The sequence below is a fragment of the Pseudomonas sp. PI1 genome, assembly GCF_000812405.1.
Classification (GTDB): Bacteria; Pseudomonadota; Gammaproteobacteria; order Pseudomonadales; family Pseudomonadaceae; genus Pseudomonas; species Pseudomonas citronellolis.
Genome location: NZ_JWMC01000079.1, coordinates 1 through 48,383, shown reverse-complemented (window position 1 = coordinate 48,383; position 48,383 = coordinate 1). Strand labels below are relative to the sequence as shown.

At 69.5% G+C, this 48,383-nt stretch carries 42 protein-coding genes and 2 pseudogenes; 22 read left to right on the top strand and 22 right to left on the bottom strand.

Annotation, left to right across the window (positions count from 1 at the left end):
* Nucleotides 1–249 precede the first annotated feature (249 nt).
* Entirely contained in the window at nucleotides 250–756 is a 507-nt protein-coding gene (locus RN02_RS25105; RefSeq protein ID WP_009622065.1) for a DUF3015 domain-containing protein, read from the bottom strand.
* 284 nt (nucleotides 757–1,040) lie between these two features.
* Between RN02_RS25105 and RN02_RS25100 the strand changes: the two genes are divergently transcribed.
* Nucleotides 1,041–1,385 carry a cupin domain-containing protein gene (locus tag RN02_RS25100; protein WP_009622067.1) on the top strand — a complete coding sequence of 115 codons (345 nt, stop codon included), beginning with the start codon at nucleotides 1,041–1,043 and terminating at the stop codon, nucleotides 1,383–1,385.
* 133 nt (nucleotides 1,386–1,518) lie between these two features.
* Here RN02_RS25100 and RN02_RS25095 read toward each other — a convergent pair whose 3' ends face one another.
* The 5 genes from RN02_RS25095 to RN02_RS25075 all read right to left on the bottom strand — a co-directional run bounded on the left by RN02_RS25095 (nucleotide 1,519) and on the right by RN02_RS25075 (nucleotide 7,074).
* On the bottom strand, nucleotides 1,519–2,337 hold the full coding sequence (locus RN02_RS25095; RefSeq protein WP_043317726.1) for an HpcH/HpaI aldolase/citrate lyase family protein: 819 nt from the start codon (nucleotides 2,335–2,337) through the stop codon (nucleotides 1,519–1,521).
* Between the two features lie 24 nt (nucleotides 2,338–2,361).
* Nucleotides 2,362–3,552, bottom strand: a complete 1,191-nt coding sequence (locus RN02_RS25090; protein ID WP_043317724.1) for a CaiB/BaiF CoA transferase family protein — start codon at nucleotides 3,550–3,552, stop codon at nucleotides 2,362–2,364.
* A 138-nt stretch (nucleotides 3,553–3,690) separates the two neighbouring features.
* A complete protein-coding gene (locus RN02_RS25085; protein WP_043317722.1) occupies nucleotides 3,691–5,040 on the bottom strand; it encodes an MmgE/PrpD family protein in 1,350 nt (449 codons plus the stop codon).
* Nucleotides 5,041–5,065: 25 nt separating this feature from the next.
* A complete protein-coding gene (locus RN02_RS25080; protein WP_043317719.1) occupies nucleotides 5,066–6,226 on the bottom strand; it encodes an acyl-CoA dehydrogenase family protein in 1,161 nt (386 codons plus the stop codon).
* Nucleotides 6,227–6,246: 20 nt separating this feature from the next.
* Nucleotides 6,247–7,074: an FAS1-like dehydratase domain-containing protein gene (locus RN02_RS25075; protein ID WP_043317717.1), complete on the bottom strand. Its 828-nt coding sequence runs from the start codon at nucleotides 7,072–7,074 to the stop codon at nucleotides 6,247–6,249.
* Between the two features lie 115 nt (nucleotides 7,075–7,189).
* Here RN02_RS25075 and RN02_RS25070 point away from each other — a divergent pair, with 115 nt between their 5' ends.
* Entirely contained in the window at nucleotides 7,190–8,113 is a 924-nt protein-coding gene (locus RN02_RS25070; RefSeq protein ID WP_043317715.1) for a LysR substrate-binding domain-containing protein, read from the top strand.
* Between the two features lie 421 nt (nucleotides 8,114–8,534).
* On the opposite strand, the gene ycaC is transcribed toward RN02_RS25070, so the two are convergent.
* The 3 genes from ycaC to RN02_RS25055 form a co-directional block, all read right to left on the bottom strand.
* A complete protein-coding gene (ycaC, locus tag RN02_RS25065; RefSeq protein ID WP_043317714.1) occupies nucleotides 8,535–9,161 on the bottom strand; it encodes an isochorismate family cysteine hydrolase YcaC in 627 nt (208 codons plus the stop codon).
* Between the two features lie 55 nt (nucleotides 9,162–9,216).
* Nucleotides 9,217–9,885 carry an isochorismatase family protein gene (locus tag RN02_RS25060; protein WP_043317712.1) on the bottom strand — a complete coding sequence of 223 codons (669 nt, stop codon included), beginning with the start codon at nucleotides 9,883–9,885 and terminating at the stop codon, nucleotides 9,217–9,219.
* Between the two features lie 100 nt (nucleotides 9,886–9,985).
* Nucleotides 9,986–10,852 (bottom strand): pirin family protein, encoded by an 867-nt coding sequence (locus RN02_RS25055; protein ID WP_043317710.1) that lies wholly within the window; start codon nucleotides 10,850–10,852, stop codon nucleotides 9,986–9,988.
* Nucleotides 10,853–10,951: 99 nt separating this feature from the next.
* Between RN02_RS25055 and RN02_RS25050 the strand changes: the two genes are divergently transcribed.
* Complete coding sequence (locus RN02_RS25050; protein WP_043317708.1) at nucleotides 10,952–11,857, top strand: LysR family transcriptional regulator; 906 nt, start codon at nucleotides 10,952–10,954, stop codon at nucleotides 11,855–11,857.
* 15 nt (nucleotides 11,858–11,872) lie between these two features.
* On the opposite strand, the gene RN02_RS25045 is transcribed toward RN02_RS25050, so the two are convergent.
* The 5 genes from RN02_RS25045 to RN02_RS25025 form a co-directional block, all read right to left on the bottom strand.
* Entirely contained in the window at nucleotides 11,873–12,322 is a 450-nt protein-coding gene (locus RN02_RS25045; RefSeq protein ID WP_043317706.1) for a YbaK/EbsC family protein, read from the bottom strand.
* A gap of 160 nt (nucleotides 12,323–12,482) precedes the next feature.
* On the bottom strand, nucleotides 12,483–13,865 hold the full coding sequence (locus tag RN02_RS25040; RefSeq protein ID WP_043317705.1) for a tripartite tricarboxylate transporter permease: 1,383 nt from the start codon (nucleotides 13,863–13,865) through the stop codon (nucleotides 12,483–12,485).
* The gene (locus tag RN02_RS25035; protein WP_052267860.1) at nucleotides 13,865–14,356 is read right to left on the bottom strand and encodes a hypothetical protein; all 492 of its coding nucleotides are present in this window, start codon (nucleotides 14,354–14,356) and stop codon (nucleotides 13,865–13,867) included. Before RN02_RS25035 ends, RN02_RS25040 begins: the two co-directional genes overlap by 1 nt.
* Before the next feature lie 33 nt (nucleotides 14,357–14,389).
* Entirely contained in the window at nucleotides 14,390–15,310 is a 921-nt protein-coding gene (locus RN02_RS25030; protein WP_043317703.1) for a hydroxymethylglutaryl-CoA lyase, read from the bottom strand.
* Complete coding sequence (locus tag RN02_RS25025) at nucleotides 15,307–16,587, bottom strand: hydroxymethylglutaryl-CoA reductase, degradative (protein ID WP_043317701.1); 1,281 nt, start codon at nucleotides 16,585–16,587, stop codon at nucleotides 15,307–15,309. The genes RN02_RS25030 and RN02_RS25025 overlap by 4 nt, the downstream gene beginning before the upstream one ends.
* A 150-nt stretch (nucleotides 16,588–16,737) precedes the next feature.
* On the opposite strand from RN02_RS25025, the gene RN02_RS25020 reads away from it, so the two are divergent.
* Nucleotides 16,738–18,126 carry an aminotransferase-like domain-containing protein gene (locus RN02_RS25020; protein WP_043317699.1) on the top strand — a complete coding sequence of 463 codons (1,389 nt, stop codon included), beginning with the start codon at nucleotides 16,738–16,740 and terminating at the stop codon, nucleotides 18,124–18,126.
* Here the strand turns inward: RN02_RS25020 and RN02_RS25015 are convergent.
* Nucleotides 18,102–18,647 (bottom strand): GNAT family N-acetyltransferase, encoded by a 546-nt coding sequence (locus RN02_RS25015; protein WP_043317697.1) that lies wholly within the window; start codon nucleotides 18,645–18,647, stop codon nucleotides 18,102–18,104. The genes RN02_RS25020 and RN02_RS25015 overlap by 25 nt on opposite strands.
* A gap of 185 nt (nucleotides 18,648–18,832) precedes the next feature.
* On the opposite strand from RN02_RS25015, the gene RN02_RS25010 reads away from it, so the two are divergent.
* Nucleotides 18,833–19,210, top strand: coding sequence for a hypothetical protein (locus RN02_RS25010; protein ID WP_043317695.1), 378 nt, complete (start codon nucleotides 18,833–18,835; stop codon nucleotides 19,208–19,210).
* A gap of 396 nt (nucleotides 19,211–19,606) precedes the next feature.
* On the opposite strand, the gene RN02_RS25005 is transcribed toward RN02_RS25010, so the two are convergent.
* From RN02_RS25005 to RN02_RS24995, 3 genes are all read right to left on the bottom strand, one after another.
* Nucleotides 19,607–21,967, bottom strand: a complete 2,361-nt coding sequence (locus RN02_RS25005) for a TonB-dependent siderophore receptor (RefSeq protein ID WP_407733532.1) — start codon at nucleotides 21,965–21,967, stop codon at nucleotides 19,607–19,609.
* A gap of 164 nt (nucleotides 21,968–22,131) precedes the next feature.
* The gene (locus tag RN02_RS25000; protein WP_043317693.1) at nucleotides 22,132–23,094 is read right to left on the bottom strand and encodes a FecR family protein; all 963 of its coding nucleotides are present in this window, start codon (nucleotides 23,092–23,094) and stop codon (nucleotides 22,132–22,134) included.
* Nucleotides 23,095–23,146: 52 nt separating this feature from the next.
* A complete protein-coding gene (locus RN02_RS24995) occupies nucleotides 23,147–23,644 on the bottom strand; it encodes a sigma-70 family RNA polymerase sigma factor (RefSeq protein ID WP_043317692.1) in 498 nt (165 codons plus the stop codon).
* A gap of 169 nt (nucleotides 23,645–23,813) precedes the next feature.
* Here RN02_RS24995 and RN02_RS24990 point away from each other — a divergent pair, with 169 nt between their 5' ends.
* From RN02_RS24990 to RN02_RS24955, 8 genes and pseudogenes are all read left to right on the top strand, one after another.
* Nucleotides 23,814–24,323: a DUF4142 domain-containing protein gene (locus RN02_RS24990; RefSeq protein WP_043317690.1), complete on the top strand. Its 510-nt coding sequence runs from the start codon at nucleotides 23,814–23,816 to the stop codon at nucleotides 24,321–24,323.
* Nucleotides 24,324–24,471: 148 nt separating this feature from the next.
* Nucleotides 24,472–24,786, top strand: coding sequence for a hypothetical protein (locus RN02_RS24985; protein ID WP_043317688.1), 315 nt, complete (start codon nucleotides 24,472–24,474; stop codon nucleotides 24,784–24,786).
* A 153-nt stretch (nucleotides 24,787–24,939) separates the two neighbouring features.
* Entirely contained in the window at nucleotides 24,940–25,914 is a 975-nt protein-coding gene (locus RN02_RS24980) for a DNA-binding protein (RefSeq protein ID WP_043317686.1), read from the top strand.
* A 218-nt stretch (nucleotides 25,915–26,132) separates the two neighbouring features.
* Nucleotides 26,133–28,712: pseudogene (gene aceE / locus RN02_RS24975) on the top strand (pyruvate dehydrogenase (acetyl-transferring), homodimeric type); the annotation flags it as partial.
* Nucleotides 28,648–30,039 (top strand): annotated as a pseudogene (gene aceF / locus RN02_RS24970) (dihydrolipoyllysine-residue acetyltransferase); the annotation flags it as partial. The pseudogenes aceE and aceF, both read left to right, overlap by 65 nt.
* 629 nt (nucleotides 30,040–30,668) lie before the next feature.
* On the top strand, nucleotides 30,669–32,666 hold the full coding sequence (locus tag RN02_RS24965; RefSeq protein ID WP_082033886.1) for an FUSC family protein: 1,998 nt from the start codon (nucleotides 30,669–30,671) through the stop codon (nucleotides 32,664–32,666).
* Nucleotides 32,653–32,865, top strand: a complete 213-nt coding sequence (locus tag RN02_RS24960; RefSeq protein ID WP_009622113.1) for a DUF1656 domain-containing protein — start codon at nucleotides 32,653–32,655, stop codon at nucleotides 32,863–32,865. The genes RN02_RS24965 and RN02_RS24960 overlap by 14 nt, the downstream gene beginning before the upstream one ends.
* Nucleotides 32,866–32,878: 13 nt before the next feature.
* Nucleotides 32,879–33,739: an efflux RND transporter periplasmic adaptor subunit gene (locus tag RN02_RS24955; RefSeq protein WP_043317682.1), complete on the top strand. Its 861-nt coding sequence runs from the start codon at nucleotides 32,879–32,881 to the stop codon at nucleotides 33,737–33,739.
* 251 nt (nucleotides 33,740–33,990) lie between these two features.
* Here the strand turns inward: RN02_RS24955 and RN02_RS24950 are convergent, their stop codons facing one another.
* The gene (locus RN02_RS24950; RefSeq protein ID WP_043317680.1) at nucleotides 33,991–35,121 is read right to left on the bottom strand and encodes an MFS transporter; all 1,131 of its coding nucleotides are present in this window, start codon (nucleotides 35,119–35,121) and stop codon (nucleotides 33,991–33,993) included.
* A gap of 75 nt (nucleotides 35,122–35,196) precedes the next feature.
* Entirely contained in the window at nucleotides 35,197–36,114 is a 918-nt protein-coding gene (locus RN02_RS24945; RefSeq protein WP_043317678.1) for a ketopantoate reductase family protein, read from the bottom strand.
* Between the two features lie 196 nt (nucleotides 36,115–36,310).
* On the opposite strand from RN02_RS24945, the gene RN02_RS24940 reads away from it, so the two are divergent.
* Nucleotides 36,311–37,528: an MFS transporter gene (locus RN02_RS24940; RefSeq protein ID WP_043317676.1), complete on the top strand. Its 1,218-nt coding sequence runs from the start codon at nucleotides 36,311–36,313 to the stop codon at nucleotides 37,526–37,528.
* Here RN02_RS24940 and RN02_RS24935 read toward each other — a convergent pair.
* Nucleotides 37,516–38,475 (bottom strand): alpha/beta fold hydrolase, encoded by a 960-nt coding sequence (locus RN02_RS24935; RefSeq protein ID WP_043317674.1) that lies wholly within the window; start codon nucleotides 38,473–38,475, stop codon nucleotides 37,516–37,518. The two genes, RN02_RS24940 and RN02_RS24935, sit on opposite strands and share 13 nt — an antisense overlap.
* Nucleotides 38,476–38,781: 306 nt before the next feature.
* Here RN02_RS24935 and RN02_RS24930 point away from each other — a divergent pair, with 306 nt between their 5' ends.
* The 8 genes from RN02_RS24930 (at nucleotide 38,782) to RN02_RS24895 (ending at nucleotide 46,281) form a co-directional block, all read left to right on the top strand.
* Nucleotides 38,782–39,531, top strand: coding sequence for a GntR family transcriptional regulator (locus RN02_RS24930; RefSeq protein ID WP_043317672.1), 750 nt, complete (start codon nucleotides 38,782–38,784; stop codon nucleotides 39,529–39,531).
* Nucleotides 39,528–41,270 carry a fumarate reductase/succinate dehydrogenase flavoprotein subunit gene (locus RN02_RS24925; protein WP_052267856.1) on the top strand — a complete coding sequence of 581 codons (1,743 nt, stop codon included), beginning with the start codon at nucleotides 39,528–39,530 and terminating at the stop codon, nucleotides 41,268–41,270. The genes RN02_RS24930 and RN02_RS24925 overlap by 4 nt, the downstream gene beginning before the upstream one ends.
* A gap of 243 nt (nucleotides 41,271–41,513) precedes the next feature.
* Entirely contained in the window at nucleotides 41,514–41,759 is a 246-nt protein-coding gene (locus RN02_RS24920) for a 4Fe-4S dicluster domain-containing protein (RefSeq protein WP_009622146.1), read from the top strand.
* Between the two features lie 190 nt (nucleotides 41,760–41,949).
* Complete coding sequence (locus RN02_RS24915; RefSeq protein WP_043317669.1) at nucleotides 41,950–43,356, top strand: ABC transporter substrate-binding protein; 1,407 nt, start codon at nucleotides 41,950–41,952, stop codon at nucleotides 43,354–43,356.
* Nucleotides 43,357–43,404: 48 nt separating this feature from the next.
* A complete protein-coding gene (locus tag RN02_RS24910; RefSeq protein WP_043317667.1) occupies nucleotides 43,405–44,193 on the top strand; it encodes an ABC transporter permease in 789 nt (262 codons plus the stop codon).
* Nucleotides 44,190–45,044 (top strand): ABC transporter ATP-binding protein, encoded by an 855-nt coding sequence (locus RN02_RS24905; protein ID WP_043317665.1) that lies wholly within the window; start codon nucleotides 44,190–44,192, stop codon nucleotides 45,042–45,044. Before RN02_RS24910 ends, RN02_RS24905 begins: the two co-directional genes overlap by 4 nt.
* Complete coding sequence (locus tag RN02_RS24900; protein WP_043317664.1) at nucleotides 45,041–46,006, top strand: HEAT repeat domain-containing protein; 966 nt, start codon at nucleotides 45,041–45,043, stop codon at nucleotides 46,004–46,006. The genes RN02_RS24905 and RN02_RS24900 overlap by 4 nt, the downstream gene beginning before the upstream one ends.
* Nucleotides 46,003–46,281: a gamma-butyrobetaine hydroxylase-like domain-containing protein gene (locus RN02_RS24895; RefSeq protein ID WP_009622151.1), complete on the top strand. Its 279-nt coding sequence runs from the start codon at nucleotides 46,003–46,005 to the stop codon at nucleotides 46,279–46,281. The genes RN02_RS24900 and RN02_RS24895 overlap by 4 nt, the downstream gene beginning before the upstream one ends.
* A 4-nt stretch (nucleotides 46,282–46,285) precedes the next feature.
* On the opposite strand, the gene RN02_RS24890 is transcribed toward RN02_RS24895, so the two are convergent.
* Nucleotides 46,286–47,902 (bottom strand): alkaline phosphatase family protein, encoded by a 1,617-nt coding sequence (locus RN02_RS24890; RefSeq protein ID WP_043317661.1) that lies wholly within the window; start codon nucleotides 47,900–47,902, stop codon nucleotides 46,286–46,288.
* Between the last annotated feature and the right edge of the window lie 481 nt (nucleotides 47,903–48,383).

The following is a 48,383-nucleotide window of genomic DNA, read 5'->3' as shown; positions in this document are numbered from 1 at the left end:
GAAAACGGCTTATCCTGAACATCTTGCGGGGGCTGTGAGGTTGAGTTGGCGCTCAACGGTTTAACCCGTGCCTTCAGCCCCCGCAAGCCCTCCAGACGTCCCCTCGAAAATATTCCGGACAGTAGTGCGCGAACGCGGGAATGACGAGTTAAAAATCGAAGCCCTAGCCCCACCCCACATGAAAATGCCGTTTCCCCCATGAAGAGAAACGGCATTCTCTCTTAAGTGAACAGCCTCGTTACGCGAACCTCAGGCAGGCTGCTTGGCATAGCGCGCCAGCGTCGGATCACGCTGCATCACCGCCAAGGTGTTGGCATAAACCTGCTCCCCAGTCGCATCCTTACTGGCAAAAATCTCCCCAAAGTGCCGCTGAGTAACCTGCGCGAAATGCGCACGATCCTGAGCCTGCACCCCCAGCAGGGTGGCATAGGCATCCAGCGCATCTCCATGCCCCTTGGCCATATCCTCGGCAATGTTGTCGAGCATGCCGTTCATGGCAAAGATCGAACGACCGCCATACCCCAGCCGCGCATCGGAGTTGCAGCCGTTGGTGCCGGAAGTCAGGCCGAAGGTGGCGTTGCCCGAAGTCCCGTTGGTGGTGGTAGCCAGCAGGTGCGGGAACAACCCGCGCTGCCCTTCGAACAGCATGTTGCCCCAACCGCAGCCGTTGCCCCCGGCCTGGTCCGCCTGGGCGAACAGGCTGGCGGCGCCGAGAACCGCGAAGATCGCACTCTTGCCGAGCAGTTTGCTTGTCATGGATGTCGTTCCTTGGTCGTTTGACGTATTTGGCGTGCCCTACTCCCCGGCTGCGCAGCATCGCTGCAACAGTCTGGCTCGCTTTTAGGTGTAGGCAAGGAATCGCCAGGTTTCAAACCTACCGGCGGCAGGATTCGCACAATGAATACAGGAACACCCCTCGCATGGATTGCCACGGGTCAAGGCTGCAGCGTTTCCAGGCACATCGGCGTCGAATCCAGGCAACTCCGGCGTGGCCGTTGCCCCTATGGTGGCGAGCCACATCCCACCGACCTGGAGCTGTCATGTCCGACTTCATCACCGTACTGCGCGAAACCTGCCCCACCCCCGTGCTGGATGCCACCAAGTGGAAGCGCATCGGCGGCGACCCGCACACCGTCAACCTCAATGCCTACACCTCGGCGGACGGCAGCAAGATCATGGGCACCTGGATCTGCACCCCCGGCAAGTTCGAGGTGAACTACGAGAAGTGGGAGTACTGCCACTTCCTCGACGGCTACTGCATCATCACCCCCGAGGGCGAGCAGCCGGTGCACCTGAAGGCCGGCGACGTGTTCGTCATCGAGCCGGGGCTGAAAGGCACCTGGGAAGTGGTGGAGACGGTGCGCAAGTATTTCGTGTTCGCCTGATTGGCTTACGGCACCGAAGCGCTCTTTGTAGGATGGGTTGAGCTTGCGAAACCCATGCGGCCGTGGCGATGGGTATCGCAAGCTCAACACCATCCTACGGGGCATTGCCGGAAGGTGTAGGACTTTGTACGCCCTACGGCTCGCCTGCGTTGGCGAGCAGCCGGCGGGCGCGGGCCAGGACCGGGGCGTCGACCATCTGGCCGTCCACCTGGAAGGCCGCCGCGCCGCTTTCGGCCGCGGCCAGCACCCGGCGTGCCCAGGCCAGTTCCTCGGCGCTGGGGGCCAGCGCGGCGTGGAGCACGGCGACCTGCTTCGGGTGGATGCACAGCGCGCCCACCAGGCCCAGGTCGCGGCCGTGGCGGAGGGTGGCGGCGAAGCCTTCGGCGTCGTCGAAGGCCGGGTAGACGGTGTCCAGCGGCGCCTGCAGGCCGTTGACCCGCGAATGCAGCAGCAGGCTCAGGCGCACCTGGTCGTAGACGCTGGCCGCCGCCGCGGTGCCGCTGCTCATGCCGATGTCCAGGGCCAGGTCGAGTCCGCCGAAGGTCAGGCGCTCGACGCCGGCGCAGGCGGCTATTTCCCCCACGGCCAGCAAGCCGCGGGCGCTTTCGATCAATGGCCAGATCGGCTTGCCGCAGGCTGACGCGGCACGCAGGTCGTCGGCGCATTCGACCTTGGGCAGAAGAATGCCTGCCACCCCAGGTAGGCGCCGGCACAGTTCCAGGTCCGCAACGTGCTCGGGGTGCCCGGCGGCGTTCACCCGCACTCGCACGCGGGCCTGCGGATTGGCTTCGAGGAAGGCCGCCAGGTCGTTGCGGGCGCGGGCCTTGAGCGCGGGCTCGACGGCGTCTTCCAGGTCGACGATCACGGCGTCGGCGCCGCTGGCCAGGGCCTTGGCGAAGCGCTCCGGGCGGCTGCCGGGGACGAACAGGGCGGAACGGACGATGGGGCTCATGCGGGGTCCTTGGTCAGGTTCGGCTCACACTGCGCCCTGCTCGTGCAGGCGCTGGATGTCGGCGGCGCTGTAGCCCAGCTCGGCGAGCAGGCTGTCGGTATGCTCGCCCAGGCCCGGCACGGCGTCCATGCGCGGCGCATAGGCATTGCTGCGGGCCGGCGGCAGCAGCGCCGGCAGGCGGCCCACCGGGCTGTCGATCTCGCGCCAGGCGTCGCGGGCCTGCAGTTGCGGATGGTTCCACAGGCCCTGCATGTCGTTGACGTGGGCGTTGGCGATCTGCGCCTGTTCCAGGCGCTCCACCACTTGCGCCGCGCTCAGCCCGGCGAAGGCCTCGATGATCAGAGCGCGCAGGGCCTCGCGGTTGGCCACCCGCAGGCTGGTGGCGGTGAAGCGCGGGTCCGCCGCCAGCTCCGGGCGCTGCAGCACCACTTCGCAGAACAGCTTCCACTCGCGCTCGTTCTGTACGCCGAGCATCACGTTCTTGCCGTCGCCGGCTGGGAACGGCCCGTAGGGGTAGATGGTGGCGTGGGCCGCGCCGGCGCGCGGCGGTTGCGCCTGGCCTTCGAAGGCGTAGTACATGGGGAAGCCCATCCACTCGGCCATGCCCTCGAGCATGGAGACCTCCACCCGGCTACCCTCCCCCGTGCGCCCGCGTAGCAGCAGCGCCGAGAGGATGCCGCTGTAGGCGTACATGCCGGCGGAGATGTCGGCGATGGAGCAGCCGGCCTTGGCCATCTCGTCCGAGCCGGGGCCGCCGGTGACCGAGAGGAAGCCGCTCTCGCTCTGGATCAGCAGGTCGTAGGCCTTCTTCTGTTCGTAGGGGCCGCCTTCGCCATAGCCGGAGATGTCGCAGACGATCAGGCGCGGGAAGCGTTCGTGCAGCGCCTCGAACGACAGCCCCAGGCGCGCGGCGGCGCCGGGCGCGAGGTTCTGCACCAGCACGTCGGCCTGTTCCAGCAGTTGCTCCAGCACGGCGTGGGCCTCGCCCTGCTTGAGGTCCAGGACCAGGCTCTGCTTGGAACGGTTGGTCCAGACGAAATGCGAGGCCATGCCGCGCACGCGCTCGTCATAGCCGCGGGCAAAGTCGCCGACGCCGGGGCGCTCGACCTTGATGACGCGGGCGCCGAGGTCGGCCAGCTGGCGGGTGCAGAACGGCGCGGCGATGGCGTGTTCCAGGCTGATGACGGTGATGCCGTCGAGGGGACGCGGGTTCATGGGTGCTCCAGGTGTCTCGTGCGCCGCCGCCATGGACGGCGCGGCGCTATCGGTGTGTATCCACGGCCCGGGCGGGCGGCGCCCCGCGCTCTGTGAACCCCCGGGTTCCGGAGGCCGCCCGCCCGGGCCGTGGGCTACTCAGGCAAAGGCTTCCAGGCTCGGCAGGTCGTGCAGGCGCCAGCTGGCATCGATCAGTCGGCTGGCCTCGGCTTCGCCGCGGGCGCCGGCGAAGGCCAGCAGGCGGCGGAACTTGTCTTCCAGCTCGGCGCGGCTGAGGCTGTTGCCCGGGTCGCCCTTGGGCTCGTCGATGCCGCCGTGCAACTGGCGGCCGTCGCTGGTGAGCACCTCGACGCGGCCCAGCCAGCGCTGCGGGTAGGCGCCGTCCACTTCGGTATCCAGCTGCATGCCCACCTTGTCGCGGAAGGCGGCCACGCGCGGGTCTTGCAGGGCGAACTGCTCGAACTCCACCAGCCCGGCCTTGCCGTGTACGGCGATCAGGCCCAGCACCGTGCCCATGGAGAACTTCGCCTGGTGCACCGTCTGCGGCACGACCACACGGCCGAGCACGTCGATGGCGCCCTGGTGCACGCGAGTGGTGACGCGCTCGATGTCCTCGGCCTGCAGCCCCTCGCGCTGCATCAGCGCCAGCAGGGCGTCGGCCGCGGGATGGGTGTGGCGGCAGGAGGCGTGGAACTTGAACGAGGTCTCGACCAGCGCCCAGCGGCTGCCCAGGCCGTCCACCAGCCAGCGCGGGTCGGCGTCGCTGGACATGCCGGCGGCCATGCCCTGCTCGCCTTCGAGGATGTTCTGCGCGCCGCTGAGGCCATCGGCGGTCAGGTAGGCGGCGAGCAGGCCATCGGCGGCGGCCTTGGCGGTGTGCAGCTGCTTGGAGTCGGCGGCGTCGCGGAGGAACTCCCAGAGCCCGGCGGCCTGGGTCCCGGCGCTGCCCAGGCAGTTCACCAACTGGCGGCTGTCGAAGCCCAGCAGCTTGCCAACGGCTACGGCGGCGGCCAGGGTGCCGACCGTGGCGGTGGTGTGGAAGATGCGGTAATGCGAACGGCCGAGGAACTCGCCGATGCGGATGCCCGCCTCGTAGCCGGCGACGGCGGCGAGGATCAGCTCGCGGCCGGACTTGCCCAGGTCCTGCGCGGCGGCCAGGGCTGCCGGGAATACCACGGTAGCCGGGTGCAGCACCGAGCTGTTGTGCAGGTCGTCCTGTTCCACCAGGTGTGAACTGGCGCCATTGACCAGCGCGGCGAAGTACGCCGAAGTCGATGAACCGTCGACCAGCACGCGGCTGCGTCCGTCCGCGGGGCCCATGCGTTGTGCATAGCGCTGGAACAGCGGGATCGGGTGGCGGCCCTGGCTGGCCAGGGCCGAGCCGAGCCAGTCGAGGAACAGGTCTTCGGTGCGCGCGACCACCGCGGCCGGCAGGTCTTCGTAGCGCAGGCCGGCAAGGAATTCGGCCAGGGCGTGGGTATTGTTCATCGCTTGTCGTCCTTGGGCTCGCAGGTCAGAAGGAGCGCGGCAGTTCGAGCAGGTGCTCGGCCACGTAGGACAGGATCAGGTTGGTGGAGATCGGCGCCACCTGGTACAGGCGCGTCTCGCGGAACTTGCGCTCGACGTCGTACTCGTTGGCGAAGCCGAAGCCGCCGTGGGTCTGCAGGCAGGCGTTGGCCGCCTCCCAGCTGGCCTTGGCCGCCAGGTACTTGGCCATGTTCGCCGCGGCCCCGGCGTTGCGCCCGGCGTCGTATTCCGCGCAGGCCTTCCAGCGCATCAGGTCGGCCGCTTCCACCTCGATGTGGGCCTCGGCGATGGGGAACTGCACGCCCTGGTTCTGCCCGATCGGGCGGCCGAACACCACGCGGTCGCGGGCGTACTGGCTGGCCTTCTCGATGAACCAGCGGCCGTCGCCGATGCACTCGGCGGCGATCAGCGTGCGCTCGGCGTTGAGCCCGTCGAGGATGTAGCGGAAACCCTTGCCTTCCTCGCCGATCAGGCTGCTGGCGGGGATTTCCAGGTTGTCGAAGAACAGCTCGTTGGTCTCGTGGTTGACCATGTTGGCGATCGGCTGCACGGTCAGGCCGTTGCCGATGGCCTCGCGCAGGTCGACCAGGAAGATCGACATGCCGTCGGCCTTCTTCTTCACCTCGGCCAGCGGCGTGGTGCGCGCCAGCAGGATCATCAGGTCGGAGTGCTGTACGCGGGAGATCCACACCTTCTGGCCGTTGATGACGTACTTGTCGCCCTGGCGCACGGCGGTGGTCTTGATCTTGGTGGTGTCGGTGCCGGTGGTCGGCTCGGTGACGCCCATGGACTGCAGGCGCAGCTCGCCGCTGGCCAGCTTCGGCAGGTAGTAGTGCTTCTGTTCCTCGCTGCCATTCCGCAGCAGGGTGAACATGTTGTACATCTGCCCGTGGATGGTCCCGGAGTTGCCGCCGCAGTGGTTGACCTCTTCGAGGATCACCGAGGCCTCGGCCAGGCCCAGGCCGGAGCCGCCGTATTCCTCGGGGATCATCGCCGACAGCCAGCCGGCCTCGGTCATGGCCTTGACGAAGGCTTCGGGGAAGCCCTTGCGTTCGTCGATCTCGCGCCAGTAGGCGCTGGGGAATTCCGCGCACAGGGCGCGCACGCCTTCGCGGATGGCCTGCAGTTCTTCCGGGGTGCTGCTCATGGGGGTTCCTCGATGGGGGTTCAGTCGAATTCCACTTCGCCGCGCTGGGCGATGCCGGCCGCGTTGCCGGCCCAGACCTCGGCCTTGCCGGGGCCGCTGGGGCGGCCGCCCAGCTCGAACGGCTCGGGGCTGATCAGCGGGCGCAGGCCGCGGTAGGCGAAACGGCGCAGGCGCGCCTGGGGGTTGGCGCGGCAGAAGGCGCGCAGGTTCAGGGTGGCGATCAGCGGGCCGTGCACCACCAGGCCGGGGTAGCCTTCGGCGCCGGTAACGTAGGGCCAGTCGTAGTGGATGCGGTGGCCGTTGAAGGTTACAGCCGAGTAGCGGAACAACAGCACCGGGCTGGGCTCGACCGCCTCGCGCCAGGCGCCTTCGGGCAGCGCCTCGGTGCCGCCGAGCTTGGGCGGGCTGGGTTCGCGGTAGACGATGTCCTGCTCTTCGCGCAGCGCCAGGCGGCCGTCCTGCAGGTAGTCGTGGCGCAGGGTGACGAACAGCAGCGCGCCGGTGCGCCCGTGCTTTTCCTCGACCTTGAGGATGGTGGTCACCCGGCTGGCCTGCCGGCCGACACGCAGCGGCTCATGAAACTCCAGGCGGCCGCCGGCCCACATGCGGTTGCGCCCGTCCGCCGGCGGCAGGAAGCCGCCGCGCGCCGGGTGGCCGTCGGCGCCCAGGCCGGCCTCGGGCACGGCGTCCTGGAAGAACGCCCAATGCCACAGCGGCGGCAGCGCCTCGCCGGCGGCGGGGGCCGGCTCGCCGAGGGTGGCGGCCAGGCGGCTGACCAGCAGCGTGCTCAGTTCTTCCTGGCTTTCCTGGGTGCGGCCTATCCAGGCTGCGTAGGACATTTCACTCATGGTTTCTCTTCCGTGGAAGTTTCCGAACAGGATGCCGAGGGGCTTGCGTTCCGAGAATCCGCATTTCCATAATCCGGCGTTAACCGAAACCGAACGCCACCCGGATACCTTCACCATGCATTTCGACCTGGCCGACCTGCGCCTCTTCGTGCACATCGCCGAATCCCCCAGCCTGACCCAGGGGGCCCGCCGCGCGCACCTCTCGGCGGCGGCCGCCAGCGCCCGCATCAAGGCCCTGGAAGGCCAGCTCGACAGCCGTCTGCTGTACCGCGACAACCGCGGCGTGGAGCTGACTCCCAGCGGCCAGCGCCTGCTGCAGCACGCGCGCCTGATCCTGCGCCAGGTGGAACGGCTCAAGGACGACTTCGGCGAACAGGGCGGCGACCAGGCCGGGCACATCCGCATCTTCGCCAATACCACGGCGGTCACCGAGTTCCTCCCGGAGGTGCTGGCCGGCTTCCTCGCCGAGCGCCCCGCCGTCACCGTGGACCTGCAGGAGCGCCTGAACCGCGACATCGTCCGCGCCATCCTCGACGGCTCGGCGGACCTGGGCATAGTCGCCGGCCCGGTGCGCGCCGAGGGCCTGGAGATCCTCCACTTCAGCACCGACCACCTGGTGCTGGTGGTGCCGCCCGGCCATGCCCTGGAACGCCTGGGCCGCCCTACCCTGGCCGATACCCTCGGCTATTTCCACGTCGGCCTGCACGAGGGCAGCACCCTGCAGAGCTTCCTGCGCGAGCAGGTGGAACGCCTGGGCGGCACCCTCAACCTGCGCATCCAGGTGGCCAGCTTCGAGGCGGCCTGCCGGATGATCGAGGCCGGGGTGGGCATCGGCGTGCTCCCGGAAACCGCGGCGCGCCGCCACCAGCGCAGCATGGGGTTGAGCATCCTGCAGCTGGACGAGCCCTGGGTGGTGCGCGAGCGCAGTGTGTTGATGCGTGAGCGCGAGGCGTTGCCGGGGTGTGCGCGGACGTTGGTGGAGTTGCTGCGGCGGGTGGGGGATGAGGGTAGCGTGGGGGCGGTTGCGGATGGGGTTTAATAGCGCCCTCGGCTGCGCGTTCGTAGGGCGCATAACACCTACGGCGCTATCCGCCGAATCGCGGACAGAGTCCGTTCCTACGCCCGCCGGCAAACCACCCCGTAGGATGGTGCTGAGCGAAGCGATACCCATCCTACGAAAAGCCGTGCTTCCTGGAACCGTAGCGGGCCCTGCCCGCGATTCGCGCGCAGGGCGCGCTCCTACGAAGAGCAAAAGCCGTGCCCGCCGATTTGGGTAGGAGCGGACTTTGTCCGCGATTGGACTCACCGGCCTCGCCGGACGTCCCGGTGGCACGAACGGCCCCTCAGGGAGCCGGGCTACGGACTTCGCCCTCGAAGCTCAGCCAAAAAACCGCCAACCGGGCGTCCCCGGTCGGCGGTCTGTGGGTCCGCGCGCACCGCTGCACCGGCGCGCCCCAGACTCACTTCCCAGCAGTCAACGTGCTGTAGCTGGTGATCAGGTTGCGGTAGTCCGGGATGTGGTTGGAGAACAACGCCGCCAGGCCCTCGATGTCGTTGCGCCAGTCGCGGTGCAGTTCGCAGGCCACGCCGAACCAGGTCATCAGTTGCGCGCCGGCGGCTTCCATGCGGCGCCAGGCGGCGTCGCGGGTGACTTCGTTGAAGGTGCCGGAAGCGTCGGCCACCACGAAGACGTCGAAGCCTTCCTCCAGGGCCGACAGCGCCGGGAAGGCCACGCAGACTTCGGTAACCACGCCGGCGATGATCAGTTGCTTCTTGCCGGTGGCCTTCACCGCCTTGACGAAGTCCTCGTTGTCCCAGGCGTTGATGTTGCCCGGACGGGCGATGTACGGGGCGTCGGGGAAGAGTTCCTTCAGCTCCGGCACCAGCGGGCCGTTGGGGCCGCTCTCGAAGCTGGTGGTGAGGATGGTCGGCAGCTTGAAGTACTTGGCCAGGTCCGCCAGGGCCAGCACGTTGTTCTTGAACTTGTCCGGTTCGATGTCGCGCACCAGGGACAGCAGTCCGGCCTGGTGGTCGACCAGCAGCACGGCGGCCTGGGTCTTGTCGAGGCGAACATAGGGCTTGCTCATTGCGCTTTCCTCTTGCTGGGGGAAACGCCCGGCCCGCGCCGGGCAAGGGGTGTCGTCAGCGCTGCGAATCCAGCGTTTCGTGGTTGCTCACCACCGCCTGGGCCTTGGCATAGCTTTCGATCAGCAGGCGGTAGTGCGGGAAGATGTGGCTGTAGGCCTCGGCCCACTCGGCGGCGTCGGGGCGGTTCCAGGTGCGCTGGATTTCCGAGCACACCGCGGCGGTGTCCATGGGCACCACGCCGGCCTGCACCACGCGGGCCAGGGTGATTTCCTGGGCGGCCTTGGAGTAGGTGCCGGAGGCGTCGATCACCGCGAACACCCGGTAGCCGGCGTTGACCGCGGCGATCGCCGGGAAGGCCATGCACACGCTGGTGATGGTGCCGGCGATGACCAGGGTCTTCTTGCCGGTCTTCTCCACTGCGGCGACGAAGTCGGGGTTGTCCCAGGCGTTGATCTCACCCTTGCGCGCCACGTACTGCGCATGCGGCGCGGCCTCGTGGATCTCGGGGATCAGCGGGCCATTGGGGCCCTGGGGCACCGAGGCTGTGGTGATCAGCGGAATCTTCGCCAGGGTGATGGCGTTGGCGCGCAGTTCGGTCATGGGCATGTCCTTGACCGTCTGGAACAGCCCGCTCTGATGGTCGATCAGCAGCATGGCGGTGTCGTCGGGGTCGATCACCGGGCGCTGGCCGTCGAAGTTGGCGACGTTGCCGAAGTTATTCATTTCCGTTTCCTCGCAAATGGGCGTCCTGCCCGAACAGCCCGCGCGCTCCGGCGCGGGCATCCAACCAGACTAGGCGCTGGCCGAGTCCGGCACGTGACGCTCAGCCGGCCATCTGTCCGAAACGCCCGCGACGGAAGTCGTCGAGGGCCTGCTCGATCTGCTCGCGGCTGTTCATGACGAAGGGGCCGTAGCCGACGATGGGTTCGTCCAGCGGCTCGCCGGACAGCAGCAGCGCCAGGGCGTCGCTTTCGGTCTCAACGTGGATGGCATCGCCTTGCCGCTCGAACAGCACCAGTTGGCCCTCCTCCGCCCGTTGCCCGCCGTTCAGCCGCAGGCTGCCGCGCAGCACCACCAGCGCCGTGTTGCGGCCCGGCTCGACGCGCAGTTCGAAGGCCTTGCCGGCGTTCAGGCGCAGGTCCCACAGGTCCAGCGGGCTGAAGCTGTGGGCCGGGCCGCGGTGGCCGCGGTAGTCGCCGGCGATCACCCGCAGTTGGCCGGCGCCGCCAGGCAGCTCGGCGCGGGGGATGCTGGCGTCCAGCAGGGTCTGGTAGGCCGGCGCGGTGAGCTTGTCGCGCGCCGGCAGGTTCACCCACAGCTGCACCATGTGCAGGGTGCCGCCGCTGCGGCTGAAGGCCGGGGCGTGGTATTCCTCGTGGAGGATGCCGGCGCCGGCGGTCATCCATTGCACGTCGCCGGGGCCGATGCGTCCGCCGGCGCCGCTGGAGTCGCGATGCTCCAGCTCGCCCTCGTAGACCAGGGTGACGGTCTCGAAGCCGCGGTGCGGGTGCTGGCCGACGCCGCGCCGGGCGCCGTCGCCGGGGAAGTCCTGCGGCCCGGCGTGGTCGAGCAGCAGGAAGGGGCTGAGCTGGTTGCCCAGGCGGTCGTAGGAGAACAGGGTGCGGACCGGGAAGCCGTCGCCGACCCAGTGCGGGCTCGGGGCGCTGTAGATGCCGAGGATGTCTTTCATGGGGTGCCTCCTGAGAGTCTGGAGCCACCTTAGAACTGCAACGCTATAGCCGGTAGACTGCGAAAATCACCTTCAGCGTTCCATTTGGAGAACAGCGCCGTGGAAGACCTCAACGACCTCTACTACTTCGCCCAGGTGGTCGAGCATGGCGGCTTCGCCCCGGCCGGGCGCGCCCTGGGCGAGCCCAAGTCGAAGCTCAGCCGGCGCATCGCCGCCCTGGAGGAACGCCTGGGCGTGCGCCTAATCCAGCGCTCCACCCGGCACTTCTCGGTGACCGAGATCGGCCAGGAATACCACCGCCACTGTCTGGCCATGCTGGTGGAGGCCGAGGGCGCCGCCGAGGTCATCGACCGCCACCGCGCCGAGCCCCAGGGCCGGGTGCGGCTGAGCTGCCCCACGGCGCTGCTGAACTTCTGGGTCGGCCCGATGCTGGCCGAGTTCATGCTGCGCTACCCGCTGGTGGAGCTGCAGGTGGAGGCCACCAACCGCCAGGTGGACCTGATCCAGGAAGGCTTCGACATCGCCCTGCGTGTGCGCTTCCCGCCACTGGAAGGCAGCGAGCTGGTGATGAAGGTGCTGGGTGAGAGCCGGCAGATGGTGGTGGGCGCGCCGGCCCTGCGCCAGCGCCTGGGCGAGCGCCCCTCGCCCACGGAGGTGGCGGCGCTGCCGACGCTGCACTGGGGCTCGCCGCAGCGCGACTACCAGTGGCAGTTGGACGGCCCCGACGGCGTGCGCGCCCAGGCCCGCTACCAGCCGCGGCTGATCACCGATGATCTGATGGCGCTGCGCCAGGCGGCGGTGGCCGGCGTGGGCGCCGTGCACCTGCCCTCGGTGGTGGTGCGCGAGCAACTGGCCGACGGCAGCCTGGTCAACCTGCTGCCGGACTGGGCGCCGCGGACCGGCATCGTGCATGCCGTCTACCCGTCCCGGCGCGGCCTGCTGCCGTCGGTGCGCGGCCTGCTGGACTTCCTCGGCCAGGGCTTCGCCCACAGCGACATGGCCTGACGCCCACCGACCCGGCTATTCGCAGAAGCGCCCTTGCCGCGCCTCGGGCATCAGTTCCAGGTACTGGCGGCCGCTCATGTGCACCACGGCGTTGTGGTCGCCGGCCTCGAAGTAGATGTCCGCCTGCTCGCCCAGGGATTCGTCGATCAGGGTTTCCAGGCCGAACAGGCTGCCCACCGCCGGGATGGCGCCGGGCGCGCAGTCCTCGAAGCGCGCGGAGAAATCGCCCTCGCGGGCCAGGCGCCAGTTGCGCCGGGTGAGCTTGTGCACCTTGTGCAGGTCGACCTGGCGGCTGGCCGGCACCACGGCCATCAGCCAGTGGCCCTGGAAGTCGTCGAGGATCACCGGCTTGGCCATCTGCTGCGGCGGCACGCCGGCGCGGCGGGCGGCCTCGCGGGTGGTCATGGACGTGGCGTGGGGCAGCAGATCGTAGCGGCTGCGATGCTGCGATGCTGCGACAGGCAATTCTGCAAGCGACTGGACATGCTCATGGCTCACCTCCGGGAAGCGGCGCCGCCCCACTGCCCCGTGGCGCCGGCGCAGCCGGCTGGCGGGGGCTTCCCGCCCCCGTTTGCTCCAGTCTAGCGCCGCCGCCCCGGCGCGGACGGCGGGCCGACCAGGGGCGTCAGCCGGCCAGCGCGAGCAGCGCCGGCACGCTGAGGACGGCGCTGTAGAAGCCCATGAACTGCACGCCGATGTTGAAGCCGAGGAAGCGCCCGAGCAGGCCGCCGACCAGGCCCATGCTGAGGATCACCAGCAGGCCCAGCAGCCCGCCCTCCCACAGGCCGACCACCAGGACCAGGCCGACGAAGGTGGCGATCACCGCCTCGTGGCTGACGCGCCGCGAGACGAACGCGGCGGCGCGGTGGGCGAAGTTCATCGCAAAGGGATAGGCGACGAGCGCCGCCACCAGCACCGCCAGCAGGCCGACCACGAGGAATTCCCAGGGGCCCATCAGGCTGTGCAGGTTGTGCACCTGGCCGCTGGCGGCCTCCACGTGGAAGCGCGGCGGCGCGTTGAACAGCGGCGCCGCCGGGCCCGCGGCCACCGGGCTGAGCGGCAGGCCGAAGGCGATCAGCGGGATCATCGCCTCGGCGATGTAGGTGGATTCGGTCACCCCGTTGCGCACGGCCAGCACCGAGGTCAGGCGGTGGTAGGCGTGGCGGATGCGCGAGCCGACGACCTCGCCGAGGATCACCGTCATGGCCACCGGGCTGAACACGAAGGTGGCGCTGGACAGCGCGGCGGTGCCGAGGGTCCAGCCGGTCTGGCGGCGGTCGAGCACCTTGAGCGGGTTGGGGAAATAGCCGTCCCAGCCCTTCACGTCCGGCGCCAGGGCGAAGGTGCGCGGCTCGCTGCGGCGCATGCGCTGGCGCTCGGCGGGCGCCAGCAGGGCGAACAGCGAGACGATCAGCGGCCCCACGGCGATACCGAGGAAGTAGCTGACCGTAAGCTTCACCCCTTGCTGGGCGGTCAGCGTCTGCAGCGCCACTATCAGCAGCACGAAGGGCCCCAGGGCCAGCAGCGCGGCCCAGCGCCCGGCGGAGAACCAGGCGATGGCCAGGGCCGCGCAGAGGAACACCCAGGGCGCCGCCTGCTTGATGGCCGCGCCGAAGGGCGCCAGCAGCACCGCGAAGAGCACCGCCAGGGGCACCGCGAGGAACGCCGCCAGCACCGCGCCGGAGATCATCTTGCGCAGGGCGATGTGCGGCACGCCGAGGTTGCGCAGGAAGTTCGCCTCGCGCATCAGCGGCGTGGCCATGGTGTCGCCGGGGATGCCCAGCAGCGCCGTGGGCACCGCGTGGGTCATGTGCTTGGCCACCGCGCCGGCGAGGAAGAAGGCGAACACCCCGGCCGGCGCCACGCCCAGCAGCACCACCAGCAGCGTCAGCGGCGCCAGGGTGGTGGTTTCGTCGCTGCCGGAGACCAGGCCGATGGCGGCGAACAGCAGCGCACCCGTCACGGCCATCAACAGGGCGATGGGCAACTGCTCGATGAAAAGCTCCATCAGGCCGCCCCTCCCGTTGCCGGCGCCACGGCGGGCGCGGGCTTCTCCCGGGACGCGCTCGCCTGGGCGAACAGCTCGTACAGCTGGACTTCCTTCAGCTCCGCCAGTACCTCCGGCGGCAGGTCGTGCAGTTCGCCGAGGCCGCCGTATTCGGCCTCCAGCTCGCGCAGGGCGCGCTCGCGCCAGGCGGCGTCGGCCACGTGCTCGACCACCCGGCGCTTGGGCTTGAACAGCACGGCGCTGATCGCCCCGCCGGCCAGGCAGCCGAGGATGCCCACCAGCATCGCGTAGGCGCGGGCCATCTGCGCGGATTCGACCAGGCCGAGGAACAGCCGCTCGGCGAGCAGGAAGGCGCCCAGGCTGACCAGCGCGCCTATGGCGATGGCGCCGGCCAGGTGGCGGCTGTCGACGGTGTCGCCCCAGACTTCATAGAGGCGGGAATCGGGATGCGGGTTCGGCGCTGGCAGCGGCGCCCTGTCGCGGGTGTCCATGGTGAGTCTCCTGCCCTGCCGGGCTTCTTGTTGTCAGAGTGCGGGCGCGGTGCTGCGGCGCTCGGCGGCCACCAGGGCGCGGCCGGCGCGCGAGGTGTTGGGCCGGCCCAGGCGGCGGCTGATGAGGGTGCCCAGGCGGGCCACGGCCGGCAGGTCGATACCGGTGGCGTAGCCCATGCCGTGCAGCAGGTGCAGCACGTCCTCGGTGGCGACGTTGCCGCCGGCGCCCGGCGAATAGGGGCAGCCGCCGAGGCCGGCAAGCGAGCTGTCGAAGGTGCGCACCCCGGCCTGCAGCGCCGCGTGCAGGTTGGCCAGGGCCATGCCGAAGGTGTCGTGGAAGTGCCCAGCGAGCGCCGTCAGCGGCAGGCGCTGGGCGCAATGCTCCAGCAGCCGCGCGGTGGCGTCCGGGGTGCCCTTGCCGAGGGTGTCGCCCAGGCTGATCTCGTAGCAGCCCAGGGCATGCAGGCGCTCGGCCACCTCGCCGGCCTGCTGCGGCGCCACCGGGCCGCTGTAGGGGCAGTCGAGCACGCAGGACACGTAGCCGCGCACCCGCACGCCCCGCTCGCGGGCCAGCGCCAGCACCGGCTCGAAGCGGAGCAGGCTGTCGTCGATGGAGCAGTTGATGTTGCGCTGGGAGAAGGCCTCGGAGGCGGCAGCGAACACCGCCACCTCCTCGCAGCCCGCCGCCAGCGCTGCCTCCAGGCCCACCAGGTTGGGCACCAGGGCGCTGAAGCGCACCCCGGGCCGGTGCCCGAGGCGCCGCAGCACCTCGTCGCTGCCGGCCATCTGCGGCACCCAGCGCGGCGAGACGAAGGCGCCGGCCTCGATGTGCCGCAGCCCGGCGTCCGCCAGTTGCCGGACCAGATCGATGCGCGCCTCCACCGGCAACACCTGTGGCTCGTTCTGCAGACCGTCGCGCGGGCCGACCTCGACGATCCTGACGAAGCCGCTCATGCGCCGCGCCTTTCGCGCAGCAGCTCCACGGCGCGGTCGGCGCGCACGTCGCCGGCCTCCACCAGGCGCCGGGCCAGCCAGTCCACTTCCTCGCCGCGGGCGCCGGCCACCAGGGCGATGTTGCGCGCGTGCAGGGCCATGTGGCCGCGCTGGATGCCTTCGCAGGCCAGGGCGCGCAAGGCCCCGAGGTTCTGCGCCAGGCCCACGGCCACGGCGATTTCGGCCAGTTCCTGGGCGCTGCGCACGGCGAGGATGCGCAGCGACAATTGCGCCAGCGGATGGGTGCGGGTGGCGCCGCCAACCAGGCCCACCGGCATGGGCATCTCGATGCTGCCCACCAGGTGTCCCTCGGCGTCCTTCTCCCAGGTGCTCAGCGAGCCGTAGTGGCCGCTGCGGCAGGCGTAGGCGTGGGCGCCCGCCTCCACGGCGCGCCAGTCGTTGCCGGTGGCGACGATCAGGGGGTCGATACCGTTCATGATGCCCTTGTTGTGTGTGGCCGCGCGGTAGGGGTCGACGGCGGCGAAGCAGTAGGCGTCGAGGATGCCCTCGATCACCGCTTCGCCGCTGTAGTCCGGCGACTGCAACTGCTGTGGGGCGATACGGACCTGGGCCCGGGCCAGGCGCAGGTCGGCGAGGTTGGAGAGGATGCGCAGGCGCGCCTGGCCGCCGCTGATGCGCTCCATCAGCGGGGCCACGGCCTCGGCCATGGTGTTCACCGTGTTGGCGCCCATGGCGTCGCGCACGTCGACGATCAGGTGCGCCACCAGCATCGGCCCGCGCGGGCTGTCGGAGAAGCAGTGCACTTCCAGGTCGCGGCAGCCGCCGCCCAGGCTGTTGAGCAGCTGGTCCTTGCGGTTGGCCAGCTCGACGATCTCGTCCTTGTGCCGCAGCAGCGCCAGGCGCGCGTTGAACGGGTCGCCCAGGCCCACCAGTTGGACCTGGGCGCGCATCAGCGGCGCGCTGCTCGAAGTCTGGAAGCCGCCGCCGGCGCGGGCCAGCTTGGCCATGTAGGAGGCGGCGGCGACGATCGACGGCTCCTCCACCACCATCGGCACCAGCAGCTCGCGGCCGTTGACCACGAAGTTGCTGGCCACCGCGTAGGGCAGCTCGAAAGTGCCGAGCACGTTCTCGATCATGCCGTCGGCCACCTCCAGCGGCAGTGCGCCGGGCGTGGCCAGGTGCTGCAGCTCGGGCAGCTGCAACAGGGCTGCGAGGTGGTCGAGACGTTGGCGTGGCGACAGGTTGCGGAATGCGGGAAGGCGGGAATCGATGAGCATTGGGGCGTCCATTGTCATTCTTGTGTGGAGTGGGGTGCGGGCGGCGCCGGGCCGCCCGAGGCCCCAAGGTGCTATGACTGGTCCCGCCGATGAAGGTACAGTTGGCCCCAACAGTACCCACACTGTACCCATGACACCCCGGAGACCGCCGTGCCCCGCCAGACCCTCGCCGAACAGGTCGCCCAGTCCCTCGCCCGGCAGATCCGCGAAGGCGCGCTGCAGCGCGGCGACCGCCTGCCCTCGCTGCGCGAATACATGCGCCTGCACGGCCATTCGAAGAACACCGTGATCACCGCCTACGAGCTGCTGGCCGCCCAGGGCCTGGTGGAAGCGCGCCACGGCAAGGGCTTCTTCGTCCGCGCCAGCGCCCCGCGCAGCAGCGAGGCCGAGGAGCCGCTGCCCTACACCCGCGCCCTGGACACCATCTGGATGATGCGCCAGCAGTTCGTCCACGAGCCGGCCCGGGCGCCGCTGGGCGAAGGCTTCCCGCCGGTGGCCTGGCTGCAGGACATGCGCCTGGACCGCTTCACCCGCCAGGTGCTGCGCACCGACGCCAATTCGCTGTTCCGCTACGGCAACCGCCTGGGCAACCCGGCCCTGCGCCAGAGCCTGGTGCGCCGCCTGGCCGGCTACGCCATCGACGGCAACCCGCGGCAGATCCTCACCACCCACGGCGCCAACCATGCGCTGGACCTGATCGTCCGGCGCTTCGTCGCCCCCGGCGACGCAGTGCTGGTGGAGAACCCCGGCTACTACCCGCTGTTCGGCAAGCTGCAACTGCAGGGCGCGCGCATGCTCAGCGTGCCGCGCCTGGCCGACGGGCCGGACCTGCAGGCGCTGGAGCAACTGCTGCGCCGCGAGCGGCCGAAGCTGTTCTTCCTGCAGTCGGTGGGGCACAACCCCACCGGCTCGGACATCTCGCCGGTGAAGGCGCACCAGTTGCTGAAACTGGCCGACGAGCACGACCTGCTGCTGGTGGAGGACGACGCCATGGCCGACTTCAAGCCCAGCTCGGCGATCAAGGTCGCCACCCTCGACCAGCTACGCCGCACGCTCTACGTCGGCAGCTTCTCCAAGTCGATCTCGGCCTCGCTGCGGGTCGGCTTCATCGCCGGCAGCCGCGAGCGCATCGAGGAACTGGCGGACCTGAAGATGCTGCTGCACACCAGTTGCTCGGAGCTGTGCGAGCGCACGGTAGACGTGGCGCTGGGCGAAGGCTACTTCCTGCGCCACCTCACCCGCCTGCAGGCCCAGGTCGCCGCCGCCACCCACGCCGGGCTCGCGGTGCTGGACGCGCTGGGCGCCGAAGTGCTGTGCCGCCCGCAGCAGAGCCTGTACCTGTGGGCGCGCTTCCCGCACATCGACGACGCAGAGGCCTTCACCCGCGACGTGCTGCCCCAGGCCCTGGCCCTGGCGCCGGGCGCGATCTTCAGCACCGACCGCGGCCAGGCCAACCCCTGGCTGCGCCTGAACGTGGCCTACCTGCAGGACCCGCTGTTCGCCGCCTGTGTGCGTCAGGCCCGTGGCTCGCGACGATAGATGAGGGTGTCCTGGGTGCCGTGCCAGGCATCGTTGCGCACCCCGCGCAGGGTGCGCACCAGGCGGAAGCCGGCGGCCTCGGCCAGGCGCTGGCTGCGCGGGTTGGCCGAGGACGTGGTGAGGTACAGCCGGGCCCGCGGCAACTGCCCGCAGACTTCGCGCAGCGCCGCGCTCAGGTAGCCCTGGCCGGCGAAGCGCGAACTGGCCCAGTAGCCGATCACGTAGCTCTCTCCCCTGCCCCGCGGCTGCAGGCCGATGCAGCCGATCACCTCGGCGCGGTCTGCGGACAGCAGGAACAGGCGCTTCTCCGCCAAGGGCACGGCGTAGTTGGCGATGGCGCCCTTGAGCGAGCGCAGCACCTGCTCGGCGCTCACCTGCGGGGTCACCCAGTCGAGGAAGGGCGCGTGCTCCCCGTAGCTGTCCTGCAGCGCCCGGCGCAAGGGCTCGCAGAGCGCCAGGCTGGGGCGCACCAGCACGGCGTCGCGGGTCGTCAGGCGGTACTCCACGGGTGGCGTCGGCATGGCGGGGGTTCTTCGGGCGATGACGGTTCGCCAGCCTAGCGCAGCCCGGCGCTGTCGGCACCTGCGCTGACGGCAGCCCTGGCGCCTGCTTTACTACGAGCAGGGCCGGCCCGCCGCTCCAGGGGGCTGCGGAACCATTGAAATATACATGCGAGGAGACCGCGCGCAGTGACGGAGGCCAAGCCATGATCGACCTGGAACTGACCCGGCGCCTGCTCGACGGCGCCCTTCGCGCCGACGGCGGGCCCTTCCCGGTGGAGGCCATCGCCCGCCACTACCATGCCGAACTGCACCGCCGCCTGGGCGCGGAAACGCCGGATGCCGACGTGGTCATCGCCAATGCCCTGATCCTCACCGACCTGTTGCGCCGCCTGGGGTTGCTGGAGGGCATCTACCACGGCAACGAGGTCGGCACTCCCAGCGATGGCGAGCGACTGACCGAGGATGGTGGGCGTTTCCTGGCGCTGCTGGATGATCCGCGGTTCGTCGAATACCTGGGCAGGCAGCCCTTGCGTGGTGATCGCGATACGGTGCTGGAGGCGATTCGCCGGTTCAGCGCGTAGGAGCGGGCCCTGCCCGCGAAATCGCGCGCAGGGCGCGCTCCTACGAGAAGCCGTGCCAGCCGAAACCCCGGCGTAGGATGGGTTGAGCGGAGCGATACCCATCGCCATGACAGCATGGGTTTCGCAAACTCAACCCATCCTACGGAACGCGAGCGCGGTGCAGACCTTTCCGGCTGACTCAGGACTTCCTGTTCACACCGGACAGTCCCCTCTCCCGCTTGCGGGGGAGGGTTAGGGAGGGGGAAACATGGCGTCCGGAGAAACACCGTACCTCGGATCAAACTCCGTTCCCTCTCCCCAGCCCTCTCCCTGAAGGGAGAGGGGGCTTCCGTGCTCAGGCGAAATACCGTGCCAGCCGGCAACATCGGAGTTTCCGGCTGACGCCGAACTGTCCCCTCAGAACCCCACACTGGCCTGCACGAAGAACGTCCGCGGCTGGCCGACGTAGATGCCGGCGTTGTTGTCGCCGGAGCGGGTGAAGCTCTCCTTGTCGAAGAGGTTCTTCACCCCCGCGCCGAGCTTGAGGTTGGACAGTTGCGGGCCGAAGTCGTAGCCCACACGGGCGTTCCACAGGGCGTAGCCGGGGATGTCGCCGTACTGGCCGTCGGCGGTCGGTTCGGTGATGTAGTTGTGGGTGAAGCTGCCGTCGGCATTGGTGCTCGGGCCGGGGGCGCGTTGGGCGGACTGGGCGAAGGCGTCGACGTTGTAGGTCCAGCGGTCGCGCACGTAGCGCAGGCCCAGGGTCGCTACCTGGCGCGAGTAGAACGGCAGGTCGCGGCCCTTGAAGCCGGGGATCTCGCCTTCGTAGGTGGCGCGGGTGTAGGTCAGGGTGCCGTAGGCGGTCAGGCCTTCCAGGCGCGGGTCCAGCGCGGCCAGGTCGTAGTGCGCGGAGGTCTCGATGCCCTGGTGCCTGGTGGCGCCCAGGTTGGTCCAGCCCACGTCGTTGCTGATGTACTGCAGTTCGTCGTCGAAGTCGATGTAGAACAGCGTCACCTCGCCGCCGAAGGCGCCGTCGTCGTAGCGCGTGCCGATCTCGTAGGTGCGCGCCTTCTCCGGCTCCAGGCCGTCGGCGGTCTGGTCGCCGTGGCCGCCCTGGCCGAGCTGGAAGTACTGCAGGCTGCCGAAGGAGGTCTCGTAGTTGGCGAACAGCTTCCAGGCGTCGGAGACGTGGTACATCACGCTCAGCGCCGGCAGCGGCTCGTTGTAGTCCTTGCCGCGGTTCTTGGCCTGCACCGGCTTGCCCTTGTTGTCCAGCACCGGGCGGTCCTGCCAGTCGGTGGAGATGCGCTCGAAGCGGATGCCGGGAGTGACCGTCCAGTTGCCGACGTCGATCTTGTCGTCGATGTACAGCGAGTTGGCCTCGGTGCCGCCGGTGCGGTCCTGGTAGATGTGGCCGTCGGCGCCGGGTTGCGGCGTCGGCACGTTGTTCACCAGGGCCACCTGGGAGGCGCGCTCTTCCATGTCTTCCTTCAGGTAGCGGTAGCCGATGCTCGCCTCCTGGGTGGTCGGGCCGACGAAGAAGATTCGCGAGACGCGCGGCTCGAAGCCGAAGGTGTGGTAGTTGCGCGGGTAGGACGCGAGGGTCTTGAGGTCGCGGTTGGCGATGTCGCTGCCGCGGAAGCTGTCGCTGTAGTAGGTCAGCACTTCCAGCTGGGTCAGGTCGTCGATCTTGCGCGTCCACTTGAACGAGCCGTCGCTGCGGCGGCCGCGGAAGTTGTCGTAGTCGCGCACCGACTGGTACGGGTCGTGGTCGTACTGGGCCTGGGTCAGGCCGCCGGGCATGTCGGCGGTGCCGTCGTAGTAGTGCAGGTTCAGGGCGAAATCGTCGGCGTCGGTGGGCGCCCAATGGGTCTTCAGGGTGACGTCGTCGATGTCGTTGTGATTGTTGCTGTCGCGGTAGCCGTCGCCCTTCACCCCGGAATACAGCAGGGCCATGCCGATGCCGTTGTCCGCGGTGCCGCCGATGAAGGCGTTGTGCATCTGCTTCCAGCCGCCGTGGCCGGCGTGCTCGACGGTGGTGCCCACTTCGCCGGAGAACTTCTCGGGGATGGCGCGGGTGACGAAGTTGATCACCCCGCCGACGTTCTGCGGGCCGTAGCGCACGGAGCCGGCGCCACGCACCACGTCGATGCTGTCGTAGCTGCCGGCCACGCCGGGGAACATCGACAGCTGTGGCTGGCCGTAGGGCGCCACCGCGGCCGGCACGCCGTCGATGAGGATGGTCGAGCGCGGCGACAGGCGCGAGGTCAGGCCGCGCACGCCGACGTTGAGGGAGACGTCGCTGCCGCCGGTGCCATTGTTGTCCTGCACCTGCACGCCGGGAATGCCGCGCAAAGCTTCACGCACGCTGACCACACCCTTCTCCTGCATGGCCTCGCGGCGCACCACGGTGCGCGCGCCGGGGTGGTTCTGCACGTCGCGCTCCTGGGCGTCGGCCAGCCAGTCGCCGACCACCTTCACCTCGGAGGATTCCATCTGCAGCGGTTCGTCGGCGCCGGCCGCGCGCTTGCGCAGGACGATGCCGTTGCCGACCACCTCATAGTCCAGGCCGCTGCCCTGCAGCAGGCGTTCCAGGGCCTGTTCCGGAGTCAGCTCGCCGCTGACCGCCGGGGCCTGCTTGCCTTCCACCAGGTCGGGGGTGAAGAACAGTTGCAGCGAGGTCTGCTGGCCCAGTTGCTTGAGCGCGTCGTTCAGCGGCATCGGGCGGATGTCCACCTGGGCGGCCTGGGCCTGGCCGGTGGCGGCGGCGATGGCCAGGCTCAGGGCCAGCGGCAGCAGGTGGCGGGCGGTGCGGTTGGAGCGGCGGAGCGAAGGGTTGGTCACGATGTTCCTGTTCCTTGAGGTCCCAATGGCGGCGCGCAGGAAACGGGCCTTGCGAGCCTTTGCCGGGGAAGACGAAACAGGGCGATGAAAACCTGAATCTAACGGAGAATTATTTCGCTTGAGCCATCGGCCAAGGTCCGCACCTTGACCGGCAGCAGGTGCGGCAGCGCCATCAGCAGCGCGTCGGTGTCGTCCACGCGGAACACGCTGGTCAGGCGCATCTTCGCCACTTCCGGGCTACCGACGCGCAGCGGCTGGGCGCGGTAGCGGGAAACCTCGCGGGCCACTTCGGCCAGGCTCGCGCCATTGAACACCAGGCGCCCGTCGCGCCAGGCGGTCTGCGCGGCGACATCGGTGGCCGTGGCCGGCGCCACCCGCCCCTGGGCGTCGATGTGCGTGCCCAGGCCCGCGGTCAGCAGTTGCTCGGCACTGGCCGCTTCACGCCCGGCGACCCGTACCTTGCCCTCCTCCACCGCCACCCGCACCTCGTCGGCGTCGCGGCGCACGTCGAAGCGCGTGCCAGTGACAGTCACCGCGCCCAGGCCGGCGTCGACCACGAAGGGCCTGTCGGCGGCATGGGCGACGCTGAACATGGCCTCGCCGCGCTCCAGGGTCACGTCGCGGCGCTGGTCTCGGAAGCGTACCTGCAGGCGGGTATTGCCGTTGAGTTCCAGTTGGCTGCCGTCGGGCAGCTCCACCTGGCGGCGCTCGCCCAGGGCGGTGTGAAACTCGGCGCTGTAGTCGCGGCCCCAGCCGCTGAACAGCGCGATGCCAGCGGCCAGCCCGGCCACGCAGGCCGCCGCGGCGAACGCCGGCCAGCGCCGTCGGGTCTTTTGCGGACGCAAGGCGACCGGCTCGTCGGCAGCCAGTTCGCGCAGGCGCTGCGCCGGGATCAGGTCGGCGGCGCCCCACAGGCGCTGCAGCTGCTCGAATTCATGGCGGTGTTCCGGCGTCGCCAGCCAGGCGTCGAAGGCGGCCTGCTCGGCGGCGTCCAGGGCGCCGTCCTGCACCCGCGCGAACCAGCGGGCGGCGGCGTCGCGCGGTTGTTCGGTCAACGCCATGGGGCGCTCCCCGGCGAGGTGCTTGGGCTCGGTTTCACTGGCTGGTCCTTCATCACGGTGTGTCGCCCAGGCGGTCCCTGAGGTGGCGCAGGGTACGGATCATATATTTTTCCACCATGTTCTTGCTCAACCCCAGGCGCTCGGCGATTTCCGCCTGGGACAGCCCCTCCAGCTTCTGCCAGACGAATACCTTGCGGCAATTGGCCGGCAGTTCGGCCAGGGCGCGTTCGATGGAACTGGCCAGCTGTACCGCGTGCATGGTGGTCTCCGGGTCGCCGTCGGGCGCTTCGTGCTCGTCCAGGTGCTCCATGCCCACCGGCGGGTGCGCCTGCTCACGGCGGAAGGCGTCGATGGCCAGGTTGCGCGCCGTGCGGTGCAGGTAGGCGCGCGGCTGCGCCACCGTGGCCTGCGGGGCTTCCAGCAGGCGCAGGTAGGTGTCGTGGGCCAGGTCCTCCGCCTCGTGCCGATTGCGCAGGCGGCGGGTCCAGGCTCCGATGAGCTCCTCGTAGTGTTCGAAGAGGCCAGGCTTGCGCGGGGGTTTGGCGGGCATGGGAGGAATAAACGCGAAGAATCAGCAAATGGTAATGCTTCCTGTTTTCCACGTGCAATCTCCGCCCGGCAACTTCCCGCGGCATTTCCCCGGCAAGCCTCCGGAACCCCGGGGCGCCTGCGCCCGTCAACCCATGTAGACGCAACGCAACGAGTAAGGAGCATCGAACATGAAAGGCACTGGCATCCTCCGCGGCGCCCTGTTCTGGGGCGCCCTGCTGGTATCCGCACCACTGCTGGCGGCCGATACCGGGGTGCAGGATTTCGTCAGCCGCGCCTCGGCCACCAGCCTGGCCAATGTGGGCGCGGCCAAGCTGGCGCTGAGCAAGAGCCGCTCGGCGGACGTGAAGACCTTCGCCGTCCACCTCATCGACGACAACACCAAGGCCCAGGTCCAGCTCAAGACCCTGGCCGAAAGCCGCCAGCTGCAGTTGGCGGAAGGGCCCGACGAGGCCAGCCGCGCCAGGCTGAAGGACCTGGAGGCGCGCCAGGACGACTTCGACGCGGCCTTCGCCAGCAGCCAGGTCCGCGCCCAGGAAGAGGCGCTGCAGCTGTTCAGCGAAGCGGCGCAACAGACCGAGGACGAGGACCTGCGGCAATTCGCCCAGAACAACCTGGCGGTGCTGCGCCTGCACCTGCAGATGGCCCGCCAACTGGCCCAGGCCCACGGTTCCGGCTGAGCGCCGCGGCCATCCGAATCCCCGAACCCTCGTCGGGCGCCGGCCTCTGCCGAAGGAAACCGGCTAAACCTACTGGGGACGATCAACCGCGGACGGCGCCGGGCAACGCCCCGGACCAGGCCGCCCGAAGACACCACAGGAGAACCCCATGACCCCGCATCGATGGTTTCCCTCCCGCCGCCACGACAGCGTGGCCGAACTGCAGAACCTGGTCGACGAACTCACGGCGCTGCTCGATGGCGGCCGCGAGCTGGCTGCCAAGGACATCCCCGCGTTCAAGGCGCGCCTGCGCCACCTGAGCGACGACTGCCAGGCCATCGGCGACCGCCTGGCCTACCAGGGCCGGCGCGCGCTGCGCCGAGGCGGCGACTATGCCAGCGAGCATCCCTGGCAGGTCGCGCTCATCCTCGCCGCCACCTGCGGGGCGCTGGCCGCCGTCTGCCTGGTGAGCCGCCGGCGCTGAACCGGCGCCACGCCCGCCCCACTCTGCTCATCGACCTTCGAATCCCCCCCTACCCGCCGCCCTCAGGGGCGGCGCATTGGGCGCTTTCGCATCGCGTATTTTTAGTATGTAATTACATACCACGTAGTACGGTACGAAATCACTGGAGCGGCCATGGCACGGGGCGGAATCAACAAGGCGTTGGTACAGAAAGCACGTATGGCCATACTGGCCCGCGGGGAAAACCCGAGCATCGATGCCCTGCGCGTCGAGCTGGGCAACACCGGTTCCAAGACCACCATCCACCGCTACCTGAAGGAACTGGAGGCGGAAGCCGGCGGCACGACCGGGCATCCCCTCTCCCTCAGCGAGGAACTGGGCAATCTGGTCACTCAGCTGGCCGAGCGTCTGCAGCAGGAAGCCCGCGACTCGGTGGCCGAGGACCGCGCCCGGCTGTCCCGCGAGCGCCTGGACTATCAGCAGCAGATCAGTAACGCCCAAGCGCGCATCGAGCAATTGCAGGCGCAGAACCAGGCGCTGGAGACGCAACTGCGGGAAACCCGCGAGCAGCTGGAACAGACGCGCCAGCAGAAGCACCAGGGCGAGCTGACCAGCGCGCGCCTGCGCCAGGCCGCCGGCGACCTGGAAACCCGCCTGCGCGAGCGTGACGCGCAGATCGCCTCGCTGGAGGAAAAGCACAACCACGCCCGCTTCGCCCTGGAGCAGCAGCGCCAGGCCACGAAGGAACAGCGGGAACAGGAGCAACGCCAGCACCAGGCCCAGTTGCAGCAGCTGACGGAAGAACTGCGCCAGTCGCAGCGGCACCTGGCCGCGCGCCAGGACGAGCTGACGCGGCTGAACCGCGACAACGCGCGCCTGCTCACCGAGGCCCGCCTGCTGCGCGACCAGCAGCAGGAACAGCAGCAACAACTGGCCCGCCACGCCCTGGCGATGGAAGCCCTGCGCCAGGAGCGGGCCCAGGCCGAAGGCGCCCGCTCGGTGCTGGAGCAGCGCAACCTGGCCCAGGGCGAGGAACTGGCGCGCCTGGAACAGCACGGCCGCGAGCAATCCCGGCAATTGCAGACACTGCAACAGCGCCTGCAGGAGCTGAGCCTGGCGCTGCGCGACGAAGCGCCGGGCGCGCCCTGAAGGGCCTTCTGCGACTTATTGCCGGTGGCGCCCCGCGTCTTGCCAGCTAGGCTATAGCGACCACCCGGGTTTCTTTCGCAGCGACCAGCAGCCTCCCGCAAGCCGGGACGTCGGCCCTGCCGGCGATTGGTCCAGCGGCTTTCCGGCCCCTTCGGCCGGGGGATTGCCCGGGGCGCTGAACAAGCGTGGACCTATCGCAACCGGCAAGGTATTCCGCAATGCACGATATCGATCCCGTTGAAACCCAGGAGTGGCTGGACGCCCTGGAGTCGGTGCTCGACCGCGAAGGCGAAGAGCGCGCCCACTACCTGATGACGCGCATGGGCGAGCTGGCCAGCCGCACCGGCACCCAGTTGCCCTACGCCATCACCACCCCGTACCGCAACACCATCCCGGTGACCCACGAGGCGCGCATGCCCGGCGACCTGTTCATGGAACGGCGCATCCGCTCGCTGGTGCGCTGGAACGCCCTGGCCATGGTGATGCGCGCCAACCACAAGGACCCGTCCCTGGGTGGGCACATCTCCACCTTCGCCTCCTCGGCGACGCTCTACGACATCGGCTTCAACTACTTCTTCCGCGCCCCCACCGAGGAACACGGCGGCGACCTCATCTACTTCCAGGGCCACGCCTCCCCCGGCATCTACGCCCGCGCCTTCATCGAGGGGCGCCTGAGCGAGGAGCAGCTGGAGAACTTCCGCCAGGAGGTGGACGGCCACGGCCTGTCGTCCTACCCGCACCCCTGGCTGATGCCGGACTTCTGGCAATTCCCCACCGTGTCCATGGGCCTGGGGCCGATCCAGGCGATCTACCAGGCGCGCTTCATGAAGTACCTGGAAAGCCGCGGCTTCATCCCCCCGGGCCAACAGCGCGTGTGGTGCTTCCTCGGCGACGGCGAGACCGACGAGCCCGAATCCCTCGGCGCCATCTCCCTGGCCGGGCGCGAGAAGCTGGACAACCTGATCTTCGTGGTCAACTGCAACCTGCAGCGCCTCGACGGCCCGGTGCGCGGCAACGGCAAGATCATCCAGGAACTGGAAGGCGTGTTCCGCGGCGCCAGCTGGAACGTCATCAAGGTCATCTGGGGCCGTCTCTGGGACCCGCTGTTCGCCAAGGACACCGCCGGCCTGCTGCAGGCGCGGATGGACGAGGCGGTGGATGGCGACTACCAGAACTACAAGGCCAAGGACGGCGCCTACGTGCGCGAGCACTTCTTCGGCACCCGCCCGGAGCTGCTGGAGATGGTCAAGGACCTCTCCGACGAAGAAATCTGGAACCTCAACCGCGGCGGCCACGACCCCTACAAGGTCTATGCGGCCTACCACGCGGCGGTGAACCACAAGGGCCAGCCGAGCGTGATCCTGGCCAAGACCATCAAGGGCTACGGCACCGGCACCGGCGAGGCGAAGAACATCGCCCACAACATCCACGAGATAGACGTGGCCAGCCTGCGCGCCTTCCGCGACCGCTTCAACATCCCGATCCGCGATGCGGACCTGGAGAAAGTGCCCTTCTACAAACCCGAGCCCGGCAGCGCCGAGGCCAGGTACCTGGCCGAGCGCCGTGCCGAGCTGGGCGGCTCGGTGCCGCACCGCCCGGGCAACGCCTTCAGCGTGCCGGTGCCGCCGCTGGACACCCTCAAGGCCCTGCTCGACAGCACCGGCGACCGCGAAATCTCCACCACCATGGCCTTCGTGCGGATCATCTCGCAGTTGCTCAAGGACAAGGAAATGGGCCCCCGCATCGTCCCCATCATCCCCGACGAAGCGCGCACCTTCGGCATGGAGGGCATGTTCCGCCAGCTCGGCATCTATTCCTCGGTGGGCCAGCTGTACGAGCCGGTCGACAGGGAACAGCTGATGTTCTACCGCGAAGACAAGAAGGGCCAGATCCTCGAGGAAGGCATCACCGAGGCCGGCGCCATGTCCTCGTTCATCGCCGCCGGCAACGCCTACAGCAACTACCGCCAGCCGATGCTGCCGTTCTACATCTTCTATTCGATGTTCGGCTTCCAGCGCATCGGCGACCTGGCCTGGGCCGCCGGCGACGCCATGGTCCGCGGCTTCCTGCTCGGCGGCACCGCCGGGCGCACCACCCTGAACGGCGAAGGCCTGCAGCACGAGGACGGCCAGAGCCACGTGCTCGCCTCGGTGATCCCGAACATCCGCACCTACGACCCGACCTACGCCTACGAGCTGGCGGTGATCATCCATGACGGCGCGCGGCGCATGCTGCAGGAGCAGGAAAACATCTTCTACTACATCACCGTGATGAACGAGAACTACCCGCACCCGGCGATGCCCGCCGGCGCGGAGGAAGGCATCATCCGCGGCATGTACCTGCTGGAGGAGGACAGGAAGGACGCCGCCCACCACGTGCAGCTGCTGGGCTCGGGCACCATCCTGCGCGAGGTGGAAGCCGCGGCGAAGATTTTGCGCGAGGACTTCGGCATCGGCGCCGACGTCTGGTCGGTGCCCAGCTTCAACGAACTGCGCCGCGACGGCCTGGCCACCGAACGCTGGAACCGCCTGCACCCGGAGCAGAAGCCCAGGTTGAGCTACGTCGAGCAATGCCTGGAAGGCCGCAAGGGCCCGGTCATCGCCTCCACCGACTACATGAAGCTGTACGCCGAGCAGATCCGCCAGTGGGTGCCGGGCAAGGAATACAAGGTGCTGGGCACCGACGGCTTCGGCCGCAGCGACAGCCGCCGCAAGTTGCGCGACTTCTTCGAGGTGGACCGCCGCTGGATCGTCCTGGCCGCGCTGGAGTCCCTGGCCGACCGCGGCGACATCGAGCCCAAGGTGGTCGCCGAGACTATCGTCAAGCTCGGCCTCGACCCGAACAAGCGCAACCCCCTGGACTGCTGAGGAGGCCACCGTGAGCGAGCTGATCCGCGTACCCGACATCGGCAACGGCCAGGGTGAAGTCATCGAGTTGCTGGTCAAGGTCGGCGACAAGATCGAGACCGAGCAGAGCCTGCTGACCCTCGAATCCGACAAGGCCAGCATGGAAATCCCCGCGCCCAAGGCCGGGGTGGTGAAGAGCATCAAGGTCAAGGTGGGCGACACCCTGAAGGAAGGCGACGAAATCCTCGAACTGGAGGCCGAGGGCGATGCGGCTCCGGCAGCAGCACCCTCGGCACCGGTAGCGACGAAAGCACCTGCGCCGGAAGCCAAGCCCGCCGCCGCGCCGGCGAAGACAGAGGCGCCGCCACCGGTGGGCGCACCCAGCCGCGACGGCACCAAGGTCCACGCCGGCCCGGCCGTGCGCATGCTGGCCCGCGAGTTCGGCGTCGAGCTGGCCGAAGTGCAGGCCACCGGCCCGAAAGGCCGCATCCTCAAGGAAGACGTGCAACTGTTCGTCAAGCAGCAGCTGCAACGGCCGAAAGGCGCGGCGGCAGGCACGGGCATCCCGCCGATCCCGGAAGTCGACTTCAGCAAGTTCGGCGAAGTGGAAGAAGTGGCCATGACCCGCCTGATGCAGGTCGGCGCCGCCAACCTGCACCGCAGCTGGCTGAACGTGCCCCACGTGACCCAGTTCGAGTCGGCCGACATCACCGAGGTGGAAGCCTTCCGCGTGGCGCAGAAGGCGGCGGCGGAAAAGGCCGGCACCAAGCTGACCATCCTGCCGATCCTGCTCAAGGCCTGCGCGCACCTGCTGAAGGAACTGCCGGACTTCAACAGCTCCCTGGCCCCCAGCGGCAAGGCGCTGATCCGCAAGAAGTACGTGCACCTCGGCTTCGCCGTGGACACCCCGGACGGCCTGCTGGTGCCGGTGATCCGCGACGTCGACCGCAAGAGTCTGCTGCAGCTGGCCGCCGAAGCCGCCGAACTGGCGGAAAAGGCGCGCACCAAGAAGCTCTCGGCCGACGCCATGCAGGGCGCCTGCTTCACCATCTCCAGCCTCGGCCACATCGGCGGCACCGGCTTCACGCCGATCGTCAATGCGCCGGAAGTGGCGATCCTGGGTGTGAGCAAGGCCACCCTGCAGCCGGTGTGGGACGGCAAGGCCTTCCAGCCGCGGCTGATGCTGCCGCTGTCGCTGTCCTACGACCACCGGGTGATCAACGGCGCCGCCGCGGCGCGCTTCACCAAACGCCTGGGCGAACTGCTGGGGGACATCCGAACGCTGCTGCTGTGATCCGCGCCGCCGGCTATCAACGCTTTTCGTAGGAGCGAGCCCCCGGTGCGGCCTGCGAATCGCGCGCAGGGCGCACAGGGGTCCCAGGACAACTCCGTCTTCGCCAACCACTCCGAACGGCCCCCTCTCCCTCCGGGAGAGGGCTGGGGTGAGGGCAACGGGCTCCGCCGACACTCCACTGCCAAACCTCTACTCCGCTCCCCCACCCTAACCCTCCCCCGCAAGCGGGAGAGGGAACCGTTCAGCGTGAAGCGCAATCACCAAATTCCCTGAACCCACGTGCAAAGCACTGGGTTATTTCCCTTCGGGCCAGCGCAAGCGCTGTTGGTGATGGAGCCGCGTCCCGCGTTCGCGGGAATGGCGGGGGTAGTGAGGAGTACAGGACAACTCCGAACTCACCCCCCGCTCCAAACGGCCCCCTCTCCCTCCGGGAGAGGGCTGGGGTGAGGGCAACGGACGCCACCCGCACTCCACTGCCAACCTCCTTCCCTCTAACCCCCATGCCCCAAAGCGAACCGCCCCCATCGACTATGCTTCCCGATAACGGGGCCGCGCCGCCCTTGATGCGCGCCACCTGAGCGGGCCGCAAGCCTCAGCCGGAGCCTGTCGACGCCGTGTTAGCCAGCCCTGCCCTGACCGCCTTCATCGCCCCCAGCGGCCCTGCCCTGCGCTTCGCCGGCAAGACCCTGCTGGCCGGCGGCATCGCCCTCTGGCTGTCCTTCCGCCTGGACCTGGAACAGCCGCAATGGGCGCTGATGACGGTGTTCATCGTGTCCCAGCCGTTGTCCGGGATGGTCGTCGCCAAGGGCCTGTTCCGCCTGCTCGGCACCCTGGTCGGGACCAGCATGGCGGTGCTCATCATGGCCCTGTTCGCCCAGACGCCCTGGCTGTTCCTGCTGGTGGTGGCACTGTGGATGGGCCTGTGCACCGCCGCTTCGACCCTGCTGCGCAACCACGTCTCCTACGCCTTCGTGCTGTCCGGCTACACGGTGGCGATCATCGCCCTGCCGGCGATCAACGTGCCGTTGCAGGTGTTCGACCAGGCCGTGGCGCGCTGCACGGAAATCTGCCTGGGCATCGTCTGCGCCTCGGTGGTCAGCGCCACCCTGTGGCCGCAGCGGGTCGAGGAAAACCTCGCGCGGGTCGCCCGCGAAACCCTGGACGCCGCTCTGCAGGCGGCGGCCAACGCGCTGCGCGGCCAGGCCCGCGAGCCGGAGGGCATCCTCCAGTTGCTCGGCCGGATCGTCGCCGCCGACGCCCAGCGCGACCACGCCTGGTTCGAAGGGCACCAGGGCCAGCGTCGCGCGTTGGCCTTGCGCACCCTGTCGCGCGACGTGCTGAGCCTGCTGCGCACCGCCCGCGGGGCATCGCGCCAGCGGCAGGTGCTCTCGCCCGAAGCGCAAGCGCAATTGCAACCCTGGCTCGACGAGTTGCTAGCACTGCTGCCGCGCCACGCCCCCGAACAGTTGCAGGCGCTGCGCGACCGCCTGCTGCAGGCCAGCGCCGACGAGGCCCTGGACAACGACCTGCGCTATTGCCTGGCGCGCTGCGCGGTGTTGCTGATCAAGGTCGAAGCCGCCGAAAAGGCCGCCGCCGGGGTGGCCAGCGGCGAGTTCAGCGGTGATGCCAGCAGCGGCCTGTCCTGGCACCGCGACTGGCTGATGGCGCTGTTCTACGGCCTGCGCAGCGCCCTGGCGCTGCTGGGCATCGCCGCCTTCTGGCTGGCCAGCGCCTGGCCGGCGGCGGTGGGCGGCATGCTCATGGCCGGCATCCTCTGCAGCCTGTTCGCCAACCGCGACAACGCCGTGGAGCTGAGCATGAGCTTCCTGCGCGGCATCCTCTACGCGCTGCTGGCCGCCATAGTGGTGGACCAGTGGCTGCTGCCGCAGTGGAACGGCTTCCCCCTGCTGTGCATGGCCCTGGGCGTGCCGCTGTTCTTCGCCGCACTGGGCATGGCCGGGCCGCCGGCGCTGATCGGCACCGCCACCACCTTCGCCATCCAGTTCATCACCTTCATCGCGCCGCGCAACGACATGCACTACGACTTCGCCAGCCTGCTCAACTCGGCCCAGGCCACGGTCATCGGCGTGGGCTTCGCCGCCATGGTGTTCCGCCTGCTGGCGTTGCCGCCGGACTGGGTGATCCGCCGCCTGGGCCAGGCCATGGCGCTGGACCTGGGGCGCCTCACCCGCTACCCGCTGGAGCAGGCGGAAAGCTGGTTCGGCGGGCGCATGGCCGACCGCCTGATCCGCCTGGCGCGGCACTACGCGCTGCTGCCCCAGGCCATGCAGCGGCGCTGGCTCGACGGCCTGCTGGCGCTGGACATGGGCAGCGAGCTGCTGCACCTGCGCCACTGCCTGGCCGGCGCCCGCGGCGTGCTGCGCAAGCGCCGGCAGGCCTTCCTCGACAACCTGGGCGACCTGTTCCAGACCGGCCCGGCCCCGGGGCGCGAGGCGCGCCTGGACGAACTCTGCAACGAACTGGACGCCGCCCTGCGCAGCGACCCCGGCCACCTGGCCGAGAACAACCGCCTGGCCCGCGCCGCGCTGCGCCAGTTGAGCAACACCTGGCGCGCCTGGTGCCGCCTGGAGGACGAGCATGGCCCTGGTTGAACAGCCCCTGGGCGGCGTCTACGTCAGCCCGATGTTCCTCTACGCGCTGCTCGCCCTGGCCCTGACCATCGCGCTGCGCAAGCTGCTGCAGGCCACGCCGGCGGGGCGCTGGATCTGGCACGAGGCGCTGTTCGACTGCGCCCTGTTCACCCTGCTGCTGGCCGCCGTCACCTGGTGCGCCGGCGTCGTCAACGGATAAAGAGGAGCGTTGCGTGCGAGGCTTCCTGCGAGTGCTGACCACCCTGCTGGTGGTCGCCGCCGCCGTGCTGGCGGGGCTCTGGCTGTGGCGCTACTACATGCTCTCGCCCTGGACGCGGGACGCCCGGGTGCGCGCCGACGTGGTGGTGATCGCCCCGGACGTGTCCGGCTGGGTCACCGAGTTGCCCATCGTCGACAACCAGAAGGTCAAGGCCGGCGACCTGTTGATGCGCATCGACCGCGACCGCTACCAGGCCAACCTCGACCAGGCCCGCGCCCTGGCCGAGACGCGCAAGCAGGAATACCTGCTGCGGCAGAGCGAGGCCAACCGCCGCAAGCGCCTGACCAGCGCGGCGATCAGCGCCGAGGACCGCGAGACCGCGCAGCTCAACGCCAACATCGCCAACAGCCAGTACCAGGAAGCCCTGGCCGCGGCGCGCCTGGCCGAGATCAACCTGCAGCGCAGCGAGGTGCGCGCCCCGCGCGACGGCCAGGTGACCAACCTGCGCCTGGCCCAGGGCAACTACGCGCAGACCGGCCAGGCCGCCATGGCCCTGGTGGACCAGGGCTCGTTCTACGTCACCGCCTACTTCGAGGAAACCAAGCTGCCCGGCATCCACGTCGGCCAGCGCGCGCGGGTAACGCTGATGAGCGGCGAACGCGTGCTCAAGGGCCGGGTGCAGAGCATCAGCAGCGGCATCACCGACCGCAACGCCCTGCCCGACACCCAGTTGCTGGCCAACGTCGAGCCGACCTTCAACTGGGTGCGCCTGGCCCAGCGCATCCCGGTGCGCATCGAACTGCTGGAGGTGCCGAAGGACATCCACCTCAGCGCCGGCATGACCGCCACGGTCAATATCGACGCCAGCCCTTAGAGCGTCGCGGAGGAGATCCGCTCCTACGCCGCCCCGCCCGCACCATTCCCTGTAGGAGCGGGCCCTGCCCGCGAATCGCGCGCAGGGCGCGCTCCTACAAGCCGCGCCGGGGTGCTCTTCGTAGGATGGGTTGAGCTTGCGAAACCCATGCGGTCATGGCGATGAGTATCGCTTCGCTCAACACCATCCTACGGGCATTGTGTTTGCCGGAGGGGTAGGAGCGGACTCCATCCGCGATCTAACCCACACGATCAACGCCGCCAGGCACCCCCCAGCGCGCTGAGCGCCAACACCGCCGCGGCGCCGGCGTAGGCCCAGAAGGCCGGCACAACGGGCAGCAGCACGCCGGCCAGCATCGGGCCCAGGCCTGCGCCTATGTCGCGCCAGATGGCGTTGCCGGCCAGGGCCTGGATGCGGTTCTGCGGGTTGCGCTGGGCCACCAGGGTCATCACCAGCGGCAGCTGCAGGGCGCGCAGCAGCAGGACCAGGAAGGCGCCGGCGAACAGCCAGTGGCTGCCGAAGATCAGCAACGCCGCCGAGGTCGCCAGGGACAGCGTCACCAGCATGCGCAGCGCGCCGAAGTGGTCGGCCAAGCGGCCGCCGAAGGGGCTGAAGAGCATCTCGCTGAGGTAGCGCACCGCCATCAGGATGCCCGCCACCAGCACGCCGGTACCGCCCAGGTGGCTTTCCGCGTACAGCGACAGACCGAAGATGAACAGGCCGTCGAGGGTCACGCCCTCGATGAAGGACCAGGTGGCGATGCTGTCCGGCAGGCGCAGGCGGCGCCCGCTCGGGGTGTGCAGGTCGTGCCCCCGGGCCGGCAGCGAGCGCGCCCGCCACAGGCCCAGCAATGCGCTGGCGCAAAGCACGAAGAACACGCTGCGCGGCCCCCAGGCCTGGGCCATCACCGCCGCCAGCGGCAGCGCCAGCATCGGCCCGATGGAGATGGTCGCCCGCGAACGCCCGGCGCGGCGCGCGGCGCCCTGGGCCTCGGCGGTGGCCAGGGTCTGGGTGCTGAGGTTGAAGCTGGCGTAGCTCAGGCCCCACATCAGGCGCAGCACCAGCAGCGCGGCGACGCCGGAGAGCGTCGCATACCCCAGCGCGCACAACGCCGAGGCGCAGGCCGCCAGGCTGCAGGTGGCGCGGTCGCCGTGGCGGGCGTAGAAGCGCACCACCCAGCCGTAGCCGACGATGCGCACCAGGCGGTTGGCCGCCAGCAGGATGCCCGCCTGGGCCAGGCTGACGCCGAAGTCGGCGGCGTACATGGGCAGCAGCAGGTAGAGCACCACATCGCCGGGCAGGCACAGGCCGAGGACCTGGGCGGCGCGGCGGGAATCGTTATCGGCGCGGCGCAGGCGTGGCTGCGCGGGGTCTGACGACATGGTCCCTCCCGGACGACAAGGCAAGCGCGCACCTTACCCGATGCGCGCCCGTCTGCCGAGGGGGAACCGCCCCGCTCAGCCCATCCCCTGCTCGTACACCGCCAGGTGCACGAAGGCCGCCTGCAGCAGCGGTAGGTCCAGCCCGGCCGCCTGGCCGCGGCCGAGCAGGTCGCCGATGATCTGCTCGGCTTCCACCGGGCGGCCGCCGATCAGGTCGCGGTACATCGATGAGGTCTGCGGCGAGCCGTGCAGGGTCAGTTGCCGGCGCGCCTCGGCGAGGAAGGCTTCGCGTGGTTCCAGGCCCACCGCGCGGACCACCGCCACCACCTCGTCCAGCAAGCGGTTGACGAAGGCCTCGCCCTGGGGCGCGGCGACCACCGAGCCGACGTTGCCGCGCATCAGGCAAGTGATGCCGCCCAGGGCGGCCAACAGCACCCACTTCTCCCACATCTCGCGGTGGATATCGGGGCTCAGGCGGGCGTCGAAGCCGGCGTCCTGCAGCAGTGCGTCCAGGCGCAGGATGCGCTCGCTGCGGGCGCCATCCATCTCGCCGTAGGAGAGTTCGTTGAGGGTGCCGTACTGGACGATGCGGCCGCGCTCGTCCAGGGTGCTGGCGATCTTGCACACGCCGCCCAGCAGCGGCCCGCGGCCGAAGTGATCGACGATGGCGTCGACCTGGTGCATGCCGTTGAGCACCGGCAGGATCATCGTGCCCGGCCCCACCGCCGGGACGATGTCGCGCAGCGCCGCCTCCAGGGCGTAGGCCTTCACCGTCAGCAGGATGAGGTCGTAGGGTCCGTCCAGGTGCTCGGCGCCGACCAGTTGCGGCGTCAGCACGAAATCGCCATGGGGGCTGAGCACCTGCAGCCCTTCCTGCTGCAACTGGTGCGCCCGCCCGGCGCGCACCAGGAAGGTCACGTCGCGCCCGGCCCGGGCCAGGCACGCGCCGAAGAAACCACCCGTGGAACCCGCCCCGACCACCAGAATGCGCATGGCCCACCCTCCTCGGCTGCCCGGCGCGATGGCGCCGGCTCATTGCCTGTATATAGACGCAGTGCCGGGAAAATGCATGGTTCGAGGCAGCCGCCGGAAGACGAGAACAATTCTCAGCGCCGTGCTAGCCTTGCGCCTCCCCTTTCCGTGGCGGCGCCGCTCAGCCGTGCGCCGCCCTTCTCGCCAGGAGCCCGCTGTGTCCGCCCCCACCGAAGCCGTGCAGCCCGGTACCACCGACGTCCGTTTCGACCTGCGCCCGCTGCTGTTCTCCACCATGGCCGGGACCATGGCGATGATGGCCTTCGTCTCGCTGGTCGGGCCCATCGCCCGGCTGCTCGGCCTGCAGGCCTGGCAGGCCGGTGCGGCGGTCACCGTGTCGGGCGTGCTCTGGCTGCTGCTGGCGCGGCCCTGGGGCAATGCCAGCGACCGCGTGGGGCGGCGGCGCATCCTGCTGCTGGGCAGCGCCGGGGTGACCTTGTCCTACGTGCTGCTGGCGGTCTTCGTCGATACCGCGCTGCGCTTGCAGCCTATCGCCGCGCTGTCGTTCCTCGGCCTGCTGCTCGGGCGTGGCGCGGTGGGCGCCTTCTACGCCGCGCTGCCGGCCGCCGGGCAGGCGCTGGTCGCCGACAACTACCCGCCGCGCCAGCGCGCCGCCGCCCTGGCCAGCCTGGGCGCGGCCAATGCCGTGGGCATGGTGCTGGGCCCGGCCATCGCCGCCCTGCTCGCCCGGCACAGCCTGAGCCTGCCGCTGTACGCCATGAGCGTGCTGCCGCTGCTGGGGTTCCTGGCGCTGCTCACCCGCCTGCAGCGCCAGGAACACCACCTGCAACGCGTCGCGCAGAGCATCCGCCTGGGCGATGCGCGCCTGCGCCGGCCGATGCTGGTGGCCTTCGTCGCCATGTTCTGCGTGGCGGTGGCGCAGATCACCGTCGGCTTCTTCGCCCTCGACCGCCTGGGCCTGGCACCGGGCGCGGCGGCCCAGGCCGCCGGGGTGGCGCTGACCACCGTGGGCGTGGCGCTGATCCTCGCCCAGTTGCTGGTGCGCCGCCTGGACTGGGCGCCGCAACGGCTGATCCGCATCGGCGCGCTGGTGGCCGGCATCGGCTTCGCCGGCACCAGCCTGGCGCTGCAGGCCTGGCAGCTGTGGCTGGCCTTCTTCGTCGCCGCGGCGGGCATGGGCTGGGTGTTCCCGGCCTTCTCGGCGCTGGCGGCCAACGCGGTGAACGCCGACGAACAAGGCTCCACCGCCGGCTCCATGGGCGCCGCCCAGGGCCTGGGCGTGGTGCTCGGGCCGCTGGCCGGCAGCCTGCTCTATGGCGTCGAGCCGCGCCTGCCGTACCTGCTGGTCGGCGCCCTGCTGGTGCTGGTGGCGCTGTGGCCGGAGCCCGCCGCCGACACCGTTCAGGCCGGGTAGCGGCGCGCCAGGAAGTCCAGCAGCAAGGCGTTGACCTCGGCCGGGCGCTCGTTCTGGATCCAGTGGCCGCAGCCTTCCAGGCGGTGCTGTTCGAGGTCCGCCACCACCTCGGGCATGCGCTTGAGGGTATAGGCCTCCAGGCTCGCCACCGGGTCGCGGTCGCCCACCAGGAACAGCGTCGGCTGGCCGACCTGGCGGCCGGCCAGGGGCTCGCTGAAGCGCCAGTTGCGCTCGAAGTTGCGGTACCAGTTGAGCGCCCCGCGGAAGCCGCGGCCGGCGAAGGTCTCGATGTAATGCGCCAGGTCCGCCTCGCCGCACCAGGCCGGCAGTTGCCGGGGCGTGGGCTGGCCTTCGAACAGACGGGCGTCGGCGGGTTTGTCCTGGAGGAAGGGGTCGTCGTCGCCGGCATCGCGGAAGAACAGGCGCAGGCTGCGCTCGATGTCGGCGTCCAGCTCGGCCTCGGCCACGCCCGGCTGCTGGAAGTAGAGGATGTAATTGAAGCGCCCGGCGAAGACCTCGCGGAGGATCTCCGTGGCCGGCCGCTTGGGCCGCCCGGCATAGGGCACCGACAGCGCGGCCAGGGCCGCCACCCGCTCCGGGGCGAGCAGCGCCAGGTGCCAGGCCACCAGGGCGCCCCAGTCGTGCCCGAGCACCGCCGCGCGGCCCTGGCCGAGGGCGTCCATGGCGCCGAGGACGTCGCCGCACAGGCTCTGCAGGTCATAGGCCTCGATGGGCTTGGGGGCGTCGCTGCGGCCGTAGCCGCGCATCTCCGGCACGTGCACGCGGTAGCCGGCCTGCGCGAGCGCCGGAATCTGCGCGCGCCAGGAGTGCCAGCATTCGGGGAAGCCGTGCAGCAGCCAGACCGGTCGGCCATCGACGGGGCCGGCGATGTGTACGCACAGGTGGATGCCGTTGACCGGCAGCAGGCGTCGCTCGATGGGGGGCATGGCGAATCTCCGGGATTTTGTCGGGACGCTAGCAGCAGGGGTGTGACGACGTCATTTCCATTCGTTGGACGAATAGCGGGGCTTTTGTAGGGCGCATAACGCCTACGGCGTTATCCGCCGTTTGGCCTTGATTCCCGGCGACGCCGGGGTTGACCTGGGCGTTGGCCATAACCCCGGCGTATCGGCGTATAACCGCGAACGGTTATACGCCCTACATGCATATATCCATATGCAAATCCGGTCTTTCCCACCCGGATTCTTATTCCCCTATAGTCGCCCCACAACTCGTCATAACAAGTCATAGCCATGACCGAACTTCTCCCCCTCTCCCCCGTCCCGCTGTACAGCCAGCTCAAGGAGCTGCTGCGCACGCGCATCCTCGACGGCAGCTACCCGCCGCTCAGCCGCATGCCCTCCGAGGCCGAGCTGGGCAAGGCCCATGGCGTCAGCCGCATCACCGTGCGCCAGGCCCTGGGCGACCTGCAGAAGGAAGGCCTGATCTTCAAGATCCACGGCAAGGGCACCTTCGTCGCCCGGCCCAAGGCGTTCCAGAACGTCAGCACCCTGCAGGGCCTGGCCGAGTCCATGGGCGAGCGCGGCTACGAGGTGATCAACCGCCTGCGCAGCTTCCGCTTCGTGCCGGCCGACACCCAGGTGGCCGCGCGCCTGCAGGTGGCCGAGGGCGATAGCGTGGCGCAGATCAAGCGCGCGCGCCTGGTCAACCGCGAGCTGGTGTCGCTGGAGGTCACCTACCTGCCCGAGGCCGTCGGCCGCCGGCTGGAGAAGGCCGACCTGGTGAGCCGCGACATCTTCCTGATCCTCGAGAACGACTGCGGCCTGCCCCTGGGGCATGCCGACCTGGCCATCGACGCCATCCTCGCCGACGCCGAGCTGGCCGCCGCCCTGGAGGTGGAGGAAGGCTCGCCGGTGATGCGCATCGAGCGCCTCACCCACGGCGCCGACGGCCATCCGCTGGACTACGAACACCTCTATTACCGCGGCGACGCCTTCCAGTACCGCCTGCGCATCGACCGTCACAAGGGCCCCCGAGCATGAGCCACAGCGACCTCCCAGAAGACAAGCAAAGCGCCTACGACATCGTCGTCATCGGCGGCGGCACCGCCGGCCCCATGGCGGCGATCAAGGCCAAGGAAGCCAACCGCGAGCTGCGCGTGCTGCTGCTGGACAAGGCCAACGTCAAGCGCAGCGGCGCCATCAGCATGGGCATGGACGGCCTGAACAACGCCGTCATCCCCGGCCACGCCACGCCCGAGCAGTACACCAAGGAAATCACCGTGGCCAACGACGGCATCGTCAACCAGGCCGCCGTCTATGCCTACGCCACCCACAGCTTCGAGACCATCGAGCAGCTCGACCGCTGGGGCGTGAAGTTCGAGAAGGACGAGGTGGGCGACTACGCGGTGAAGAAGGTCCACCACATGGGCGCCTACGTGCTGCCGATGCCCGAGGGCCACGACATCAAGAAGGTGCTCTACCGCCAGCTCAAGCGCGCGCGGGTGGAGATCACCAACCGCCTGGTGGCCACCCGGCTGCTCACCGACGCCGAGGGCGCGGTCAACGGCGTGCTCGGCTTCGACTGCCGCACCGCGCAGTTCCAGGTGCTCCGCGCCAAGGCGGTGATCCTCGCCTGCGGCGCCGCCGGGCGCCTGGGCCTGCCCGCCTCCGGCTACCTGATGGGCACCTACGAGAACCCGACCAACGCCGGCGACGGCTACGCCATGGCCTACCACGCCGGCGCGGAGCTTTCGAACCTGGAATGCTTCCAGATCAACCCGCTGATCAAGGACTACAACGGCCCTGCCTGCGCCTACGTCACCGGACCACTGGGCGGCTACACCGCCAACAGCAAGGGCGAGCGCTTCATCGAGTGCGACTACTGGAGCGGGCAGATGATGTGGGAATTCCACCAGGAGCTGGAAGGCGGCAACGGCCCGGTATTCCTCAAGCTGGACCACCTGGCCGAGGAGACCATCCAGACCATCGAGGAAATCCTCCACGGCAACGAGCGCCCCAGCCGCGGCCAGTTCCACGCCAACCGCGGCACCGACTACCGCAGCCAGATGGTCGAGATGCACATCTCCGAGATCGGTTTCTGCTCCGGCCACTCGGCCTCGGGCGTGTGGGTCAACGAGAAGGCCGAGACCAGCGTCAAGGGCCTGTATGCCGCCGGCGACATGGCCGCGGTGCCGCACAACTACATGCTCGGCGCCTTCACCTACGGCTGGTTCGCCGGGCAGAACGCCGCGCAGTACGTGGCCGAGCGCGATTTCAGCGAGGTCGACCAGACCCAGGTGGAGCGCGAGCGCGAACGCGTCTTCGCCCCGCTCAGGCGCGAGCACGGCCTGCCGCCGGCCCAGGTGGAGTACAAGCTGCGGCGCATGGTCAACGACTACCTGCAGCCGCCCAAGGTGACCAAGAAGATGGAGATCGGCCTGCAGCGCTTCGCCGAGATCGGCCGCGACCTGGAGCAGCTGAAGGCGAACAACCCCCACGAGCTGATGCGCGCCATGGAAGTCAGCGTGATCCGCGACTGCGCCGAGATGGCCGCCCGCGCCTCGCTGTTCCGCACCGAGAGCCGCTGGGGCCTGTACCACCACCGCGTGGACTATCCGCAGCGCAACGATGCCGAGTGGTTCTGCCATGCGCACCTGAAGAAGGACGAGAGAGGCGAGATGACCAGTTTCAAGAAGCCGGTGGAGCCGTACCTGATCGCCCTGGACGATGAGGAGCAGAAGGCCTACGGGCGGTTGCGGGTGAAGAACGAGGCGGCCTAGAAGCCCTAGGAGCCCCTCTCCCCCCGCCCTCTCCCGCAAGCGGGAGAGGGAGCTGTCCGTGCAGCAGGAACCCGCAGATTTCAGGATGACGCCAAGTTACCAAGCACCTCCGAACGGCCCCCTCTCCCTTCAGGGCGGGGCGCGCAGCCGAGGGCTGGGGAGAGGGTGGTGAGCCGCCGCCTCCCCCGAACCACCAGACCACCGGCACCAAGACCGGCCAGCAACACCACGAGGAACCGTGCCATGCCCCACCAACCCCAGGAAATCTTCTTCCGCTCCAGCGCCCCGGTCACCGTGGACGAGGACAAGTGCATCGCCGACAAGGGCTGCACCGTCTGCGTGGAGGTCTGCCCGATGGACCTGCTGGCGATCAACCCGGCCACCCAGAAGGCCTACATGGCCTTCGACGAATGCTGGTACTGCATGCCCTGCGAGAAGGACTGCCCGACCGGCGCGGTGAAGGTGGAGATTCCCTACCTGCTGCGTTGAGCTGCCGCTCAACCCGGGTATCGCTGCGCTCAACCCAGGCTACGGGTGTTTCGTAGGATGGGTGGAGCGCAGCGATACCCATCGACGCTACCGGACACGCCACCGGACGCCTGATGCAACGCCCCCTCGTTTCCCACCGCACACCGGCGGCGGAGACGATTCCAACACTCATGATTCGAGGGGAACACCCATGACCTTGCGCACCACCCTGGCCGGCCTCGCGCTGGCCATCGCCAGCCTTTCTGCCCATGCCGAGACCCTCCGCGTGGCCATCGGCACCCAGGACACCACCATCAACTGCGCCGCCGGCGGCCTGCTGGTCCGCGAGCTGAACCTGCTGCCCAAGTACCTGCCCCACGACGGCAAGTACAAGGACGCGCAGTACGACATCCAGTGGAAGAACTTCACCAGCGGCGCGCCGCTGACCAACGAGATGGTCGCCGGCAAGCTGGACTTCGGCGCCATGGCCGACTTCCCCGGCTCGCTCAACGGCGTGGCCCACGAGGCGGCTGGCAAGCGCAGCCTGTTCATCAGCGTGCTCTCCGGCAGCATCGAGGGCAGCGGCAACGGCATCGTGGTGCCGGCCTCGTCCAAGGTGCAGTCGCTGGCCGAGCTGAAGGGCCAGACCATCTCTGTGCCCTTCGCCTCCACCGCCCACGGCCTGCTGCTGCGCGCCATCGCCGCCCAGGGCTGGGACCCGGACAAGGACGTGACCATCATCGCGCAGCCGCCGGAAGTCGCCGGCTCCGCGCTGCAGGCCAACAAGATCGCCGCCCATGCCGACTTCGTGCCCTTCGCCGAGCTGTTCGAGAGCCGCGGCATCGCCCGCAAGATCTACGACGGCTCGCAAGCCAAGGCGCCGACCTTCCACGGCGCGCTGGTGGAGGCGGACTACGCGCAGAAGTACCCGGAGATCGTCGAGGCCTACCTGCGCGCCACCTACGAGGCCAACCAGCTGCTGGCCGCGGAACCGGAGAAGTACAGCGAACTGATCGAGAAGGTCGCCGGCATTCCCGCCGAGGTGAACTACCTGTTCCACGGCCCGCTCGGCCTGCAGACCCGCGACCTGACCTGGAAGCCGGAGTACCGCCAGGCCGTGACCACCGCCATCGACACCCTGAAGCTGCTGAAGAAGGCCGACCGCGGGCTGAACGTCGAGCAGTTCGTCGACGACCGCTACATCCGCGCCGCCTTCAAGGCCGCCGGCGCCGACTACGACGCCGCATTGAAGAACTATGCCCAGCAGCCGCTAACGGCCACGGACGCGCTGACCGGCAAGGCCATCGCCGATCCGCGCCACGTCGCGCAGGTGTGGGTGCGCGGCGAACCCAGGGTGCGCAGCTACGCCTCGGCCCGGGAAGCCCTGGGCGAGCTGGCCAAGCTCAAGCAGCAAGGCAAGGACATCCGCGCCGTCTACGCCCAGGCCAGCGACAGCGGCATCAAGCTGCTGGCCAGCCAGGCCTGGTTCGTCCAGGGCAAGGACGGCGCGCTGGACGCCTTCCTGCTCAAGGAGCAGGCCGAGCGCTACGCGCAGAGCAACGGCGGCGAAGTGCGCGACTTCGCCGGTGCCAGCCAGCAGGCCGTCGCCAGCCGCTGACGTCCACGCCCGGCGCCCTGCGCGCCGGGCCCTTGCGGAGCCACGAAAATGAACCTCACAATCCTGTCCCGCTGGAGCCTGCGCCTGGCCTCGCTGCTGGCCTGCCTGGCGCTCTGGCAACTGGCCAGCGCCCGGCACCTGAACCTCGGCCTGGTCACCTTCGCCAACGTCCCCGGCCCCGGCGAGGTGCTGGACGCCGCCGTGCAACTGGCGCAGTCCAGCAAGCTCGGCCGGCACCTGGGCGCGAGCCTGGCGCGGGTGCTCGCCGGCTACCTGCTGGCAGCCGTCGCCGGCGTGCTCCTGGGCCTGGCCATCGGCCGCGGCCGCTGGGCCCGCGACGGCCTGCTGCCGCCGCTGGAAGTGCTGCGGCCGATCCCGGCGGTGGCCTGGATACCGCTGGCGATCCTGATGTTCCCCAGCTCCGAGCTGTCGATGATCTTCATCACCTTCACCGGCGCGCTCTTCCCCATCCTGCTCAACACCATCCACGGCGTCGAGGCGGTGGACCCGCGCCTGCTCGCCTCGGCCCGCAGCCTCGGCGCCAACCGCCTGGCGCTGCTGCGCGAGGTGGTGCTGCCCGGCGCCCTGCCGAGCATCGTCACCGGCCTTGCCATCGGCATGGGCACCTCGTGGTTCTGCCTGGTGACCGCCGAGATGATCTCCGGGCAATGGGGCATCGGCTACTACACCTGGGAGTCCTACACCTTGCAGAACTACCCCGACATCGTCGTCGGCATGCTGCTCATCGGCGTGCTCGGCATGGCCAGCAGCCTGCTGGTGCGCCAGCTCGGCGCCCTGGCCACGCCCTGGCAGCGCCAGGCCGGAGGCAAGCCATGAGCCTGCCTGAACGAGTGCCCGCCGGGCACGTGCGCGTCGAGGACCTGTCGATCCACCTGGGCAGCGGCCGCGACGTCTTCGAAGCGGTGCACTCGCTGAGCTTCGCCATCGAGCCGGGCGAATTCGTCTGCGTGCTCGGCCCCTCCGGCTGCGGCAAGTCCACCCTGCTCGGCGCCCTGGCCGGCCACCTGCGCCCCAGCGGCGGGCGCCTGGAAGTGGATGGCCAGCCGGTGGGCGGCCCCTCGCCGCAGCGCGGCATGGTGTTCCAGCAGCACACCCTGCTGCCCTGGCGGCGGGTGCGCGACAACGTCGCCTTCGGCCTGAAGATGCGCGGCGTGCCGCGCGCCGAACGCCACGCCCGGGCCGAGGAAATGCTCCAGCTGGTGGGCCTGCAAGGCTTCGCCAATCGCTGGCCGTCGCAGCTTTCCGGCGGCATGCAGCAGCGCGTGGAGATCGCCCGGGTGCTGATCAACCAGCCGCGCCTGCTGCTGATGGACGAACCCTTCGGCGCCCTCGACGCGCAGACGCGGATGATGATGCAGGAGCTGCTGCTGGACATCTGGACGCGTCTGCGCACCAGCGTACTGTTCATCACCCACGACATAGACGAAGCGCTGTTCCTCGCCGACCGCATCCTGGTGATGAGCCCGCGCCCCGGGCGCATCCTCGAGGAAATCCGCCTGGACTTCCCGCGCCCGCGCCACGCCGAGCTGCTGACCAGCGCCGGCTTCGCCCGCCTCAAACGCCACTGCCTGGAACTGCTGCGCCACGAAGACGGCCGCCAACTGCCGCGCCTGACGCCCCTGGGCCTGCCGAACAATGATCCGACAAGAGCGCGATTCGCCATATGACCCCGTTCACGACCGACAACCCCGACATCCTCGATCTGCAACCGCGCCTGCAGCACGCCGACCCCGGCGTGCGCCGCATCGCCCTGATCGAACTGGCCGACCTGGAGGAACCCGAGGCCCTGCCCTGGCTGGCCCGGGCGCTGACCATTGATCCGGCCGCCGCCGTGCGCGCCGAGGCCGCGCGCCTGCTGGAAGCCTGGGAGGAACCCGAAGTGGTCCAGGCCCTATGCCAGGCCCTGGCCGACAGCGACGAGACGGTGCGCGAAGCCGCCGCGCAAAGCCTCAGCGAACTGAAGACCGCCGAGGCCGGGCGCCTGCTGCTGCCCTGGGCGGCCCACGCCGACACCTTCGTGCGCCGCAGCGCATTGCGCGCCCTGCGCGAACTGCGCCTGGAAGAAAGCGTGAACCCGGCCCTGGCCGCCCTGGACGACACCGACGCCGGTGTGCGCCGCGAGGCGGTGGGCATCCTCGGCTGGCTCAAGCGCATCGAAGCCCTGCCGCGCCTGGCCGCCCTGGCCAGCGACGATGCCGACAGCGAGGTGCGCCGCGCCGCCGCCGGCGCCCTCGGCCTGGCCAGCGACGCCAGCGTGCTGCCGGCGCTGGGCGCGGCATTGCGCGACAAGGCCTGGAAGGTCCGCGAGGAAGCCGCCGCCACCCTCGGCAAGCTGGGCCTGCAGGAAGCCGGCGAGGCGTTGCTGCAAGCGCTGGAAGACGACTTCTGGCAGGTGCGCCTGCGCGCCGCGCGGGCCCTCGGCAACCTGCGCTACCAGGCCGCCCGCGAAGCCTTGCAGGGCCTGCTCGGCCACGCCATCAGCAACCTGCGCAAGGAAGCCGCCCTGGCCCTGGGCGAGCTGGGCGACATCCGCGCCCTGCCCGCCCTACAACAGGCCCAGACCGACGGCGACCCGGAAGTGCGCAAGGCCGTGCGCATCGCCCTCACCCAACTGGGCGCGCCGGCATGAACGCGCCCCGCGCCCTGCACCGTTCCAGTAACGAGCGCGAGCTGCGCATCGACTGGGGCGACGGCGAAGTGCAGCGCATCGCCTTCGCCCGCCTGCGCGGCGCCTGCCCCTGCTCGCAGTGCCGCGCGGCGCGCCTGCAGGGGCGCATCACGCTGGTCGGCGCCGAAGTCGGGCTGCGCGCCGTGAACCCCCAGGGCTACGGCGTACAGTTGGTGTTCGACGACGGCCACGAGCGCGGCATCTATCCCTGGAGCTACCTGCGCGAACTGGGTTGAGCCGCTACCACTCGCCGATGCGCACCAGCTTGCCGCCTTCCGGCTCGCCATAGCGGAAGGCCTGGCCGCGCAGGTCGATCTCCTCGTTGCTGATGGTGGTGCGCCGCTTCAGGCCGCGCAGCCAGTCGAACAGGTAGCGCTGGTGCTGCTCGCGGACGTTCGCGTAGGCCGGCTCGGCGCCCAGGTCGCGCAGCTCGCTCGGGTCCGCCTGCAGGTCGAACAGCTGCGGACGGAAGCCGTCGTAGGCCAGGTACTTCCAGCGCTCGCTGCGCACCATGTACATGCGGCAGGCGTCGATGGGCCGGCCCAGGCGCTCGCGGGCCGGGGCCTGGAAGGCGTAGTCGTATTCGGCGATGGCGTAGTCGCGCCAGTCCGCCGGCCGTTGCCCATGCAGCAGCGGCTGCAGCGAGCGGCCCTCGACGCGGTGCGCCGCCGGCGGTATCGCGAAGGCGTCGAGCAGGGTCGGCAGCACGTCGATGGATTGCACCAGGGCCTGCTCGACGCTACCGCGGCTGGCGTCGGCCGCCGCGCGCGGGTCGCGGATCAGCAGCGGCACGCCCACCGCCGGCTCCAGCAGGAACTCCTTCTCGCCCAGGCCGTGGTCGCCCAGGTAGTCGCCATGGTCGCTGGTGAAGACGATCAGGGTGTCGTCCCAGCGGCCGCTGGACTGCATGTGCTCGAACAGCCGGCCGAGCTGGTCGTCGATCTGCCTGATGAGCCCCATGTAGGTGGGGATCACGGTGTTGCGCACCTCCTCGCGGGAGAAGTTCAGGCTCTCCTGGTGCTGCTGGAAGGCCTTGTACACCGGGTGTTCGCTCTCCTCCCCCGGCGCCGCGCGCAGGGCCGGCAGCACCTGCCCGGGGCCGTACAGCGCGTGGTACGGCGCGGGCGCGATATAGGGCCAGTGCGGCTTGATGTACGACAGGTGCAGGCACCAGGGCCTGTCGCCCTGCTCGTGCATGAAGTCGATGGCGCGGCTGGTGGCGTAGACCGTTTCGCTGTGCGGCTCCGGCAGGCGCGTGGGCAGCCCGGCGTTGCGCATCTGCCAGCCGCTGAGCACCTCGCCGTTGGCGCCTTCGGCGGCGTTGGCCCAGTCGTGCCAGGGGTTGTCGCCGGCATAGCCGAGGCCGCGCAGGTAATGGGTGTAGGGCGCGCTTTCGCGCTTGTCGGCGAACAGCTCGCCGTCGGGGTAGATGCCGTCGTTGCGGTCGTAGGGCTCGAAGCCTGCCTCGGCCAGTTGCTGGCCGCGCTCGCTCTGCGGGTCCACCCCGAGCGCCTGCATGCCTTCGAGATTGGCGGTGGCGTGGGTCTTGCCCACCAGCGCGGTGCGGATGCCGGCCGGGCGCAGGTAGTCGCCGAGGGTCAGTTCCTCCAGCGGCAACGGCACGGCGTTCCAGCTCACCTGGTGGCTGCTGACGTAACGCCCGGTGTACGAGGACATGCGCGAAGGCCCACAGATGGTGCCCTGGGTATAGGCCCGGGCGAAACGCACGCCCTCGGCGGCCAGGCGATCGATGTTCGGCGTGTGCAGGTGCGGGTGGCCGTAGCAGGACAGGTAATCGCGACGCAGCTGGTCGCACATGATGTAGAGGACGTTGCGGATGGGCTGGGGCTGGCTCATGGGGCGTTCGGGATGACGGATGGAGCGGTCATTTCGCGGGGTGCGGGGGCGTTCTGGCAAACGCATTTGCAGCAAGATTTGCATGCGTGGAATGCATGGGGTGGGTGGTGTGGGGGCGGGCTTGGTCGCGAACAGAGTTCACCGGGAGTTGTGGGGACTGGGGTTGAGAGCGCCCTCTCCCTAGCCCTCTCCCTGAAGGGAGAGGGGACCGTTCGGTGTGCCTGGATGTTCTGGAGTCAGCCGGCAACACCGAAGGTCTCCATTTGAAACCTTCCTGTTCTCGGCACGGACTAGCCCCCTCTCCCTTCAGGGCGGGGCGCGCAGCCGAGGGCTGGGGAGAGGGAGCGGAGTAACCCCGAAACACCGTAGCCAAAGGGAGGAGCCCTTCGCGAGCAAGCTCGCTCCTATGTATGGACTCACCCCCACCGTCAACCCGCTTTTGAACATGAAAACCCGACTGCATCTATGTATTAGGCCTGTT

Bases quoted from the DNA above. Each gene is read 5' to 3' on its own strand.
- RN02_RS25105 (WP_009622065.1), bottom strand. From the start codon at position 756: ATGACAAGCAAACTGCTCGGCAAGAGTGCGATCTTCGCGGTTCTCGGC.
- RN02_RS25100 (WP_009622067.1), top strand. From the start codon at position 1,041: ATGTCCGACTTCATCACCGTACTGCGCGAAACCTGCCCCACCCCCGTG.
- RN02_RS25095 (WP_043317726.1), bottom strand. From the start codon at position 2,337: ATGAGCCCCATCGTCCGTTCCGCCCTGTTCGTCCCCGGCAGCCGCCCG.
- RN02_RS25090 (WP_043317724.1), bottom strand. From the start codon at position 3,552: ATGAACCCGCGTCCCCTCGACGGCATCACCGTCATCAGCCTGGAACAC.
- RN02_RS25085 (WP_043317722.1), bottom strand. From the start codon at position 5,040: ATGAACAATACCCACGCCCTGGCCGAATTCCTTGCCGGCCTGCGCTAC.
- RN02_RS25080 (WP_043317719.1), bottom strand. From the start codon at position 6,226: ATGAGCAGCACCCCGGAAGAACTGCAGGCCATCCGCGAAGGCGTGCGC.
- RN02_RS25075 (WP_043317717.1), bottom strand. From the start codon at position 7,074: ATGAGTGAAATGTCCTACGCAGCCTGGATAGGCCGCACCCAGGAAAGC.
- RN02_RS25070 (WP_043317715.1), top strand. From the start codon at position 7,190: ATGCATTTCGACCTGGCCGACCTGCGCCTCTTCGTGCACATCGCCGAA.
- ycaC (WP_043317714.1), bottom strand. From the start codon at position 9,161: ATGAGCAAGCCCTATGTTCGCCTCGACAAGACCCAGGCCGCCGTGCTG.
- RN02_RS25060 (WP_043317712.1), bottom strand. From the start codon at position 9,885: ATGAATAACTTCGGCAACGTCGCCAACTTCGACGGCCAGCGCCCGGTG.
- RN02_RS25055 (WP_043317710.1), bottom strand. From the start codon at position 10,852: ATGAAAGACATCCTCGGCATCTACAGCGCCCCGAGCCCGCACTGGGTC.
- RN02_RS25040 (WP_043317705.1), bottom strand. From the start codon at position 13,865: ATGGAGCTTTTCATCGAGCAGTTGCCCATCGCCCTGTTGATGGCCGTG.
- RN02_RS25035 (WP_052267860.1), bottom strand. From the start codon at position 14,356: ATGGACACCCGCGACAGGGCGCCGCTGCCAGCGCCGAACCCGCATCCC.
- RN02_RS25030 (WP_043317703.1), bottom strand. From the start codon at position 15,310: ATGAGCGGCTTCGTCAGGATCGTCGAGGTCGGCCCGCGCGACGGTCTG.
- RN02_RS25025 (WP_043317701.1), bottom strand. From the start codon at position 16,587: ATGCTCATCGATTCCCGCCTTCCCGCATTCCGCAACCTGTCGCCACGC.
- RN02_RS25015 (WP_043317697.1), bottom strand. From the start codon at position 18,647: ATGCCGACGCCACCCGTGGAGTACCGCCTGACGACCCGCGACGCCGTG.
- RN02_RS25010 (WP_043317695.1), top strand. From the start codon at position 18,833: ATGATCGACCTGGAACTGACCCGGCGCCTGCTCGACGGCGCCCTTCGC.
- RN02_RS25000 (WP_043317693.1), bottom strand. From the start codon at position 23,094: ATGGCGTTGACCGAACAACCGCGCGACGCCGCCGCCCGCTGGTTCGCG.
- RN02_RS24995 (WP_043317692.1), bottom strand. From the start codon at position 23,644: ATGCCCGCCAAACCCCCGCGCAAGCCTGGCCTCTTCGAACACTACGAG.
- RN02_RS24990 (WP_043317690.1), top strand. From the start codon at position 23,814: ATGAAAGGCACTGGCATCCTCCGCGGCGCCCTGTTCTGGGGCGCCCTG.
- RN02_RS24985 (WP_043317688.1), top strand. From the start codon at position 24,472: ATGACCCCGCATCGATGGTTTCCCTCCCGCCGCCACGACAGCGTGGCC.
- RN02_RS24980 (WP_043317686.1), top strand. From the start codon at position 24,940: ATGGCACGGGGCGGAATCAACAAGGCGTTGGTACAGAAAGCACGTATG.
- RN02_RS24960 (WP_009622113.1), top strand. From the start codon at position 32,653: ATGGCCCTGGTTGAACAGCCCCTGGGCGGCGTCTACGTCAGCCCGATG.
- RN02_RS24950 (WP_043317680.1), bottom strand. From the start codon at position 35,121: ATGTCGTCAGACCCCGCGCAGCCACGCCTGCGCCGCGCCGATAACGAT.
- RN02_RS24945 (WP_043317678.1), bottom strand. From the start codon at position 36,114: ATGCGCATTCTGGTGGTCGGGGCGGGTTCCACGGGTGGTTTCTTCGGC.
- RN02_RS24935 (WP_043317674.1), bottom strand. From the start codon at position 38,475: ATGCCCCCCATCGAGCGACGCCTGCTGCCGGTCAACGGCATCCACCTG.
- RN02_RS24930 (WP_043317672.1), top strand. From the start codon at position 38,782: ATGACCGAACTTCTCCCCCTCTCCCCCGTCCCGCTGTACAGCCAGCTC.
- RN02_RS24925 (WP_052267856.1), top strand. From the start codon at position 39,528: ATGAGCCACAGCGACCTCCCAGAAGACAAGCAAAGCGCCTACGACATC.
- RN02_RS24920 (WP_009622146.1), top strand. From the start codon at position 41,514: ATGCCCCACCAACCCCAGGAAATCTTCTTCCGCTCCAGCGCCCCGGTC.
- RN02_RS24915 (WP_043317669.1), top strand. From the start codon at position 41,950: ATGACCTTGCGCACCACCCTGGCCGGCCTCGCGCTGGCCATCGCCAGC.
- RN02_RS24910 (WP_043317667.1), top strand. From the start codon at position 43,405: ATGAACCTCACAATCCTGTCCCGCTGGAGCCTGCGCCTGGCCTCGCTG.
- RN02_RS24905 (WP_043317665.1), top strand. From the start codon at position 44,190: ATGAGCCTGCCTGAACGAGTGCCCGCCGGGCACGTGCGCGTCGAGGAC.
- RN02_RS24900 (WP_043317664.1), top strand. From the start codon at position 45,041: ATGACCCCGTTCACGACCGACAACCCCGACATCCTCGATCTGCAACCG.
- RN02_RS24895 (WP_009622151.1), top strand. From the start codon at position 46,003: ATGAACGCGCCCCGCGCCCTGCACCGTTCCAGTAACGAGCGCGAGCTG.
- RN02_RS24890 (WP_043317661.1), bottom strand. From the start codon at position 47,902: ATGAGCCAGCCCCAGCCCATCCGCAACGTCCTCTACATCATGTGCGAC.